The following is a 57,671-nucleotide window of genomic DNA, read 5'->3' on the forward strand; positions in this document are numbered from 1 at the left end:
TGCTTGTGGCCGCCACCGATGAAGCGCGAGGTAATGCGCCCATGGTTGTTACGTCCGCCGGACTTGTTCTTGCCTTCGGTCAGCGCCTTGACAGGCTTGCCCTTCCACAGCTCCTTGCGGTCGATCAGGACCGTGTTGCGCAGGCTGGGGGTGACCGGATTAAAGTGCTTCAGTGCCATGTCTTGCTACCCCGCGTCAGACCAGCTTCGCGGTCAGGTCGATGGACTGACCCTCGGCAAGCTGCACAAACGCCTTCTTCACATCGGAACGCTGGCCCGGGCGACCCTTGAAGCGCTTCGTCTTGCCCTTCTGGACAAGCGTGTTCACGCCCAGGACTTTCACGCCGAACAGCCCCTCGACCGCGACCTTGATCTCCGGCTTCGTGGCGTCGATCGCGACCTTGAAGACCACCTGGTTCTTCTCGGACAACGCGGTCGCCTTCTCGGTGATCAGCGGCGCACGGACGATGTCATACATCGTCTCACGCGACATGCGCTCCGCCTTCTTGCGGATTGCGAGCACGTTGGTCATGCCAGGCGCTCCTTCAGGCCTTCGACGCCGGCGCGAGTGATCGCGAGCACGTCGTGGTTGAGGATGTCGTAGACGTTCGCGCCAACCGTGGGCAGCACGTCGATCTTCGGCAGGTTGCGGGTGGCGCGACCGAAATTCTCCTCGACCGTCGCATCGACGATCAGGGCGGACTTCCAGCCCAGCGCCTGGACCTTGGCGGCCAGTTCAGCCGTGCGGCCCGACGACGTGGCGGCATCCAGCACCACCAGCTTGCCTTCGGCGGCCTTCTGCGACAGCGCGGAGATCAGGCCGAGACGACGCACCTTCTTCGGCAGGTCGTAGCCATGATCGCGCACGACCGGACCATGCACGGCACCACCGGTGCGGTACTGCGGCGCACGCAGCGAGCCCTGACGGGCGCTACCCGTGCCCTTCTGGCGGTACGGCTTCTTGGTCGTGCCGGAGACTTCGCCCATCCCCTTTACCTTGTGCGTGCCGGCGCGGCGCTTGGCCAGCTGCCAGTGCACCACACGCGCCATGATATCCGCCCGCGGCGTCACCCCGAAAATCTCGTCCGGAAGCACGGCGGTGCCGGCGCTCCCGTTGTCGAGGGTTTTGATTTCGTAATCCATTGCCCTCTATCCTCAGCCCGCAGCCTCAACCAGGGCCGCCGGATACGGCGCCTCGGCATGACGGGCTTTCTTGATCGCATCACGAACCAGCACCAGCTCGTTCTTGGCGCCCGGCACGGAGCCGCGGACCAGGAGCAGGTTCTTCTCGGCATCCACCGCCGCCACCTCAAGATTGAGGGTGGTCACGCGCTCGGAGCCCAGATGCCCGGCCATCTTCTTGTTCTTGAAGGTCTTGCCCGGATCCTGGCGGTTACCCGTCGAACCATGCGAACGATGGCTGATGGACACGCCGTGCGAAGCTTCGAGACCCGCGAAATTCCAGCGCTTCATGGCGCCGGCAAAGCCCTTGCCCTTGCTGGTGGCCGTCACGTCGATCTTCTGCCCCACCACGAAATGGGCGGCAGAGAGAGTGGCGCCTGCTTCCAGCACGGCATCTTCCGCAACGCGGAATTCAACGAGCTTCTTCTTGGGCTCGACCTTCACGCGGGCAAAATGGCCGCGGTTCGGCTTGGAGACATTCTTCACCTTGGCGTTGCCGAGCCCGAGCTGCACGGCAGTATAGCCGTCGCGTTCCTGGGTACGGACATCCACCACCTGCACGTTGTCGATATGCAGGACGGTGACAGGCACATGCGTGCCGTCTTCCTTAAACAGCCGGGTCATGCCCAGCTTCTTTGCGATCAATCCGGTGCGCATCGTCTGGACCTTAAAGTTTAATCTCGACGTCCACGCCAGCGGCGAGGTCGAGCTTCATGAGTGCGTCCACGGTCTGCGGGGTCGGCTCGACAATGTCGAGCAGCCGGCGATGAGTCCGAATTTCGAACTGTTCGCGGCTTTTCTTGTCCACATGGGGAGAGCGGTTAACGGTGAATTTTTCGATATGCGTCGGCAGCGGGATAGGACCCCGAACCCGCGCACCCGTACGCTTCGCCGTATTGACGATCTCTTTGGTGCTGTTGTCGAGCACCCGATGATCGTACGCCTTCAGGCGAATGCGGATGTTCTGGTTGTCCATCGTCTATTCAGTCCAACTTCAATGGTTCGGGGGAACCCGAGCCGCCAAAGGAGACCCCGGCCGGATTGCTCCGGCCGGGGCGCCTCCAGTTCTGGTTGAGATCCCCGATCAGGCCGTGATCGAGGCCACCACGCCGGCGCCGACGGTGCGGCCGCCTTCACGGATGGCGAAACGCAGACCTTCGTCCATCGCGATCGGGGCGATCAGCTCGACATCCATCGCGACGTTGTCGCCCGGCATGACCATTTCCGTACCCTCGGGCAGGTGAACGACACCCGTCACGTCGGTGGTGCGGAAATAGAACTGCGGACGATAGTTGGTGAAGAACGGCGTGTGACGGCCACCCTCTTCCTTCGTGAGGATGTACGCCTCGGCCTTGAACTTCGTGTGCGGGGTGATCGAACCCGGCTTGGCCAGGACCTGGCCACGCTCGACGTCTTCACGCTTCGTGCCACGGACCAGCGCACCGATGTTGTCACCGGCCTCGCCGCGATCCAGCAGCTTGCGGAACATTTCGACGCCCGTCACCGTCGTCTTCTGCGTCGCACGCAGACCGACGATTTCGATTTCGTCACCGACGTTCACGACGCCACGCTCGACACGGCCGGTCACCACGGTGCCGCGGCCCGAAATCGAGAACACGTCTTCGATCGGCATCAGGAACGGACGGTCAACCGGACGCTCCGGCTGCGGGATGTAGGCGTCGACGGCGTCCATCAGGTCGCGCACGCGGTTCTCACCGACTTCCGGATCGCCATCTTCCAGGGTGACCAGAGCCGAACCCTTGACGATGGGGATATCGTCGCCCGGGAACTGGTAGGCCGACAGAAGCTCGCGCACTTCCATCTCGACCAGCTCCAGCAGCTCCGGATCGTCGACCTGGTCAACCTTGTTCAGGAACACGACCAGCGCCGGAACGCCGACCTGACGCGCCAGCAGGATGTGCTCGCGGGTCTGCGGCATCGGGCCGTCGGCGGCCGAAACCACCAGGATGGCGCCGTCCATCTGCGCCGCACCGGTGATCATGTTCTTCACATAGTCGGCGTGGCCGGGGCAGTCGACGTGCGCATAGTGGCGCGCTGCGGTCTCGTACTCGACGTGGGCGGTCGAGATCGTGATGCCACGGGCGCGCTCTTCCGGCGCCGCGTCGATCTGGTCATACGCCTTGAAGGTCGCGCCGCCGGTCTTCGCCAGCGTCTTGGTGATCGCGGCGGTCAGCGACGTCTTGCCATGGTCGACGTGACCGATCGTGCCGATATTGCAGTGCGGCTTCGTCCGCTCGAATTTAGCCTTTGCCATCGTCTATCTCCGTTACCTCGGCCCTCAGGCCGGGAGTCGGGTTGAAATGTTCCTAACCGGAAGCGTGCCGGTCTTTAGACCGGAGCAGCGCCTCTTACCAGCGGTAATGACTGAACGCCTTGTTGGCCTCGGCCATGCGATGCGTGTCTTCACGCTTCTTCACGGCGGACCCACGATTGTTGACCGCGTCCAGAAGCTCGTTGGACAGACGCTCCTGCATGGTGTTCTCGCCACGCTTGCGCGAGGCATCGATCAGCCAGCGGATCGCAAGCGCCTGACGACGCTCCGTGCGCACTTCGACGGGCACCTGATAGGTAGCACCACCGACGCGACGCGAACGGACCTCGACGGCCGGCTTCACGTTGTCCAGCGCGCTGTGGAACATCACAACCGGATCGGCAGCTGCACCACCACGGCGACGCAGCACCTCAAGCGCACCATAGACGATGCCTTCGGCGGTGGACTTCTTGCCGTCGTACATGAGCGCATTCATGAAGCGCGTGATGACGACATCACCAAATTTCGGATCGGGAAGAATCTCGCGCTTCACGGCGCGATGACGGCGACTCATGCCTGGTTATTCCTTTTACTTCGGACGCTTCGCGCCATAGAGCGAGCGACGCTGACGACGCTTGGCGATACCCTGGGTATCCAGAACGCCACGCAGGATGTGGTAACGCACGCCCGGAAGATCCTTGACGCGGCCACCGCGGATCAGGACCACACTATGCTCCTGCAGGTTGTGGCCTTCACCGGGGATGTAGCTGACGACCTCATAGCCGTTCGTCAGACGCACCTTCGCAACCTTACGCAGAGCCGAGTTCGGCTTCTTCGGTGTGGTTGTGTAGACGCGGGTGCAGACACCGCGCTTCTGCGGGCAACCCTGCAGAGCAGGCACCTTATTGCGCTTGGCTGCGGGCTCGCGGCCTTTGGCGATCAGCTGGTTGATGGTCGGCATACGCCTTTCCCGATCCTTACAAATTTCGGCCGGCCAACCGCGTCTTAGGTTGCCGACTGTCGTTCACAACAAAATCCCACCGAATGAGGATCATTCGCCTGGGCATCATATTTACATCCGGCCTTGGCGACCCTCTCGGATCACGGCGCCGCATGCCTGCATGCTGCATTCGACGGCCAACGACGTCATACGAGACGGGGCTAGCCGAGGGCGCGGAACCTACGAAGCCCCTGCCCTTGAGTCAAGTGTTACCTCGGGATTCGCGGCCGATTCCCGCCGAATTATCTCGTCGGGCCGGCGATGGCGGGCATGCAGTTACGGCAGGCCCGCCATCGCGCCATCATCGCGCATCCCGATCGTGCCAATCATCCGATTCGGCACGATCCGGTCGGCCATCAGATACAGGAGCACGCTCCCATATGAAAGGGGCCGGGTGTTGCCACCCGGCCCCTTCATCATTGCGCCTCTTCACAGCTGCGCCAGACGCCCCCTGAGAGGCGCCCAGCCAGAGGGCCGCTCAGCTGGCCTTGGTGACCACCGGACGGCCCTGCGCGAGACGCTGGCGGTCCTGCCCCGCCGCGATCGCCCGCAGCTTGTTCATCACGCTGCCCGTGCCCGCCGGGATCAGGCGCCCGACGATCACGTTCTCCTTCAGGCCATTCAGCGTGTCGCGCTTGCCGGCCGTCGCGGCCTCGGTCAGGACACGAGTCGTCTCCTGGAACGAAGCTGCCGAGATGAAGGACTGGGTCTGCAGCGAGGCCTTGGTGATGCCCTGGAGCACAGGCATGGCCGCGGCCGGGCGCTCGCCCATGTTCAGGCGCTTCGTGTTCTCAGTCTCGAACTCGATCCGGTCCACCGTCTCGCCGACCAGATAGGTCGTGTCGCCGGGCTCGAGGATCTCGACCTTCTGCAGCATCTGGCGAACGATCACCTCGATGTGCTTGTCGTTGATCTTCACGCCCTGCAGTCGATAGACGTCCTGGATCTCGTTCACCAGATAGTCCGACAGCGCCTCGACACCCAGAACCTTCAGGATGTCATGCGGCACGCGCGGACCGTCGACCAGCGGATCGCCCACGCGGACGAAATCGCCTTCCTGGACCGAGACATGCTTGCCCTTCGGGATCAGGTAGTCCGTCTCTTCGCCCGTCTCGTCGTTCTTCACGATGATCCGGCGCTTGGCCTTGTAATCCTTGCCGAACTCGACGCGACCGTCGGTCTCGGAAATGATCGCATGGTCCTTCGGACGCCGTGCCTCGAACAGTTCGGCGACGCGGGGCAGACCACCCGTGATGTCACGGGTCTTCGAGCCTTCGCGCGGGATACGGGCCAGCACGTCACCGGCGCTGACCTGCGCGCCGTTCTCGACCGACAGCAGCGAATCGGGCGAGAGGAAGTAGCGGGCGTCGTTGCCATTGGACAGCTTGATGACGTGGCCGTTCGCATCCTTCAGCTGCAGGCGCGGACGCAGGTCCACACCCTTGGCCGCCTGCTTGTAGTCGACGACCACCTTCGAGGTCAGGCCCGTCACCTCGTCCATCCGCTCGACGAGCGTGATGGAGTCGATCAGGTCCAGATACTCGACCGTTCCCGACTGCTCGGTGATGATCGGCAGGGTGTACGGGTCCCATTCGGCCAGCTTCTGGGCGCGCGTGACCGCCGCGCCCTCGTCCACCAGCAGGCGCGCGCCGTAAGGCACGCGGAAGCGGGCACGCTCGACCCCCTTCTCGTCCGTCAGCACGATCTCGCAGTTACGCGACATCACGATCGGCACGTTCTGGCTATTATGGACGACGTTGCGGTTGTTGATCGTCACATGCCCGTCACGCGACGCCTCGACCATCGACTGCTCGGCGCCACGCTGCGCCGCACCGCCGATATGGAAGGTACGCATGGTCAGCTGGGTGCCCGGCTCGCCGATCGACTGGGCGGCGATCACGCCGACCGCCTCGCCGATATTGACCGGCGTGCCGCGCGCCAGGTCGCGACCGTAGCACAGGCCGCAGACGCCGACCCGGCTCTCGCAGGTCAGGACCGAGCGGATGAGCATGCTTTCCACGCCCGCCTTCTCGATCTTCTCGGCCAGGGCCTCGTCGATCAGCAGGTCGCGCTTGACCAGCACCTCGCCCGTGGCCGGGTCCAGCACGTCCGCCGCGACCGTGCGGCCCAGAATCCGCTCGGACAGGGACGAGACGACCTCGCCGCCATCCATCACGGCGCGCACCGTCAGGCCGCGCTCGGAGGCGCAATCTTCCTCGACGATGATGCAATCCTGCGCCACGTCGACCAGACGACGCGTCAGGTAGCCCGAGTTCGCGGTCTTCAGCGCGGTGTCCGCCAGGCCCTTGCGGGCGCCGTGGGTCGAGGTGAAGTAATCGAGAACCGACAGGCCTTCCTTGAAGTTGGCGATGATCGGCTGCTCGATGATCTCGCCCGACGGCTTGGCCATCAGGCCGCGCATGCCGGCCAGCTGCTTCATCTGCGCCGGCGACCCACGGGCACCGGAGTGGCTCATCATCCACACCGAGTTCGTGACCTTGCCGACCTCCTGGCGCGAAATCTCCTTCATCATCGCGGCCTGCACCTCGTCGGTGCAGCGCGACCAGGCGTCGACCACCTTGTTGTAGCGCTCGCCAGCAGTGATCAGACCGTCCTGATACTGCTGCTCGAACTCCTTCACCTCGGTGGCGGTCCGCTCGACCAGGCCCTTCTTCTCGTTCGGGATGATCATGTCATCCTTGCCGAACGAGATGCCGGCCTTCGCCGCGTGGCGGAAGCCCAGCCCCATCATCCGGTCGCAGAAGATCACTGCTTCCTTCTGGCCGCAGTGGCGATAGACCGCGTCGATCACGTCCGACACGTTCTTCTTCGTCAGCTGCTTGTTGATCAGCGAGAAGGGAATCGCGGCATGGCGCGGCAGGATCTGCGCGATCAGCATGCGGCCCGGCGTGGTGATGACGGTCTGGCGCACCGGCTTGCCGTCGGCATCGACCGTCTCGAAACGCGCCACGATCTTGTCATGCAGCTTGATGGCGCCGGCCGACAGGGCGTACTCGACCTCGCCGACCGTGGCGAAGGACGACGCGCCCTGCACCGTGATCCGGCCTTCGGCATCGTATTCGTTGCGGTCGGGCGTGACGAGGAATTCGGGCGTCTCGAGGCTGAGATAGTACAGCCCCAGCACGATGTCCTGCGACGGCACGATGATCGGCTTGCCGTTGGCGGGACTGAGGATGTTGTTGGTCGACATCATCAGCACGCGCGCTTCCAGCTGCGCCTCAAGGCTCAGCGGGACGTGCACGGCCATCTGGTCACCGTCGAAATCCGCGTTGAAGGCGGTGCAGACCAGCGGATGAAGCTGGATCGCCTTGCCTTCGATCAGCACCGGCTCGAACGCCTGGATGCCCAGACGATGCAGCGTCGGCGCGCGGTTCAGCATCACCGGATGTTCGCGGATCACCTCTTCGAGGATGTCCCACACCTCGGGACGCTCCTTCTCCACCATCCGCTTCGCGGCCTTGATGGTGGTAGCGTGACCGTATTTCTCGAGCTTCGAGTAGATGAACGGCTTGAACAGCTCCAGCGCCATCTTCTTGGGCAGGCCGCACTGATGCAGCTTCAGCTCCGGCCCGACCACGATCACCGAACGGCCGGAATAATCGACGCGCTTACCCAGCAGGTTCTGGCGGAAGCGGCCCTGCTTGCCCTTCAGCATGTCGGACAGCGACTTCAGCGGCCGCTTGTTGGCGCCCGTGATCGCACGTCCGCGACGGCCATTGTCGAACAGCGCATCGACCGATTCCTGCAGCATGCGCTTTTCGTTGCGGACGATGATATCCGGCGCGCGCAGCTCGATCAGCCGCTTCAGGCGGTTGTTACGGTTGATGACGCGGCGGTACAGGTCGTTCAGGTCGGACGTGGCGAAGCGGCCGCCATCCAGCGGAACCAGCGGACGCAGCTCCGGCGGGATGACCGGGATCAGGTCCATGATCATCCATTCGGGGCGCGAATCGCTGTCGGCGAACGCCTCGATCAGCTTCAGCCGCTTGACCAGCTTCTTGCGCTTGGCCTCGGACGTCGTGTCCTTCAGCTCCTGGCGCAGCCGGTCCTTGTCGGCGCGGCAGTCGATTCGCTCCAGGACCTTCTTGATGGCCTCGGCGCCGATTCCGACCTCGATTCCTTCCTCGCCATGCTCGTCCATGACGTCGAGATACTGGTCTTCGGTCAGCAGGCTGTACTGCTTCAGCGGCGAGGTGCCAGGCTCCAGCACCACGTAGCTTTCGAAATACAGGATCTTTTCCAGATCCTTCAGCGTCATGTCGACCATCAGGCCGATACGGCTGGGCAGCGACTTCAGGAACCAGATATGCGCGACCGGGCTGGCCAGCTCGATATGGCCCATCCGCTCGCGGCGGACCTTGGCCAGCGTGACCTCAACGCCGCACTTCTCGCAGATGATGCCGCGGAACTTCATGCGCTTGTACTTGCCGCACAGGCACTCGTAGTCCTTGATCGGCCCGAAGATGCGCGCGCAGAACAGGCCGTCGCGCTCGGGCTTGAAGGTCCGGTAGTTGATGGTCTCGGGCTTCTTGATCTCGCCGTACGACCAGGACCGGATCTGCTCGGACGAGGCGAGCTGGATCTTGATCTGGTCGAAGACCATGGTCTGGCCAGTCTGGCCCAGGATCTTCATGAGTTCGTTCATGCGCCGCAAACCCCCTGGGGGAAATGAATGGCTGCGACCCCCAGGGCCGCAACCATCCATGAAAAAAGAACAGACAGAGACGGAATGGTGTGACTGACGCCGGCGTCAGTCGCCACTCTGCTCCAGATCCACGTTCAGGCCGAGCGACTTCAGTTCCTTGATCAGAACGTTGAAGCTCTCGGGAATACCGGCCTCGAAATCGTCCTGCTCGCGCACGATCGCTTCGTAGACCTTGGTGCGGCCGGACACGTCGTCCGACTTCACCGTCAGCATTTCCTGCAGCGTGTAGGCCGCGCCGTAGGCTTCCAGCGCCCAGACCTCCATTTCGCCGAAGCGTTGGCCGCCGAACTGGGCCTTGCCGCCCAGAGGCTGCTGCGTGACCAGCGAGTACGGACCGATCGAGCGGGCGTGGATCTTGTCGTCGACCAGATGATGCAGCTTCAGCATGTAGATGTAGCCCACCGTGGTCAGACGCTCGAACTTCTCGCCCGTGCGCCCGTCGATCAGCTGCGACTGGCCCGACTTGTTGACCCCCGCATAGGTCAGCATCGCCTCGATATCGGGGATCGACGCGCCGTCGAACACCGGCGTCGCGATCGGCACGCCCTTGCGCAGGTTGTTGGCCAGCTCGACCAGCTGCTCGTTGGGCAGGGTGACGATGGAATCGTCATACACCTTGTCGCCATAGACGGTCTTCAGGCGGTCCAGCAGCTCCTGCTTCTTCTCGCCGGTGCGTTGATACTCGTCCACCAGTCCGCCGATGCCGCGGCCGATATTGGCGCAGGCCCAGCCCAGATGGGTCTCCAGGATCTGCCCGACATTCATGCGCGAGGGCACGCCCAGCGGGTTCAGCACCAGATCGACCGGCGTGCCGTCCTCGAGGAACGGCATGTCTTCCACCGGCACGACGCGCGAGACGACACCCTTGTTGCCGTGACGGCCGGCCATCTTGTCGCCCGGCTGCAGCTTGCGCTTCACCGCGACGAACACCTTGACCATCTTCATCACGCCGGGCGGCAGCTCGTCACCGCGCTGCAGCTTCTCGACCTTGCTTTCGAAGCGCGCCTGGATGCGGGCCACGGCGGCATCGAACTCGCGCCGCAGCACTTCCAGCTCGACCATCACCGCGTCGGCGGCAACGGTGATGTTCCGCCATGCGCCGCGCGGATGCTCGGCCAGCACTTCTTCTGTGATTTCGGTGCCCGAACGCAGCCCCTTGAAGCCGGTGCCGGAGACCTGACCCACCAGGCGCTCACGCAGCCGGTTGTAGAACGACCGCTCCTGAATCGCACGCTCATCGTCGCGGTCCTTGGCCAGACGCTCGATCTCGGCGCGTTCGATCGCCATCGCGCGCTCGTCCTTGTCGACGCCGCGACGGGAGAAGACACGCACATCGACGATCGTGCCGGTGGTGCCGGGCGGCAGCTTCAGCGAGGTATCGCGGACATCCGACGCCTTTTCGCCGAAGATGGCGCGCAGCAGCTTCTCTTCCGGCGTCATCGGGCTTTCGCCCTTCGGCGTCACCTTGCCGACGAGGATGTCGCCCGGATTCACCTCGGCGCCGACATAGACGATGCCCGCCTCGTCGAGGTTGCGCAGGGCCTCCTCGCCGACATTGGGAATGTCGCGGGTGATTTCCTCCTGACCCAGCTTGGTGTCACGGGCCATGACCTCGAATTCCTCGATATGGATCGAGGTGAAGACGTCATCGCGCGCGATCCGCTCGGAAATCAGGATCGAATCTTCAAAATTGTACCCGTTCCACGGCATGAACGCGACCAGCACGTTCCGGCCCAGCGCCAGCTCGCCCAGTTCGGTCGAAGGACCGTCGGCGATGATGTCGCCGGCCAGCACCTGGTCGCCCACGCGCACCAGCGGACGCTGGTTGATGCAGGTCGACTGGTTCGAGCGCATATATTTGCGCAGGCGATAGATATCGACGCCCTGCGTCGCCCCGGCCACATCGGTGGCGCGGACCACGATACGCGCGCCGTCGATCTGGTCGATCACGCCGCTGCGCTTGGCCACAATCGTCGCGCCCGAATCGTGCGCCACGGCCGCTTCCATGCCCGTGCCGACCAGCGGCGCGTCGGAGCGGACCAGCGGCACCGCCTGACGCTGCATGTTCGAGCCCATCAGCGCGCGGTTGGCGTCATCGTTCTCAAGGAACGGAATCAGCGCCGCCGCAACCGAGACCAGCTGCTTGGGGGACACGTCGCAGGCCGTGACCTCTTCGGGCTTCACCAGGCGGAAATCGCCGCCACGGCGCACCGAGACCAGCTCGTCTGTCAGGCGGCCATCGAGATCCTGCTTGGCGTCGGCCTGAGCAACGATCAGCTTTTCCTCTTCCATGGCGGAGAGGTATTTCCAGCCATCCTGCAGCACGCCGTCACGCACCAAACGGTACGGGGTCTCGATGAAGCCGTACTTGTTCACCTTGGCATAGGTGGCCAGCGAGTTGATCAGGCCGATGTTCGGCCCTTCCGGCGTCTCGATCGGGCAGATGCGGCCGTAATGGGTCGGATGAACGTCACGCACCTCGAAGCCCGCGCGCTCACGCGTCAGACCGCCCGGGCCAAGCGCCGAGAGGCGACGCTTGTGCGTCACTTCGGAGAGCGGGTTGGTCTGGTCCATGAACTGGCTGAGCTGCGACGAGCCGAAGAACTCGCGCACCGCCGCCGCCGCCGGCTTGGCGTTGATCAGGTCGTGCGGCATCACGGTGTCGATATCGACCGAGCCCATGCGCTCGCGGATCGCGCGCTCCATGCGCAGCAGGCCGACGCGATACTGGTTTTCCATCAGCTCGCCGACCGAGCGAACGCGACGGTTGCCCAGATTGTCGATATCGTCGATCGCGCCGCGGCCGTCCTTCAGCTCGCACATGATCTTGACGGTGCGCAGGATGTCTTCCTTGCGCAGCACGCGCATCGTGTCCGGCGCGTCCAGGCCCAGGCGCATGTTCATCTTCACGCGGCCGACCGCCGACAGGTCGTAGCGGTCCGCGTCGAAGAACAGGCCCGAGAACATGGCCTCGGCGGTTTCCGGTGTCGGAGGCTCGCCCGGGCGCATCACGCGATAGATGTCGGTCAGCGCGTCATCGCGTGAGCCGTTCTTGTCCACCGCCAGCGTGTTGCGGATCCACGGGCCGTTCGCGGCATCGACCGCCAGCGTCGGCAGGCAATCGACACCCGCCTCTTCCAGCGCCTCCAGCCGCGCCTCGCTCAGTTCTTCGCCCGCCTCGGCATAGATCTCGCCCGTCTCGGGGTTGACCAGGTCATGCGCCACGTAGCGGCCGACCAGACCGGCCGCGCCGACCAGCACTTCCTTGGTCGTCTCGGCGATCTTGCGCACCATGCGGGCGGTCAGCTTGGCGTCGGCCTCGGCCACCACCTCGCCGCTCTGCGCGTCCACCAGCGGCTCCAGCAGCTTCATGCCGCGGAACGACTCGGCGTCGAACGGACGGGCCCAGCCCTTGGGGGTCTTGGTGAAGACAACCTGATTGTAGAAATAGCCCAGGATCTCGTCGGCATCCATGCCGCGGATCTCCAGCGCGTCGACGTCGCCGCCCTCGGCGATCTTCGCGGCGCGGGCCGCCGCCGAAGCCTCGCCCTCGAGGGCGTACAGCAGCGTCGTCACCGGCAGCTTCCGCTTGCGGTCGATGCGGACGTAGATCAGGTCCTTGCTGTCGAATTCGAAATCGAGCCACGAGCCGCGATAGGGGATGACGCGGGCGGCGAACAGGAACTTGCCCGACGAATGGGTCTTGCCCTTGTCGTGGTCGAAGAACACGCCGGGGCTGCGGTGCATCTGGCTGACGATGACGCGCTCGGTCCCGTTGATGATGAAGGTGCCGTTATCCGTCATCAGCGGCATGTCGCCCATATAGACGGGCTGTTCCTTGATATCGCGGATCGAGCGCGAACCCGTATCCTCGTCGACATCCCACACGATCAGACGGAGCACCACCTTCAGCGGGGCCGCGAAGGTCAGGCCGCGCTGGATGCATTCCTCAACGTCGTATTTCGGCTCTTCGAGCTCGTAATGCACGAACTCCAGGCGGCCGCGCCCGGCGAAATCATTGATCGGGAAGACCGAACGGAACACTTCCTGCAGGCCGGTCTGCGTCCGGCTGTCGGGCGACACGTTCATCTGCAGGAACGCCTCGTAACTGGCGCGCTGCACGTCGATCAGATTGGGCATCGGAGCGATTTCGGGTATCCGCCCGAAGCTCTTGCGGATGCGCTTGCGTCCCGTGAACGATTTCGTAATCGCGTTCATCGTCTATCCTGCCCCCATCCCCGACGACCCGGACCTTTCCGCGCCCGGAACCCGGAGCCACGGCGACCGAAAGCGGATCATCACAAACCGTCTATGCCTGGGCGCCGCAACCGGCGCCCCCGCCCACCCCGAAGGATGGGCCTTCTACCGCCGAAGGCGCCCGAGACCTTGCGGTCAGGGCGCCAGAACGGCCAAGGGGGCGGGACCCTTTCGGGTTCCCGCCCTCACCTGGCATCAAGCAGGAGAGGCAGCCCGGAGGCCGCCAACACCCGGCAGATTACTTCACTTCGACGGTCGCGCCGTTCTCTTCAAGAACCTTCTTGATCTTCTCGGCTTCGTCCTTGTTCACGCCTTCCTTCACGGTCTTCGGCGCACCCTCGACCAGGTCCTTGGCTTCCTTCAGGCCCAGGCCGGTGATGCCACGGATTTCCTTGATGACGTTGATCTTCTTGTCGCCGGCCTTGGCCAGGACAACAGTGAACTCGGTCTGCTCTTCAGCCGGGGCAGCGGCGGCAGCGGCCGGCGCGGCGGCAACGGCAACCGGAGCGGCGGCGGAAACGCCCCACTTCTCTTCCAGCAGCTTCGAGAGCTCGGCGGCCTCGAGAACCGTGAGGGCGGACAGCTCGTCAACGAGTTTGGTCAGATCGGCCATGATTTGGTCTTCCTAATGTATACACTGATTGGCGCAACACAATCCCGATTTCACGAGACTGTGCAAATTTCATCACCCCGCGCATGCGGGGCGCAGATGGCTCAGGCAGCCTCGTCCTTCTTGGCGTAGGCCCCGAAAACCCGCGCAAGCTGTCCGGCCGGCGCCTGGAGAACACCCGCGATGCGCGTGGCCGGCGTGGAGATCATCCCCACCAGCTGCGCCCGGAGCGTATCCAGGGACGGCAGCTCGGCCAGCGCCTTGACCCCATCGACATTCAGCGTCTGGGTGCCGAGCGCTCCACCGAGCAGAACGAGCTTTTCGTTGGTCTTGGCGAACTCGACAAGCACCTTGGCCACGGCCACAGGATCGGCAGACCACGAAATCGCGGTCGGCCCCTTCAGCAGCGGCGAAATGCCCTCGAATCGGGTCCCTGCCAGGGCGAGGTTGGCCAGCCGGTTCTTCGCGACCTTGTAAGTCGCTCCAGCCGCGCGCACGCGCTGCCGAAGGATCGTCGCATCAGCCACCGTCAGCCCGTCATTGCGGGTTACGACAACCATGGACGTCTCGGCGAACACGGCTGCGAGGGAGGCAACAAACTCCCGCTTCTCCGTACGGTCCAATTCCCGTCTCCGTCGTGACCTGCCGGGGATGCCCCAACAGGCCGGGTTTACCCTAGGAGGATGAGACCTTGCGGCCCACCCTCCGGTTCGCCTGTCCTGTGAACAACGGAACAACCAGTGTAGGCGGCGTAGCCACCCCTATCCGGCAATCCCCGTCTTCCGGTTGCGGACCCAAAGGTCCATCAAGGCATCAGCCACATCCGGTCATGGACAGGTTCGGAAGAACGAGGCACCGCAGGCACCCCGCCTCCTGTCCGCGATACCCTTGCGGGCATCACGTCATCTCTTGCGTGTCAGCCCGCCGAGAACGAGGACACGTCGACGCGCACGCCGGGGCCCATCGTGGACGACAGAGCGGCCTTGCGCAGATAGGTGCCCTTGGCGCCCGTCGGCTTGGCCTTCTGCACCGCATCGACGAAGGCGCGGATGTTTTCGATCAGCTTCTCGCTGTCGAAAGACGCCTTGCCGATACCGGCATGGATGATACCGGCCTTCTCGGCGCGATACTCGACCTGGCCGGACTTGGCCGCCGTCACGGCGCCCTTCACGTCCATGGTCACGGTGCCCAGCTTGGGGTTCGGCATCAGACCGCGCGGGCCCAGGATCTTACCCAGGCGACCGACCAGAGCCATCATGTCCGGCGTCGCGATGCAGCGGTCGAACGCGATTTCGCCAGCCTGCACCTTCTCGGCCAGGTCCTCGGCACCCACCACGTCGGCACCGGCGGCCAGGGCTTCTTCGGCCTTCGCGCCACGGGCGAACACGCCCACGCGCAGGGTCTTGCCGGTGCCGTTCGGCAGCGACAGCAGGCCGCGGACCATCTGGTCGGCGTGACGCGGGTCGATGCCCAGGTTCAGCGAGATCTCGATCGTCTCGTCGAACTTGGCGGTCGCCGTCTGCTTCACCAGACCGATCGCCTCGTCGAGGCCATAGGATTTGTTACGGTCGACAGAGGCCTGGCCGGCCGTCAGACGCTTGTTCTTGGCCATTGGATCAGCCCTCCACCACCGTAAGGCCCATCGAACGGGCGGAGCCGATCAGCATCCGCACAGCCCCGTCGATGTCGTTGGCATTCATGTCCTGCTTCTTCTGCTCGGCGATCTCGCGCAGCTGCGCCATCGTGACGCTGCCGACCGCGGCCGACTTGCCCACCGTCGAGCTGCCCTTCTTGATGTTGGCAGCCTTCATCAGGAAATAGGTGTTCGGCGGGGTCTTGGTGATGAAGGTGAACGTGCGGTCGGCATAGGCGGTGATGACGACCGGGATCGGCATACCGGGCTCGAGGCCCTGCGTCTTGGCGTTGAACTCCTTGCAGAACTGCATGATGTTCAGGCCGCGCTGACCCAGCGCCGGGCCGACCGGCGGGGACGGATTCGCCTTGCCGGCGGGAATTTGTAGCTTGATGTAGCCAACGATCTTTTTGGCCATATCCGGGGCTCCTGACTGTTTCACCCGGACCGCGGTTCCTGCGGCCGGCCCGCCGTGCAAGACGGCGGACGCGGCCTCCCGCGTTCCGTAAGAGGCGGGTCCCTAACCCTATTGGGCCGGGGTTGTCAACCCCGGCCCGGCCAGCCCGGTCCCGGTCAGGTTCAGTTGGTCCGGCCCGCTGCCGGTCGCGATGCCCCCGGCCTCCTTGGGCACGCGCAGCCCCTCGTACTGCAGGGGCGCGAAGGGCATGACCGACTTGTCGGACGGCAGCTGGGCCCGCGACCACCCGCCCCCCAGCGCGCGGATCAGCGCCACCGTCGCCTGATGGCGCCGGGTCTCGACCTGGACCTCGGCGATACGCGCGGTCAGGGCGGCGATCTGGGCCACCACCACGTCCAGATAGTTGGTCAGCCCGCCCGTATAGAGCGCCATGGTCATGCCCTGGGTTCGGACGGCGGCCTGCACCGAACGGTGCTGCTGCGCCAGTTCGGTACGCAGCTGCCCGGTCATGGTCAGCCCGTCCTCGACATCCTGGAAGGCCTGCAGCACCACGCCGCGATAATTATCCTCTGCCTGGCGATATTGCGACCAGGTGCGCTGCAGCTCCGCCCGGCGAAGACCGCCCTGGAACAGCGGCATCGCCGCCTGCACGGCATAGGAATACATGCTGTTCGACAGGTCGGCGAGCGTGAAGCCGTTATCCATGAACCCGGTCATCGCGTTCACCGACACGTTCGGATAGAACGCGGCGCGCGATACGCCGATGGCGCGGTTGGCCTGCGCCATCTCGCGCTCGGCGGCCGCCACGTCCGGCCGGCGCTCCAGCAGCGCCGAGGGCAGCAGCATCGGCACCCCGACATCGGGGAAATGCATCTGGCTTTCCGGCTCCAGATGAAAGGATGCCGGCGCTACGCCCACCAGCGCCGCGATCGCATGTTCCAGCACCGCCCGGCGCGCCAGCAGGTCGGTCTCCTGCGCCTGGGTGGCATAGAGCTGGTTTTCGGCGCGCGAGACGTCCAGCCCGGCAGCAATCGCCCCGGCCTGGCGCATATGCGTGATCTGCACCGCCAGCTTGTAGGTATTGATCGAGTCGCGATAGACCGTGTCCTGCACGTCCAGCCCGCGCAGGGCGATGTAATCGGACGCCAGTTCGGCGTCGGTGCTCAGCCGCGTCAGCGCGTAATCGGCGGCGCGTTCCTGCGCCGCCTGTACGCGCATCCGCTTGCGATTGCGGATCGCCGACCAGAAATCGGGCTCCCACGTCGCGGTGCCGCTATATTGCTCCGACGACATATAGGTCGGGCCGGTCGATCCCGCCCCGCGCCACAGCCGATGCGCCGAGCCCTTGTATTTGGCCATGCCCGCACCCGCTGTCACCTGCGGATACAGGCCAGCCTGGGCTTCGGCCGCCATGTCGCGCGCCTGGGTGAAGGTCTCGGCCGCGACCTGAAGGTCCGGATTGGCGCGATTGGCCTGCTCTTCCAGCCGGTTCAGCGCCGGGTCGCCGAGCAGGGTCCACCAATCCCCCCGCAACGCGGCCTCGTCGGGCGCGGCGTAGCGCACCGTACCCTCGCCCTTCCAATTGTCGGGAAAGACGAAATGGTCGGGGTGATAGGCGGGCGCCATGTCGCACCCGGCCAGGCCGGTCAGCAGCGCCAGGCCGCCGGCCCAGCGGGCCGCGTGCTGCAGCCGGCCGGCGGAACGGCGCCGCAATCGCCGTGCGGGAGAGGAAAGGGTCATTGACGGGCTCCCGCCTCCTCCGCACCCGACCGATCGTTCGGCATGGCACGGACATCGTCGGTACGGGCCGAATCGTTCGCCACGGCCGGCTGCGCGTTATAGCCCGGCGTCGCATCCACCACCCGGACCTCCTGCCCGTCCAGCAGGCCTGCCGAGGGGTTGTTGACCAGCCGGTCCGTCGCCTTCAGCCCGCCCCGGATCTGCACCGTGGTGCCCAGATTGGTCCCGACCGTCACATTATGCAGCCGGATACGGTTATGCTCGTCGACCAGCGCCACCTGCATGCCCTCAGCCCGGAAGATCAGCGCGCCCTCCGGAATCACCAGAATGTCCGGGTCGCCCGGCGCGCGGAAATGAACGGTGGCATAGGAATCCGGCCACAGCGTGCGGTCGCTGTTATCCAGCGTCAGCTCTGTGGTCACCGTGCGGGTCGTCGCGTTGAACGCGCCGGCGGTGGCCAGGAACGTGGCCTTGTACACCCGGCCCGGATGCTGCGGCACGGTCACTTCGGCCGTCAGCTTGGGGCTGATAATGTCGGCATAATCCTGCGGCACCGACACGAACACGCGCATGCGATGCACGTCGGCCACGCTGAACAGCTCGGTCGCGGTCCCGCGCGCGCTGACATCGCCGCCGCCGGCATTCACATAATCGCCGACATCGGCCAGGCGCGACGTCACCACCCCGTCGAAGGGGGCAACGATCTGCTTGAAGCCGATCAGCGCCGCATAGCGCGACACGTCGTGCCGGGCGGCCTCGACCTGGGCCTGCTCGGCCTCGGCGTTCGCCGCCTGCACGTCGACTTCCTGCTGCGACACGGCCTGCGTGCCCTGCAGCGCCTTCCAGCGCTTCGCCGTGATCTGCGCCAGCTTGTAGCGCGCCATCGCCACGTCGAAATTCGCCTTCGACGCGGCGTACTGCGCGTCCAGCCCCGGTGTGTCGATGGTGGCCAGCACGTCGCCCGCCTTCACCTCGGCGCCGAAATCCTTGTACCACATGCGCACATAGCCCGAGACCTGGGCATAAATCGGCGCCAGGTACCAGGCCGAGATATTGCCCGGCAGGTCCAGCGTGCGGATGCTCGGCCCCTTGCCGGGCGAGATCAGCTGCACCCGCGGGATCGCGGCATCTTCCGTCTGGTGACGCAGCGCGCCCAGATGCGCCTGCCGCTGGATAATCCCGCCGCCGACCACCACCACCGCCAGGATGACGCCGACGCCGGCCAGCAGCTTCCCGCGCCCCGACGGTTTTGGTCCGCGGGTCTGTTCCACGGCGCTCATGCGCGTTCTCCTTCGGCGCTACGGTGTCTCTCGGACCGCCTGCCATGCAGCAGGGCGAAGACGGAGGGCACGAACAGCAGCGTCGCCACTGTCGCCACCATCAGCCCGCCCATCACCGCCCGGCCGAGCGGCGCGTTCTGCGAATTGCTCAGGGACATCGGCAGCATGCCGATGATCATGGCCGATGCCGTCATCAGCACCGGCCGGATACGTTCGAACCCGGCCTCGATGGCGGCCTTCACGGCATCGCCATGCACCTCCAGCCGCTCACGGGCGAAGGACACGACCAGGATCGAGTTGGCGGTGGCGGTGCCCATGCACATGATCGCCCCCGTCAGTGCCGGCACCGACAGCGCGGTATGCGTCAGGAACAGGCTCCACGCGATGCCCGCCAGCGCGCCGGGCAGCGCGGTGATGATGATGAACGGGTCCAGCCACGACTGGAAGTTGACGACGATGATCAGGTACACCAGCAGGATCGACATCGCCAATCCGATGCCGAGCTGGCGATAGGCGCTGTTCATCGTCACCGCCTGGCCGCGCACCGTCAGGCTGGATCCGCGCGGCAGGTCATGGCGCGACGCCTCCACCACCCGGTTCACCGAGCGCGAGACCGCACCCAGGTCCAGGCCGTTATTGGTGGCGTAGATATTGAACACCGGCAGGATGTTGTAGTGCGAGACCTCGCCGGGCGTGCCGGTCTGGACGATCTGGCTCAGCCCGCCCAGGATCTGCGGCGCCTTGCTCATCGGGTTACCGTCGCCCCGGTCGACCGGAATCGTCTCCAGATCGTTCAGCCTCTGCAGGAACTGCAGCGGCGTCTGGATATCCACCAGATGCGACACGCCGGTCTTCGGGTCCAGCCAGTAGGTCGGCGAGACCTGGCCGCTGCCCGACAGGGTCGCCAGCGCGTTGTTGGCGATGTCGGCTTCCGTCAGACCGGTCCCCAGCGCGTAGGAGCGCCGGGCGTTCACCCGCAGGGTGGGCGTCGTCATCGGCTCCTGCACCGACACGTCGGTCACGCCCGTCACATGCCGCAACCGCTCGGCCAGATGCTGGGCGAAGGTGAAATTCTCCGCCAGGTTGCGGCCGCTGATCTGCACATCGAGCGGCGCCGGCAGGCCGAAATTGAGGATCTTCGCCGTCAGGTCGGCCGGCATGAAGGTCAGTTCGGTGCCCGGAAACCGTTCGGCCAGCCCCTTGCGCAGGATATCGCGATAGGCCGCGACCGGCGCCTCCTCGTCGCGCAGGGTGATGGTCAGGTCGCAATCCTGCGCGCCGACGGTGGGAGTCGGGATGAAGGCCTGGTTCAGGCCACTGAACGGCAGGCCGCAATTGGCCACGATGTCATCGACCTCGCCGGGCAGCAGGCGATGGATCTCGCCACTGATCAGCATCGAGATCTTGCCCGCCTCGTTGATCTTGCTGCCCAGCGGGGCGCGCATATGCATCGCCAGCGCGTTCGAATTGATCTCGGGGAAGAAATCCTGCCCCACGAACACCAGCAGCCCCACCGAGCCCACGGCCAGCCCCAGGAAGGTGCCGATAAAGCGCATGCGCGCGGCCACCAGCGCCGTGAGCAGGTCGCGATAGGCATGGCGGAAGGCCGTGAACCGGGCCTCGAACCCCTGCTGGAAGCGGCCGAAGAAGCCCTTCGGCGCCGCATGGCCCTGCTTGGCCGCATGATGGGCTTCGACCTGGGCCGCCAGCAGGTATTTCGCCATGGTCGGCACCAGGGTGCGCGACAGGATGAAGGAGGCGATCATCGCGAAGATGATGGCCTCGGCCATCGGCATGAACAGCCAGCCCGCAACGCCGGTCAGCTGGAACAGCGGCATCCAGACGATGCAGATGCACATGGTGGAGACGAAGGTCGGGATCACGATCTGGTTGGCCGCATCGATGATCGCGGTTTCCAGGTCCTTGTCCATCTCCAGATGGGCATCGATATTCTCGATCATGACGGTGGCGTCATCGACCAGGATACCGACCGCCAGCGCCAGGCCGCCCAGCGTCATGACATTGATCGTCTGCCCCGCCCAGCCCAGCCCGATGATGGCACACAGCATGGCCAGCGGGATCGAGGTGGCGATGATGACCGTGGAACGCCAGGAGCCCAGGAACAGCAGCACCACCAGGCTGGTCAGCAGCGCCGCAGTGCCCATTTCCTGCACCACGTCGCGCACCGCTTCCTTCACGAAGGTCGAGGCGTCGTTCAGCACCTTGATCTGCACGCCGGGCGGCAGCGTCGCGGTCACGCCGGGCAGCAGCGCCTTCACCCCGCTGACCACGTCCAGCGTCGAGGCGTCGCCGCTCTTCATGATCACGATCAGGACCGCCTGATGCCCCTTGACCAGCACCATATTGGTCTGCGGCGGCCCGCCCTGATGCACCCACGCCACGTCACGCAGGAAGACGACGGAATTGCCCACCTGCTTGACCGGAATCCCGTTGAATTCGTCGATCGCGCGGGGGGTGGCATTGGTCTGCACCATGAAGTCGAAGGCGCCGATCTGCTGATCACCCGCCGGCAGCACGATATTCTGCCGGCCCAGCGCATTGCCCACATCGGTGGCCGAGAGCCCGTGCGCCAGCAGCTTCGCCTGGTCCAGATCGACCATGACATTGCCCGGCTGGCCGCCATACGGGTTCGGGATCGCCGCCCCCGCCACCGACACCAGCGCCGGCCGGATCAGGTTGGACGACATGTCGTAGATCTGCGACGCGGTCATGGTGTCCGACGACACCTGGAGCGTCAGCACCGGCACCGAGGACGCATTGTAGGTCAGCACAAGGGGCGGCGTCATGCCCGCCGGCATCTGCTTGATCACGGTCTGCGAGACCGAGGTGATCTGCGTCTGCGCCACCGCGGTATCGGTGCCGGGCTGGAAGAACACCTTGACGATGCCGCGCCCGTAATAGGACTGACTCTCGATATGCTCGATATTGTTGACGGTCGCAGTCAGCGCGCGTTCGTAATAATAGACGACGCGCCCGGACATGTCCTCCGGCATCAGGCCGGTATAGGTCCAGACGATGGCGACGACGGGGATCTTGATGCTGGGGAAGACGTCGGTCGGGGTCTGAACCATCGACCGGACACCAAAGACGACAATAAGAATCGACAGGACGACGAACGTATAGGGCCGCTTGAGCGCGGTGACGACAATGGCGTTCATGCGCGGCGCGAACCCCCTGCGCGCGGGTCCGCGCACCGTCCGTCCTGCCTGTCCGCCACGCCCCTGCGATCTGGCCCGCAAGCGTGCATCGTCGTCACTCCCGATCGTTCGGGGGCCTCGTTAGCACGCCGTGCGAACGCGCCAATGAAATTCCCATTTAAAAACCGGCCTAGGCCGGCGGGGCCGCGACCGGTGCGGAAGGAGGGAATGCCACACCGAACAGCGCGCCGGGCCGGGCATCGTGCCGCCGGGCGTTCGCAATGGTCAGTTGCGCGTTGTGCAGGCGCAGGATGGCCGAAACCAGGCTGAGCCCCAGCCCGCTGCCCGGCACGTTGCGGCTCTTGTCCGAACGGTAGAACCGGTTCATCACCGCCTGCCGCTCCTCGGGCATGATGCCGATGCCGGTATCGGCGACCTCCAGCCGCGCCCCGCCCTGGCCGTCGGGATAGGTCGCCAGCGTGACGTCGCCGCCGGGATCGGTGAATTTCAGCGCATTGTCGATCAGGTTCGCCAGCACCTCGATCAGCAGGTCCCGGTCGCCATGCACAGGCACGGGCCCCGATGCCGCATGGAATGCCAGCCTGATCTGCCGCGTTTCGGCGATCGGCTCGTACAGATCGACGATATCGGTCGCGATCTCGTTCAGGTCCACGACCGAAAATCCGACCCGCCGGCGGGCATTCTCGATCTCGCCGATCCGCAGCAGGGCGGTGATGATGGAAAAACACTGGTCCAGATCGTCGATCGAGCGCGCGATGACGGTGCGCAGGTCATCGGCCGACAACGTGCCTGCCTGCGCGCGGTCCAGGCGGGCGCGTACGCGGGCCAGGGGCGTGCGCAGGTCATGGGCGATGTCGTTGCCGACATCGCGGATCTCGCCCATCAGATGCTCCAGCCGGTCCAGCATGCGGTTCACGCTGCCGGCCAGGCGCTGCATCTCGTCCCGCTGGCGCCCGGCGGGCAGGCGCTCATGCAGGTCGCCATCCATGATCCGGTCGATCGCCTCATGCATCCGGCCCACGCGCCCCAGCGCGCGATGGCTCAGCACGATGCCGCACAGCAGCGCGAACAGCACCGTGGGCACGATCGAGACCAGCAGCGAATGGCGCATCATCAGCCGCCATTCCGCAATCATGTGCAGGCCGCGCCCCAGGACCAGCACCCGGTCGCCGGCAACCGGCACGGCCAGGATGCGCAGGATATAGGGCGCATCCTCGTTCGGCAGCACGGTCACTTCATGGACATGGCCATCGACCACCAGCCCTTCGGGCCAGGTATGCAGGTCGCCCGCGATATGGCGATGGGCGGTATCGAACAGCGCGGCCTGGTTGATCACCACGCGCAGATCGTCGGTCGCGCGCTCGCTGATCTTGTGTTCCAGATCCTGCTTCTGCTCGCGCGCCAGCAGGGCGGCCTCGCGATGCAGCAGTTCGTCCGTGCGCCGGAACTCGAACGCCTTGGTCTGGCTGTATCCGACCGCGAATTGCAGCGCCGCCGTGCCGATCATCGCCACGACCACCGCCAGCGTCAGCCGGAACGTCGCGGTGCGCAGCACCTCGCCCAGTTGCATGGCCTATTCGGGCACGCGCAGCATGAATCCGGTGCCCCTGATGCTCTGGATCAGCGGCACCCCGGCCGGGTCGTCGATCTTGCGCCGCAGCTTGCCGATATGGACATCCACCAGGTTGGTCTGCGGAATGAAGCGGTAATTCCACACATCTTCCAGCAGCATGGTGCGGGTCAGCACCTGGTTCGGCCGGCGCATCAGATATTCCAGCAGCCGGAATTCGCGCGGCAGCAGCTCGATCGGCTGCCCGTCCCGCGTCACCGTCCGCTCGATCAGGTCCATGCTCAGCGGCCCGACATGCAGCATGGTTTCGCGCGTATTGTTGGGGCGGCGCATCAGCGCCTCCAGCCGGGCGGCCAGTTCCTCCATCGCGAAGGGCTTGGTCAGGTAATCGTCGCCGCCGGCCTTCAGGCCGCTCACGCGGTCGTCGACAGCCGACAGCGCCGACAGCACCAGCACCGGGCTGGGCACCTGACGCCCGCGCAGGGTCTCGATCAGCGTCAGCCCGTCCATCTGCGGCAGCATCCGGTCCACGATCATCACATCGAACGTCTCGGCCATGGCTGCCGCCAGACCGTCGCGCCCCGTCTGGGCATGACGCACGGCAAAGCCCCGGCTTTCCAGCTCCTCGGCGACTTCCTGGGCGATCTTGCCGTCATCCTCCACCAGCAGCACCCGTGGCCTGGCCTCCCGGCCCGGTCCGGCCTCCCCCTGGGGAAACGGTTCTGAGGTCGATGTCGCATTCATGGTCCGGTCAGCCATGATCCCCCCCCGTCTCAAGCACCATTAAATTCGGTTTCACCACGCTCCGCAGCACCCTCGTCCATCGCCGGCGCGGCGTCCGGATCGATCCCGTCCAGCCCGCGCAACTGCTTCGCCACCACACGCGTCCGCCGCCGTGCCTCGTCGATCGACGACGACATGGCCGAGGCATTGCGCGCCAGCCGTTCCAGCACGCCATCCATCCGCAGCATTTCCTGCCGGGTGGCGCCCAGCAGGCGCGCGATGCCGTCCGTCCTCTCCTCCAGCGCCATAGTGACATATCCCAGATGGATGGTCCGCAGCATGGCCGGCAGCAGGCCGGGGCCCATGATCATCACCCGGCAGGTCCGCCCGATCTCGTCCACCAGCCCCGGAATCCGCGCGATCTCGGCATAGAGCCCGTCGGTCGGCAGATACAGAACGGCGAATTCCACCGTCACCGGCGGGACGATATATTTGGCGGCAATCTTGCGGGCTTCAATCTTCAGCGTCGTCTCCAGCGCGCGACGGGCGGCGCGCTCGGCCTCGGCATCCACCCGGTCCACGGCATCCAGCAGGCGCTCATACGCCTCGGTCGGGAATTTGGAATCGATCGCCAGCAATGGCGGCGTGGTGGCCCGCACCGGCATGCGCACGGCGAATTCCACCACCTCGGCACTGCCCTCGCGCAGGCGGCAATTGGCCTCGTAGGCGCCGGGCGGCAGCACATCGTCCAGAATCGCGCGCAACTGCGCCTCGCCCCAGCCGCCACGCGTCTTGACGTTGGAGAACAGGCGTTTGAGGTCACCGATCTGCGCCGTCATCGCCGAGACCTCGCCCATCGCCTTCTGCATGGCCGTAAACTGCTCCAGCACCCGCTGGAACGAGGTCTGCATCTGCCGCTCCACCGCCTCATGCAGGCGCTCGTCCACCGTGGCGCGAATGGCGTCGAGCTGCCGGGCCGAGGTCTCGGCCATCTCGCGCAGCGCCTCGCTCTGGCGCACCCGCGCTTCGGCCAGGTCCCGGGTCAGCGATTGCGCCATCGCCCCCAGCCGGTCCGCCGTCTCGGCACGGAACTGGTCCAGCCGGGTACGCTGGGCCTCGCCATCGGCCAGGCGCGCGGCGGAATCGCGTTCCATCATCACATAGACGCGCGCCAGCAGGTCGCCCCCATCCGCTCCACGTCCGCGCCGCGCCAGCAGCACCAGCGCGGCTACGATCGCGATCACCGCCAGGGCCACAAGCCCCCACACCCCGGCCCCCAGACCGTCCATCGCTTTTCCTTCCACGGACCGCCTACTCGACCAGCCGGCGCATCACGCCGGGCAGGAAGAGCGAGAACGGATTGACCCGCAGCGCCGGCGAATCCAGCGCCCCGCTGACCACGAAGGTGGCCGCCAGCAGGCCACCCCCCTTCTCCGGGCTCATCAGCCGCCCCACGCCCGGCACGTGGCCGGGGATGGTGTTCACGGCGAAGGCCGGAACGATGGTCCCTTTCAGGTCCAGTTTCCCCCGGTCCAGATCGACCGGCCCCTCGACCGTCACCCCCAGCGAGGCGTTGCTAGCCACCCCGTCATGGACCTCCAGCACCCCGTCGCGGAAGGTGAAGGGCAGTAAGACGCGCTGGATCGCGAACCCCGGCGCCGGCGCAGCCTGTACCCAGCCATACAGCGACGCATTATTGGCCAGGCGCACTGCCTGCGGCACCTCGCGCAACGTGAGGGGATCGACGGTCAGCACACCCGTGAAGGGCGCGCTGGGCTGGGCATCGTCGAACACGCCCTGCATCACGGTCCGCCCGCCCTCGAACTTGGTCGTCACGCCCAGCGTGCGCAGCATCAGGCCCAGATCCTGGACACTGGCCCACAGGTGCCGTCCGTCCCGCTCCGGCGTAAGGGTCGCACTGGCCGGCGACGGGCCGGCCATGGAAAACCGCATCCGCGTCAGGCGGACGCCATTATCCTCCAGATGCGCATGCACACCGGTCAGTGCCGCGGCGCGGGCATAGAACAGCGTACGGACATCGGCATCGATCAGCCAGCTCCGCCCAGGCGGCCCATGCACCCGGCCCGACGCGGCCTCGGGCATGTGATAGGCCCCTTTTTTGGCGGTCTTCGGGGACGCCGCCGCCTCCGGCGTGGGCGCCAGAAGCGGCGACAGGTCCAGCACCGAGGCATGGACCGCCACACGAAGCGGATCGGACGGTCGCGGCGAAACCCCCACCGTCGCATCCCCCCGCGACCGGCCGACGCGGAACCCGCGCATGATCAGGCTGCGCCCGCCATCCCGCCCCATGGTCGCGCGACCATCGATCAGCAAGTCGGGGCCGGTGGCATGAATGGCCTCGACCGAGACCAGACGCCCATCATCCAGCCCCAGCCGTGCCGAAGCCTCTGCCGCCTGCCCCCGCTGCTTGCTCCACACCGGAATGGTCAGCGCCGCATCCGCCAGGTCCAGCTTCAGATCCACCTGACCAGTACTGTCGGGGAAGCGATCGTAATCGACATCCAGGTCCGCGCTGCCATGGAAGCGCTGGCCGACATCGAAACCGGCACGCACCGCGCTCTCGGGCGTGACATGGATGCGCACATGCGCGCTCTCGGTGGTGCGGACCTCCGGCGTGCCACGAAAATCCATGGCATAGGTCAGGGCCGACTGCATGCCGCCCAGCAGCGCCGTGCCCCGCATGGTCAATCCTTGCGTCGTGGCATCCAGCGTCACCCGCCCGTCATCCAGGGCGCGCCCCTGCACCACGTCGCCCAGATGCAGATGATCCAGGTCGGCATGGCCATTCAGCTGGATCTGATCCACCGAGACCTTGTCGTCCAGCGGCAGGACCAGATGCAGGACGACCCGTGCATTGCCGCTGGGCTGGTCGAACGCGACCGGATGGCGCGACAGCAGATGCAGGCGGGGCTCGGCCAGCAGGGCCAGCACATCGCGCAGATTGCCGCGCAGGACCGTCGTGATGTCGCCGGTCTGGTCCTTCCCCTGCAGCCCGGTGATGCGCATGTGCCCGTCGCCGACCGCAAGCTGCCCGATGCCGGTGGCGCCGACATGGCGGCCGGCGCGCTCCATGGTCTGGACACCGTCGCTGAAGGCGATCGACAGCGCGTCCGGCCCCTCGAAGGTCAGGACGGCATTCACCCCCTGGATCGGCGGGATCGGACGCAGCCAGTGCAGGTCCAGGCCCGACCCGATGACGCCGCCCGCCATCGACCGCATGGCAAGCGCCTTCCACCCCGACGCACTGCCCAGCCCGATGGCGACATGCAGATCATGCGCGGTGCCGCGCGTGATGTTCCGCGTCACCCACCCCCGCGCGCCCTTCATCGCCCCGGCCGGCCAGTAGGAGGCCAGGGTCGCGAAATCGAGCGTGGGAATGGTCGCATCCACCGCGCCGTCGATCGGTCCGGGGCCATTCAGGTTGGCGATATCCAGCGCCGCATGCGCGGACAGCATGACCGTATCGCCGGGCACGCTCGCCGGGCGGTCGGAGGGCAATATGCTGGCCGCCAGCGTCTCCAGCCGGATCTTGGCCCCACCCGGAATCGCGCCACCGCCGGCATCGGGCGTGAAACGGGCCGTGAAATCCGCCTGCGCGCCGGCCACGCGAACCAGGCCGCGCGCGCCCGTCACGATCCGCCCGGCACCCGCCTGCACGCGCAGCGCCGCCGTGACCGGGCGGGCCATCAGCCCATCCCGATCGGCCGCCAGACGAATCGTTGCATCCAGCCCGACGGGCAGGTCGGCATGGGCCAGACCCGGCGCCAGCGGGGCCAGCGCGCTCGGCGTCACCGGCGTGGCGGCGAGATGCCAGACCAGCCCCGCCGCGCCATCGGCCTGGCCATCCGCGCGCAGCGTCGCGCGCAGCCCCGGCCCCACCAGCGTCACCCCGGCATGGCCGACCAAGCCGAACAGGGCGGCATGACGCACGGCACGCAACTCAGCATTCACCCCATCGGCATGCCAGGTCTGGCCGGTCGGCACGTCGCGCAGCGTGACCGCGACATCCTCCAGCGCCAGCTTTTCCATCATCCGGGGATCAAGCGGCAGACCAGCCGTGCCGCCTCCGTCCTGCGCCACCCCGGTATCGAGACCGATCGCTCCGTCTGCGTCCCGACGCAGCGTCACCCGTGCGCCCGACACCGCCAGCTCGGGCGCGACAAGCCGGCCATGCAACAGCGGCCCGCTGGCCAGCACCAGCCGCAGCGCGCCGACGCTCTCCGCCACGCTTCCATCGGGCCGGCGCAGGCGCAGATCGTCGGCCGCGACCTCCAGCGGCGCGGCCAGGCCGCGATGCAGCCAATCCCAGCCGATGCGCATCCGCCCCAGTTCCAGACGGATCGCCTTCTGTCCCCGCGCGCCGGGCGGCAGCACGCGCGCCAGCGCCAGCCGCGCCAGCGGCGTAACATCGACAGGCCGCCAGGAGAGCCACGCCGCCAGCCCCACAACCAGCAGCACCGGCACGGCCACGCAGGCCGCTGCCAGCACCCGGACGATGCGCCACCCCCTGCATGGCGCCGAAGATCGGGGGCCTTGACCGTGGGTCATCGCGCCGTCCACGGTGCGCCGCAGCTCCGGCGCGACATGGCGCGGGATATGGCCTCTTCCCTTTTCTGCCCCCCGGACCAGGACGCCCCATGCCCGGACATCGCACCGCCCGCACCACGCAGGCGCCGCCCGCCGGTGGCCCAACAGCCTGGACCGACCGCGCCTGGCCCGCCCCCGCCGATCCGCGCGGCGCCGCCCTGCTGCGCGAGGACCTGGACGAGCTGTGGCAGGACCACGCGCTGGACCCGGCATTGCTGGCAGCCGAGGGCGTGGCGGTCATGCTGGCGGCGATCGGCGGCAACAGCCCCTATCTGGCCAGCCTGGCCCGGCGCGATGTTCTCCCCTTCGCCCACCTGCTGGCCGAGGGGCCGGATGCGGGCATGGCCGCCGCCCTGGACAGCATGGCAGCGCTGACCCCGCGCGACGGCCGCGCCACGATCGCGGCAACTCTGCGCGCGGCCAAGCGGCAGGCCGCACTGGCCATCGCGCTGGCCGATATCGGCGGTCTGTGGACGCTGGAACAGGTCACCCTCGCGCTCAGCCGCCTGGCCGAGGGCGCGCTGGATGCCGCGGTCAGACATCTGCTGCGGACGGCACATGATACGGGGCAACTCGTTCTGCCAGACCCGGGCCACCCGACCCGGGGCAGCGGATTCGTCGTGCTGGCAATGGGGAAACTGGGTGCGCGGGAACTGAACTACTCCTCGGATATCGACCTGATCGTGCTGTACGATCCGGACTGTCATCCGGGCCACGAGGATTTGCGCCGGATCTTCATCCGCATGACTAGCGATCTTGTCAGCCTGATGGAAGCGCGCGATGCCGATGGCTACGTCTTCCGCACCGACCTGCGCCTGCGCCCCGACCCGTCGGCCACCCCGCCCGCCATCTCCTTTCCCACCGGCATCGCCTATTACGAAAGCATGGGCCAGACCTGGGAACGCGCGGCCATGACCAAGGCGCGCCCGGTGGCGGGCGACATCAGCGCCGGCCGCCGCTTCCTGCGCGCGATCCACCCGTTCGTCTGGCGCCGCCACCTCGATTTCGCGGTGATCGACGACCTGCACGACATGAAGGCGCGCATCGACCGCCACCGCAATGCCGGCCATACCGGCCTGTCGCGCCTGGGCGACCGCACGGTCCACGATCCGCGACTGGCCCGCGACTGGCTGCTGGGCCACGACCTGAAACTGGGCCAAGGCGGCATCCGCGAGGTCGAGTTCGTCGCCCAGGCGCTGCAACTGGTCTGGGGCGGGCGGCAGCCCGAACTGCGCGACCCCACCACGCTGGGCGCCCTGCGCCGGCTGGTGCGCGCCGGCATCCTGCCCCGCCCGCAGGGCGAAAGCCTGGCCCGCACCTATCGCATGCTGCGCCGCGCGGAACATCGGCTGCAGATGCAGGCCGACCACCAGACACACCGCCTGCCGACAACGCGCGAAGCCTTCAACATCTATGCGATCTTCATGCAGGAGGAAAACGGCCGCGCCCTGGCCGCCATGATGCTGCCGATCATGCAGGACTCCCGCCGGATCTTCGAGCGCCAGTTCGCCGAGCCCGAGGGTACCGACGCCTCGATCGACCCCGAGGCCGAGGACATGGAAGAGCATCTGCGCCTCGCCGGCTTCCCGCAGGCCGACATCCCCGACGCGCTGGCCCTGCTGGGCCGCTGGAGCGGCAACCGCCTGCGCGCCCTGCGCTCGGACCGCGCGCGCAGCCTGCTGCGCCGCCTGATGCCAGTCATCCTGTCCTGCTTCGGCCAGCGCCGCGAGCCGCTGACCTGCCTGCGCCGGTTCGACGCCATGCTCGCCCGCCAATGGGCCGGGGTACAGTTCCTGACACTGCTGGAGCGCAATCCGGCGCTGATCGGGCGCATCGCCACCATCCTCGACGGCTCGCCCTTCCTGGCCGACCACCTGGCCGAAACCCCGGCTGCGCTGGAAGGGCTGCTGGGCGGCATCGGCGACGACGAGGCCGACACCCGCACCGCCGACCTCACGCCCGCCCAGCTCGTGCGCCAGCATGTGGCGAGTGCCACCTCGACCGAGCAGCTCCTGCCCGTCCTGCGCACGCTGGTGCGCGGCGAGGAATTCCGCCTGTCCACCGCCCGGCTGGAACATCGGCTGGACGTGGACAGCGCCAGCCGCGCCCGCACCGACATGGCCGACGCGGTGATTCGCGGCCTGCTGCGGACCGTCACCACCGAACATCGCGGGCGCTACGGACGCATCCCCGGCGGTGCTATAGCGGTGGTGGCACTGGGCAAGGCCGGATCGCGCGAGATGATGCCGGGTTCGGACCTGGACCTGATGCTGATCTACGACCACCCGCCCGAAGTGACCGACAGCGTGGTCTCGCCGCGCGCCGCAGCCGAAGGGGGCGGGCTGCCGCCACGCCCGCTGCCGGTCGGGCAGTATTTCGTCCGGCTGGCCCATGCCTTCATCGCCGCCCTCACCGCGCCGGGCCCGGAAGGGCCGCTCTACGAGGTCGACATGCGCCTGCGCCCCTCCGGTTCCAAGGGCCCGGTCGCGCTGTCGCTGGACTCGTTCCGCCGCTATCACGCCGAAAGCGCCTGGACGTGGGAGCGCATGGCCCTGACCCGCGCACGGGTCGTCGCCGGCGCACCGCCGCTGGTCCGCGCCATGCGCGCGGCGATCGCCACCGCGCTGGATGGCAACCCCTCCCCCACCGCCCGCCAGACGATCCTGGACGATGCCCGCGCGATGCGCGCCCGCATCGCGCGCGACCTGCCGAACGAGGGCCCATGGGACATCAGGCGCCGTCCGGGCGGCCTGATGGATGTGGAATTCATCGCCCAGGCGCTGCAATTGGTCGCCGGCACCGCCGAGGCGCGCGCGCCCTCGACGCGCGAAGCCCTGCGCTTGCTGGCACGGCATGGCGAGCTGGACCCGGTGGCGGAGCGCGTGCTGCTGCGCGCGGACCGGACATGGCGGTCGGTGCAGAGTATGCTGCGCATCCTCTTCGGCGCCCGCCCGCCGACCGACCCCGCCACCATACCTGCCGCCACCAGCGACATCCTGCTGCGCGAGATCGGTGTTGGGTCGATGGACGAGGCCCTATCCCTGATGAACGACCTCGCGGATTCGGTGCGCGCCCTGTTCGTCCGCCTGATCGGCCCGGTCGAGGACACGGCGGAACGCTTGCGGGCACCGGCAAACCCATCGAAATAGAAAGCCCGCCCACCGCACCCCGCCCCGACCGGGGCCGAACGGAGACCCATCATGGCCGAAACCCCGATCTTTCCCGCCATCGGCGCCCCGGTGCCTGATTTCGACATGCCGGCCAGCAAGGGGCGACATGTCAGCCTGGCGGCGATGCGGGGCAAGCCGTTCATCCTGTATTTCTACCCCAAGGCCAGCACGCCGGGCTGCACCACCGAGGCCTGCGGTTTCCAGGAGGCCCTGGCCGCGCTGGGCGGCACGGGCATTCCCGTCATCGGCGTCTCACGCGATTCGATGAAGGCTATCGACAATTTCGCCACCAAGCAGAATCTCGATTTTCCGCTGGCTTCGGACGCCACCGGCGCGGTCACCGAAGCCTATGGCGTCTGGGTCGAGAAGACGCTGTACGGCCGCAAATATATGGGTATCGAACGCGCCACCTTCCTGATCGATGGCGCCGGCCGGGTTGCCCATGTCTGGCGCAACGTCAAGGTGCCCGGCCATGTCGCCGAGGTGATGCGGGCCGCCTCACAGATCTGACGGCCCGCGCCCCGCGCGATCAATAAGCCGGATAGGCATAGGCGTAAGGCTGCACATAGACCACCGGGGGCGGTGGCGGAGGGGGTGGCGGCGCATAGGCCTCGGCCGCGATCGCCGTTCCGGCCGCGCCGATCAGCGCCCCGCCGACCAGCCCACCGACAAAGGCACCGCCCACACCGGGGCCACGACCGTAATAGCCCCGTCCACCCCAACCCGGGCCACGCCAGCCGGGACCACGCCAGCCACCACCGTGCCAGCCGCCCCCATGCCAGCCCGGGCCGGGACCGCCCCACCCATGACCGTGCCATTGCGCATGGGCCGCCGGAGCAGCAGCAGCGAGACCCGCCGCCATCACCGGAACCACCAGCAGAAGTCGCGCCATTTTACGCATGGCCGTATCCTTTCTTTCCAGGCGGGAGCAAACCGCCCCGCGTAAAAAGAAACACACCACCCACTCATGGCGATTTACGGGCAGGTTTCGCCCCATTTCCGTCACGAACCAGCCCGCCGCAGATAGACTCCCAAACTGTGTCTGAAAATGTGGGCTGGTGAGCGAGAGTGCCGCAGGGCGGCACGTCCGGCGTGTGTTTTCGAGCACTGGAGCGGAGCGGTTTATAGGCCGTGAGCACCAGAGCACAGAAAACGCGCGTCGGATCGCCACCGGCGCACATTTACAGGCACAGTTTCAGGGATGGGCAGCCTGGACACTCTTCAATCCGGCCGGCACGACGAACACCGAATCCGGCTGGGTGGCGCGGGTCACCTGCTCCGCACGCACCACGATCCGGTCGTCCTGCATGACCTGGAGCATGACGCCATCGTCGCTGTAGCAGACATCGCTCACCCGGCCATCTGTGTCACGGGTGTGCCAGACGGTGCAGCTCTCGCCGGCCACCAGCATCGTCTCGCCGCGCGCCCAGTCCCCCGATGCCCGCTGCCCCGGCTCCGACAGCGCCGGGCCGGGGGCTGGAATGACCGTACGGGCGCTGTGGGCCTGGTCGATCACCGTCAGGCTTCCCGCCCGATAATCGGTGATCATGTAGGTGGCCGACCCGTCAGGGTCGACACGCTGGCGGCGCGTGCCGGCCGACCAGCGCATGCGCTGGTGCTGCACCGGAATCGACGGATCGGGCGATGCCAGCGCATAGAAGATGTCGACATCCTGCTGCGGCGTGACGAAGGGCGCATTCCCGGCCGCCCGCGCCGCCGGACCGACCGGCAGCACCAGGGCGAGGACCAGGCCCGCCAGCGCCAGGCGGCGCGATTCGCCGCTCATTGGCCGGACTGCGCCGCTCCACCGGTTACCGGCTGGCCGCCGCCCACCGCATGCGACGGGGCGACGCGATGGCGCGTGACCATCTGATAGCCCTCGGGCGGCTGGAACGTGCTGGTCGGAATGGGGCCATAGGTGACGCGCGTCGCCTCCAGCCGGCCCTTCATGCCGTCGCCATCCACCCCGTCCTCGCGCAGGATCACGCCGTCATCGGTCACGCAGGCGGTCGCCGTCCCGCGCCCCGACACCACGCCCCATTCGGTGCAGGACACGCCCGCGACCTGCGCCGTGCCCTTGCGGGTAAACTGCATCGACAGATCCAGCAGGAACGGGTTGCGAATCCCGTTATGCGCCTCGAACTGCGTGTAGACCTTCTGCTTGTTCAGCACGATCGTCACCTGCCGCGTGGTGCGGTTCAGGATGGTCGAGCCCATGGCCTCGGGGCTGTCGATGCGCATCATCCCGCCATTCGCGGTGAACCAGGCCTCGATCGTCTTGGGGGCCGGGGCGCCATCGGGCTGCACGGCATACTGCACCTGCACGTCGCGCGCGGGTGCCAGCGGCGGATGGTCGGCATCGGCCTGCGCCCGCGCCGGCTGAATCGCGATGGCCGTCATCAGGCTCACCGCCAGCGCGCCAGCCACGCCAGCGCGCGCCCCTGTCGGATGGATCATGATCCCGAATTCCTCTTCCCGCTTCTTCCAATAATGCCCGACGACCCTAACCACTTCCGTCGCCAGACGAAATTGCGCCCGCGTCGCTTCCGCCCCGCATGGCGATAATTTCATGACGGATCGCCTCGCGCTCCACGGGCGAGGACTCGTCCGGCCAGCGGGCCGGCAGTCGCAACGCGGCCGCCAGCTGTTTCTTGTAGCGCCAGGAGGGAATTTCGACCCCGCCGAACCGCGCCAGATGCTCGGTGCCGAACTGCGTATCGAGCAGCGTGAAGCCACCACGCCGCAGCCGCGCGACCAGCGAGACCAGCGCCGCCTTCGACGAATCGCGGGCGCGGCTGAACATGCTCTCGCCAAAGAACGCCCCGCCGATCGCCACCCCGTAGAGCCCGCCCACCAGTTCCCCGTCGCACCAGCTTTCCACGCTGTGGGCATGGCCCAGCGCATGCAGGTCGCAGAACAGGCGGACGATCCGTTCGTTGATCCATGTCTCTTCCCGCCCCGGCGCGGGGGCGGCACAGGCGCGGATCGTCGCCTCGAAATCACGGTCCGACACGATCTCGAACCGGTCGGACAGCACGGTGCGCAGCAGGCGGCGGGGGGCGTGAAACCCGTCCAGCGGCAGGATTCCCCGCAATTCCGGATCGTACCATTCCAGGTGCTGCGACCGTGCATCGGGCGCCATGGGAAACAGGCCGATCGAATAGGCCTGGATCATGATCTCGGGGGTGATGTCCATCCCGTTGCCCATCGCGCTCTCTTTCTCTTCATGCCGGGCGTCTGGACACAAACCGGCAATAGGTCGAACCTGTTACGGAAGCCGGATGCGCGGCATCCATGGAAAAGAGGTCGATCCCATGTCCCGGACACGCCCCCGCCTGATCGTTTCCCAGCGCCTGCTGGCCGCCGCCAACGTCCGCATCGCCCGGGATTATGACACGCTGCCGGCCCCGGACCACAAGCTGACGGAAGACGAACTGGTTGCCCAGGCCCGGGAATTTCGCCCCGATGCCGTGGTGGTGACCAGCAGCACACCGGTCTCCGCCGTCACCGTCGCCGCCCTGCCCGACAGCGTGCGCGTCATCGCCACCATCAGCGTCGGCACCGATCATCTGGATATTCCGGCGATCCTCGGGCGTGGCATCGCCCTAACCAACACCCCCGACGTACTGACCGACTGCAACGCCGACCTGGCGATGATGCTGATCCTGGCGGCATCGCGCCGGGCGAAGGAATATCTCTCACTGGTCGATTCGGGCTGGGGCCGGACGCTGGGCCTGGACGAAATGCTGGGCACGCGCGTCACCGGCAAGACGCTGGGCATCATCGGCATGGGGCGCATCGGCCGCGCCGTGGCCCGGCGGGCGCGCGGATTCGAGATGAAAATCCTCTATTCCAACCGCAGCCGCCTGGCGCCGGAACTGGAAGAAGGCGCCACCTATTTCGCCGACCCGCGCGACATGCTGCCCCAATGCGACGTGCTGAGCCTGCACATGCCGGGCAGCAAGGAGGGCAAGCCGGTCATGACCGCCGAATTGTTCGGCCTGCTGCCGCGCGGCGCTATCTTCGTCAACGCCGCACGCGGCAGCCTGGTGGATGAGGGCGCGCTGATCGCAGCCCTGAAGGACGGGCAGCTCGCGGGCGCGGGGCTGGATGTCTGCCGCAACGAGCCGAACCCCGACCCGCGCCTGCTTTCCCTGCCGAACCTGTTCCTGACGCCGCATGTGGGCAGCGCCACGGTGGAAACCCGCACCGACATGTGCATGCTGGCGCTGGACAATGTCGATGCCGTCCTGGCCGGCCGCCCGGCCCTGACGCCGGTGACGGGATAACGTTCATGCAGGCCGGCCAGACCTTCTTCCTCTGCTGCCTGGCAGGCTGTGCCATGGCAGTCGCCCTGCTGCTGCTGATGCCGCATTACGCCGGCATGGCCCGCACCCTGATCGGCTTTTACCTTCTCGCCGCGATGGCAGCAGCAACCCGGATGGCTATCAAAGCCTGACCGTAAATGCGCGCCGGCGGCGGTGACCGGCGCCACACGGATAATCATCGGTCCCAGGAAGCCTGGCCGGAAACGCACGTCGGATCACCGCCAGCGCGCATTTCCGGCCAGGCTGGCCGTCAGGCGGCCGGCAGGGCCAGGGCTTCGGCCGTGGCCGGACCATGGGCGAACAGCACCGCCTCGCGCACCTGGGCCGGGGATGGCCGAATGCCGGTATAGAGCACGAACTGCTCGATAGCCTGCAACACGATCACCTCGGCACCGGAAATGACGGTCTTTCCGCGCGCGCGCGCCGCGCGCAGAAAGACCGTCTCCGGCGGCAGGGCCACCACGTCGAAGGCGATGGTGCAGGTATCGATCAGCGATTCGGGAAAGGCCAACGCCGCGCTGTCCGGCCCTTCCATGCCCAACGGCGTCACATTGATCAGCAGCGGCGCCCCCTGCTCCGGCAGGTCGGGGCGCCACTGATAGCCATATTCCTCGGCCAGGCGCCGGCCCGCCTCTTCATTGCGGGCCACGATCGTCCCGTCCTCGAAGCCGCTGTCGCGCAGGGCCGCCACCACCGCGCGGGCCATACCCCCGCTGCCGCGCAGCAGGAAGGGCGTCGCCGGGTCGATCCCCCGCTGGGCCAGCAAGGTCTGCGCCGCGATGTAATCGGTATTGTGTCCGACCAGCACGCCATCGTCATTGACGATGGTATTGACGCTCTCGATCGCCTGGGCCGACGGTTCCAGGCGGTCGATCAGCGGAATGACGGCTTCCTTGAACGGCATGGAAATCGCGCAGCCCCGAATGCCGAGCGCGCGCACCCCGCCGATCGCCGCCGGCAGGTCGGTGGTGCTGAAGGATTTGTAGATATAATCGAGCTCCAGCAGCTCATAGAGGCGGTTATGCAGCCGCGAGCCGGCATTGCCGGGCCTGCCGGACAGCGACATGCACAATTTCGTGTCACGACCAATCGGCGGTTTCATGTCCGTATTCTCCTTTCGTTTTTCTTCGTTTTTCCGGGCGGCGATCAGGCCTCGGCGCCCCGTCCCCCCGATCCCCGGGCGATGAAACGCCCCGCCAGCACGACGCGGCGCGTGACGCAATCGGCGTGATCCAGCCGATCCATCAGCATCGTCACGGCCGTGCGCCCGATTTCCTCCACCGGCTGCTCGATCACGCTCAGCCCGCCGCCGACGAATTCCATCCAGGGTTCGTTGTCGAAACTCGTCAGGGCCAGGTCCCGGGGGATCTCCAGCCCCAGCGCGTCGGCGACCCGCAACACGCTTTGCAGCATGACGCTGTTGCTGACGACCAGCGCACTCGGCCGCCGCGACGCATCCTCCAGCAATGCCGTGATCGCCCGCTGGGCCTGTTCGCGTTCATGCGCCACCGGGACGACCTGCCCGGGGATGCCGCATTCCTCCATGGCACGCCCATATCCATCGCAGCGTTCGCGCCCGGTCACGGTATCGGTGCCGAACAGGCCGGCAATGCGACGATGCCCCAGCCGGTGCAGATGCGCGACCAGCTTCGCCGCCATGGCCGCATTGTCGATGACGACGCTGTCGCACGAGGCGTTCGGCGCCGCACGGTCGATCAGGACAATCGGAAAATCGCTCTCCACATGCGCGATCCTGTCCGCCCCCTCGCGCGTCGGCGCCAGGATGACGCCGGTGACCCGCTCCTCCTGCATCAATTGCAGATACATCGCCTCTTTTGCCGCATCCTCGTCGGTATTGCAGAAGATGACGCGCAGCCCCCGGTCATAGGCGATGGCCTCGACCGTGCGGGACACGGCGGTAAAGAACGGGTTACGAATATCGGCGACGATCAGGCCGATGGTATTGGTGTGCCGCGAGCGCAGGCGCCGGGCCGCCAGATTGGGGCGGTACCCCGTCTCATGCACCGCCGCCATCACCCGATCGCGCATGTCGGGATCGACGGGACGTCCCGCCAGAACACGCGATACCGTGGCGGGCGAGACCGCCGCCACCCGCGCGACATCCTTGATTCCGACATTCATCGGGAAAACGTTCTCCCTCCACGCGCAGCAGGAAACGGTATCCACGGGAAGTGATTATGCCATGGCACCGTTCGAATATCCTGTCTATTGACAAAAACCACAGAGAACGTTTTCCCTACTAGGAAAATAAAAACGGAGAGGCTTGTCGAATGCCCCCCACCACCGTTATCGGCCCGGCGGTCGAAACCCTGATCCGGATTGATGCCCGCGCGGCGAACAAGGACGATGCCATTCGCCAGGCGGGGCAATTGCTGGTCGCGGCCGGCTGCGTGATCCCCGGCTACGAAGAAAGCATGATCCGGCGCGAGCAGGTGGCCAACACCTATCTCGGCTCCGGCGTCGCCATTCCGCACGGCACCGGCGAGGACAAGGGACTCGTGCGCCAGGACGGCATCGTGGTCCTGCAATTCATCGATGGAATCGAATGGAATCCCGGTCAGGTCGCCCATCTGGTCGTTGGAATCGCCGCCGGATCGGACAGCCATATCGCGATCCTGCGGCGCCTGACACGCCTGATCCAGAACGAGGCCCGCCTGCAGGAACTGGTTGCCACGCGCGACCCGGATGTCATTTCCGCCGCCCTGCGGGACGAGGCCCCGGCCCCCGCTTCCTCCGGCGCCGCCGAGGATTATCCCGAGCGGATCGAATGGATTGTCGATTACCCGACGGGCCTTCACGCGCGCCCCGCTTCCACATGGTCCGAAACCGCGAAGAGCGCCGGCACCCCGCTGCGCGTGCGGCATGGCGCGGAAGCCGCCGATCCGCGCAGCCTGGTCGCCCTGCTGCAACTGGGCCTGAAAGCCGGTGACACGATTGTGATCTCGGCCGGCGGCGCCAATGCCCGTGCGGCACTGGAACGGTTTCACAATGTCGTCACCCGCCTGACGCCGCAGGAAAAGGCCGACGCCGCCCGCGCTGCCGAGAAAGCCGCCGCGGCGGCAAAAGCCGGCCCGCTGAAGGGCTGGACGCCGGTCAGCACGCCGCGCCTCATGCCCGGTGTCGCCGCCAGTCCCGGCCTGGCCATCGGCAAGATCCATATCCTCGCCGCTGCCGAAACCGAAGTCCCGGACGAACCGGTGGATCTGGTGACCGGCGGCGCACTGCTCAATGGCGCCCTAGTGCGCACGCGCGCGCAGATGGAAGGACTGATCGACGATACGACCCGCCGTCTGGGTGCGGGGGATGCGGCAATCTTCATCGCGCAGGCCGGCCTGCTGGACGACACCGACCTGATCACGCTGACCTGCCAGATCATGGTCGAAGGCCATGGCGTCGCCTGGTCGTGGCACGAGGCCGTCGAGCAGATGGCGGCCAGGCTCTCGTCGCTCGGCAACCCGGTCCTGGCCGCGCGCGCGGCGGACCTGCGCGATATCGGGCGCCGCGTCCTGGCCCAGATCGACCCCGATCTGGGCACCGGCACGCTGGACGACCTGCCGGAAGAACCGTGCATCCTGGTCGCCTCGGACCTGTCGCCCTCCGATACCGCGACCCTGGACATCAGCCGCGTCGCCGGCATCGCGACCGCGCTGGGCGGCCCGACATCGCACAGCGCGATCCTGGCGCGCACGCTGGGCCTGCCTTCGGTCGTCGCGGGCGGCCCCGGGCTGCTGGCCCTGGCACCCGGCAGCATGGCGATCGTCGATGGCGATACGGGGCGCATCTGGCTGGACCCGACGGAGGCCGACCTGGAATCGGCCCGGGCCTGGCTCGCCGACCGCGCACGCCTGCGCGCGGCGGAAGAAGAAAAGCGCGCCAACCCCGCCGAGACGACGGACGGTCATCGCGTCGCCATCGGCGCCAACGTCAACCGCCCCGACCAAGTGGCGTTCTGCCTGTCGCAGGGGGCCGAGGGCGTCGGCCTGATGCGGACCGAGTTCCTGTTCCTCGAACGCGGCGAAACCCCCAGCGAGGACGAGCAATACGCGGTCTATCGCGACATGATCGAGGCCCTGGGCGACCGCCCGCTGATCGTGCGCACGCTCGATATCGGCGGCGACAAGCAGGTCCCGCACCTGGACCTGCCCCATGAGGAAAACCCGTTCCTGGGCGTGCGCGGCGCGCGGCTGCTGCTGCGCCGGCCCGACCTGCTCGACCCGCAGCTGCGCGCGCTCTATCGGGCGGCGAAGGCGGGCGGGGAACTGCTGATCATGTTCCCCATGATCACCTCGGTCCCCGAACTGGTGACGCTGCGGCAGCGGTGCGAGGCCATCCGTGCCGAGCTGGACGCGCCGACGGTCCCGATCGGCATCATGATCGAGGTCCCGGCGGCGGCGGTCCAGGCCCATATCCTGGCGGAACATGCCGATTTCTTCTCGGTCGGTACCAACGACCTCACGCAATATACGCTGGCCATCGACCGGCAGAATCCGGAACTGGCCAGCGAGGCCGACAGCCTGCACCCCGCCGTGCTGCGCCTGATCGCGCAGACGGTGGAGGGCGCGCGGCGCCATGGGCGCTGGGTCGGCGTCTGCGGCGGGCTGGCGGGCGATCCGTTCGGGGCCGCCCTGCTCACCGGGCTCGGTGTCGATGAACTGTCGATGACCCCGCGCGACATTCCCGCCGTCAAGGCGCGGATTCGCAATACCAGCCTGGCGGATCTGCGCGCCCTTGCCGCCCGCGCGCTCGAGGTCGGCACACCGGATGCGGTCCGCGCGCTGGACCGCGCGCCCGATGGAAAGGACGCGTGATGCGTATTGCAACCGTCACCTTCAACCCCGCGATCGACCAGACCATCACGGTCGATCACCTGGTGCCCGGCGAAGTCCATCGCGCCCGCGCCGTGCGGCAGAATGCAGGCGGCAAGGGCGTGAACGTCGCCAGTTGCCTGGCCGACTGGGGCATCGACGTCACCGCGTTCGGGCTGCTGGGCCGCGAGAATGCCGCGCTGTTCGAGGCCCTGTGCGCGCAGAAGAAGATCGCGGACCGCTTCCTGCGCATCCCGGGCGCCACCCGCGTCAACATGAAGATCGTCGATGATCGCAACACCACCGACATCAACATGGACGGCGCCCCCGTCGATGCGGCCACCGCCGAACGGCAGGTCGGGATAGTCGAGGCATTTGCCGGCGACGACAGCCTGATCGTACTGTCCGGCAGCCTGCCGCCGGGATGCCCGCCCGACCTCTATGCCGGCCTGGTCGCCCGGCTGCGCGGCAAGGGCGCGCGCGTGCTGCTGGACACCAGCGGCACGCCGCTGACGCTGGCGCTCCAGGGCGACACGCTCCCCAACATCATCAAGCCGAACCTGCGGGAACTCGCGGACTGGGCGGGCGAACCCGTCGAGACGACGGATGATGCCCTGCGCATCGGGGCGCGGCTGATCGCTCGGGGCGTCGAACTGGTCGTGGTGTCGATGGGCGCGGACGGCGCGCTGTTCCTCCAGGATACGGGGGCGATCACCGCGCGGCTGCGGGCCCGGACAGTCACCAGCACGGTCGGCGCGGGCGATGCCATGGTCGCGGGCCTAGTCGCCGCCCTGTCGGAAGAAGCGGCGCTGGAAGATATCGCGTGCCTGTCCACCGCCTTCGCGGTCGGCAAGCTCGGCCTGGCCGGACCGAATCTTCCGGGCCGCGACGCGATCCTGGCCCTGATGAAGAACGTGACGATCGCGCCAGCCGGACATATCGAAGCCGGCAGCGCGGGAGAAACAGCATGAAGCGCATACTGGCCGTCATCCAGGCTGGCGAGGAGAGCGTCACGGGCGTTCTCGCCGGCGAGGCACTGCGCCGCGCGGCGCGCGAAACGGGCCGCCCGCTGGACGTCGAAATCCGCACCGCGCAGGGGACCCTCAACCCCCTGCCCGCCGACGCCCCGGGCGAGGACGAAGTGCTGCTGCTGGTCGGCACCGGCGGACAGCCCGACGAGGCCCTGGCCGCACGGGCCAGCCGCCATCTGACGCTCGAATCCGTCCTGGCCGATCCGGGCCGCGCAATCACGGATCTGGACCGCCCGACCGACGCCGTGCGCCCGGGTGCCGCGCCGCAGGCCGCACGCCCGCCGCGCATCGTCGCCGTCACGTCCTGCCCGACCGGCATCGCCCATACCTTCATGGCGGCCGAGGGCCTGCAGGAGGCCGCGCGTCAGCTCGGCTATCCCTTCCGTGTCGAAACGCAAGGCTCGGTCGGCGCCGGCAATCCGCTGACCGAGCAGGAAATCGCCGACGCCGACGTGGTGGTGATCGCGGCCGACCGGGAGGTCGATCGCGGCCGCTTCGGCGGCAAGCGCGTCTATGCCACCGGCGCCAAGCCGGCCATTACCGGCGGCGCCGCCGTGATCGCGAAGGCCCTGGCCGAGGCGACCGTGCAGCCCGCGGCCGGCTCGGCCTCCGCTGGCGCGTCCCAATCGTCCGGCAAGGGCGAACGCGCCGGCCCCTACAAGCATCTGATGACGGGCGTGTCCTTCATGCTGCCCTTCGTCGTGTCCGGCGGCCTGCTGATCGCGCTCGCCTTCGCGCTGGGCGGCATCCATGCCAACGATGCCTCGTCGGACGGAACCCTGGCCCACACCCTGTTCACCATCGGGGCCAAGGCCGGCTTCGCGCTGATGGTCCCGGCACTGGCGGGCTATATCGCCTTCTCGGTGGCCGATCGTCCGGGCCTGGCGCCGGGCATGATCGGCGGCATCCTGGCCGCGAACCTCAATGCCGGCTTTCTCGGCGGCATCGCGGCGGGCTTCGTCGCAGGCTATGCGGTGGACGGGCTCAATCGCCTGATCCAGCTGCCCAAGACCCTGCAAGGGCTGAAGCCGATCCTGATCCTGCCGTTGCTGGGCACGCTGATCACCGGCCTGCTGACGGTCTACGCCATCGGCCAGCCCGTCGCCGCCCTGATGGCCTTCCTCACGGACTGGCTGCGCGACATGCAGGGGTCCAGCGCGATACTGCTGGGGCTGATCCTGGGGGCGATGTCCGCCTTCGACATGGGCGGCCCGGTGAACAAGGCGGGCTATGCCTTCTCGGTCGGGCTGATCGCCAGCGCGGTCTATACGCCGATGGCCGCCACGATGGTCGCCGGCATGGTGCCGCCTCTGGCGGCGGCGCTGGCGACACGCCTGTTCCATGCGCGCTTCACGGCCGAGGAGCGCGAGGCTGGCGCGACGGCGGCGGTGCTGGGGTTGGCCTTCATCACCGAGGGCGCCATTCCCTTCGCCGCCCGCGATCCCCTGCGGGTCATCCCCGCCATGATGGCGGGTTCGGCAACGGCGGGCGCGATCTCCATGGTGGCGGGCGTGGAGCTGAAAGTGCCGCATGGCGGCATCTTCGTCCTGCCCATTCCAGGCGCCGTCACCCATCTGGCCGCCTATGTGGTGGCACTGCTCGCGGGCACAGTCGTCAGCGCCGTATTGATCGGCCTGCTGATGCGCACGCCCGTACGAGCCGAAAAGATGGCCTGAAGGGCGCCGGACGCGCCCTTCGTCAGAAGGGCTGGCTGGCGCCGGTCATGCCGGCGCGCAGCGATTCAGCGGTGCGCCGCACCTCCGGCCCATGTTCGCGCTCCAGGCGTCGGATGGTGAAATGCGCCCGGGCCAGGGCGCGGTAATGCGCCAGGAAGGCCACGTTGAGCGAGGCTCCGCACAGCGCGCCGGCAACCGGCATCATCTGCACCGCCAGCTTGCGCGACAGGCCCAGCCCGTAATGCGACGCAACCTCGGATACCAGCATCACCACCGGCCGGCCGCGCAGCATCGCGCGGGCCGAGAAATAGCCCAGTTCGCTCTCGTCATCGGCGGCACCGACCGGAAAGGCCCGCAGCGCGAACACTTCGAGGCACGCGCGCCTGGCATCCTGGGTGGACAGATCCTCGCCTTCCTCGCGGGCAATGCGCGCGATCTCGCGCATGATAGCCAGGGTGGTGAAGGTGACATCGGGCAGCAGACCGGCAAGCCCGGCAAACCCACCGACCGCACCCGACACCGTCACCGCCGCCTGCAGCGCCGGCCCCCGCCATGCCGGGGTGGAAATCGGGGCAGGAACAACGGCGGAAACAGAGGGGCCGGTCGCCACCGCAGCCGAGTCGAGTACTACCTGCTCGCCCTTGAGCGGGGTCATGCCAACGATCGCGATATCAAAAGCGCGTGAAATCGCGCTCTCGGCGATTCCCTTCAGCTTGGCCTGCATGGTGGGCGCCATGCCCAGGCCCCGCATGCCCAGTTGTGCCGCCTGGCCGACCGCACCGCCCATCAGGTCCGCCAGCCGCACCAGCACGCCGCGACCCGATTCGACCTTTTCCAGCGCGCGCTGCAGTTCGGCGATCGCCGGGGCGTCCAGCACCAGTGGAGCGACCTCGCCCCCGGTTTGAATGGTCATTCCCCAACCCTCCTGCCGGTCATGCGCCCCCGCCCGCCCGCATGGACGAGGCGACGGCCAGTAGATGAAGCCCCACCGGTAACGGCGGGCATCGCTTTATCAAGCATATTACCCCTCTCGCAAATCCACCGTCACGCCGTATATGGTTCGTGATGCAGGGCCGCCATGTCCATGCCGGGAGAGGACGAACCGGTCACAGCCCAGGTACAGTCCGAACGCAAGGAGAACCCTTATGGATGCGATGAAGGCCCCCCGGCCCACCATGCGGACGACGCGCCCCACCCTGCTCTGCTGCGCCGGCGCGGCCCTTGTGGCCGGCTGGAGCATGGCGGCGATACACGCCGCCCAGGCCGCCCCGCGCCACACAACCCGCGCGCCGGCGCCCGCGACCGGCACCCTGAATGCGCCCGTTTCGTCGTCGCTCGAGCCGGCCGACGCCCGCCGCGACCCGACCGCCGACCCCGACAATCCCCCGGCCCCGCCGCCGCCCGACGGCTATCAGGTGGTGCAGGACGAGGATGTCACGGCCCAGACCTTCAGCCCGGAGATCGCCGCCCTCCACGGCCCCGGCCTGCCGTCGATCGAGGCCCGCCAGACCCCGCGCGATTCCCGCGACGTGCCATCGCATTTCAGCGTCTTCGACGTGCCCGTGAAGTTCAACGCCCCGGTGCAGCCGGCCTATAACGCGGCCTTCACCTATTCGACCTATGGCGGCCAACCCGGACGCGGCATCCAGGCCATCGGCGCCGAAGGCGCCGCCGGAGAGCCGTAGAGGCCCCGCTGCCGGCAATCCGACGCGCGTTTTCTGCGCTTCACTGCTCACGGCCAAAAAGGCCGCTCCGCTGCGATGCTCAAAAACACACGCCGGACGCGGCCCGTGCCGGGCCGCTCTTGCTCGGCAGCGGAGCCTCTACGGCTCTCCGGCCCCCTTAATTCACTTAAATCCGCCCATGCGGCACAGATGCGCCCAGTGCGCATCCGACACTGGCACGACCGAGAGGCGCGACTGGCGCACCAGGGCCAGGTCGGCCAGGTCCGGGTCGGCCTTGATCGCCGCCAGCGTCACCGGATGGGGCATCGGCCCCACGGCGCGGACATCGACACAGACCCAGCCGCCATCGGCGGCGGTCGGGTCGGGATAGGCTTCCCGCACGATCTCGACCACGCCCACGATCTCGCGGCCGATATTGGAATGATAGAAGAAGGCACGGTCACCCCGCGCCATCGCCATCAGGTTGCGCTTCGCCTGGTGGTTGCGCACGCCGGTCCAGGGCTCGACGCCATGGGCGACCTGCTGGTCCCACGAAAAGGCGTCGGGTTCGGATTTCACAAGCCAGTACGCCATCCGCTATTCCACCAGCTGTCCGTCACGGAAGACCGGGCGGAAGGGGCGGATCACCACGCTTTCGAACACGTCGGCCTTTGCATACGGGTCGCTGGCGGCAAAACCCTCGGCGGTTGCGCGGTCTTCCACGTCGATCAGCAGCATGCTGCCGCAGGGCCGCCCGTCCGCGCCCATCAGCGGGCCACCCTGGATGATCCGGTCCTGATAGGCCTGCAGATAGGCCAGATGCTGCGGCCGCGTGGCGATGCGCGTTTCCAGCGCCCCCGGCTTGTCGGTGCAGATGATGGCGAAGAGCATGGGAAGTCTCCTTCCGGAAAAGGCGGGCCGGCCCGCCACGTGAACAACGCGCCATGTATCCGGCGCGGGCCGTGCCTTTCTTCGCATGTTCGTGTAGGAACGGAAAGCGAAACGCCCCCACCGTCCCCGACGGACGCATAAAGCAGGAGTCCCCCGCGTGTGGGGGAGAACGAGACCGTCTTGAACGCCACACCGAGCCTTGCCGCACGCACGGGCAATTTCTTCCACCGCTACGCCAATCCGGGGCGGTTTCTCCGGCTGGGCGCGCGCCTGCAACCCTGGCTGACCTGGCCCGCCATCCTGCTGTCGGTCGCCGGCATCGTCTGGGGCCTGTTCCTCTCGCCCGCCGACTGGCAGCAGGGGGACAGTGTGCGGATCATGTATGTCCATGTGCCTGCCGCATGGCTGGCATCGTCGGGCTATATGGGGCTGGCAATCTGCTCGCTGCTGTCGCTGGTCTGGCGCCATCCGCTGGCCGACCTGGCGGCGGTGGAAATCGGCCCGGTCGGCGCCTCGGTCACCGCCATCTGCCTGGCCACCGGTTCGCTGTGGGGCAAGCCGATGTGGGGCACCTGGTGGGTGTGGGACGCACGGCTGACCTCGGTGCTGGTGCTGTTCTTCCTCTATCTGGGCCATATCGCGCTGATCCGCGCCTTCGACGAGCCGCAGCGCGGCTATCGCGCCGCCGCGATCCTCGGCCTGGCCGGGGCGGTGGACCTGCCGATCATCAAGTTCAGCGTGCAATGGTGGAACACGCTGCACCAGCCCGACAGCATCACGCTGACGGCCGCCCCCACCATGTCGACCGCCATGCTGTGGCCGCTGCTGGTCTGCACCATCGGCTTCACGCTCGGCTTCGCCGCCATCCTGGTCGCGCGCCTGCGCGCCGCCGTGATGGAAAGCCGGGTCCGCACCGCACTGGCCATGCGCCGTGGCCGGACCGACAGCCATGACGCCCAGGATTCGGGCCAGGACCTGAGCGGAGCCGTCGCATGACCCACCTGCCCTACATCATCACCGCCTACGGGCTGACCATCGGGCTTGCCGTCATCCTGGGCGGCGGTGCCGCGCTGCGCCTGCGCCGGGCTCGCGCGCGCCTGGCCGCGCTGGAACGTCCTTCCCGCAGCGGTGGAGCCTCCGCGCCATGACCCGCAAGAGCCGTCGCCTGTGGCTGGTCGGCGGGTGCCTGATCGGGCTGGGCACCGCCACCGCGCTGACGCTGAGCGCGTTCTCCTCCAACATCGTCTTCTTCATGGCGCCGTCGCAGGTCCATGCCCACCCGCCGGCCGCCGACCGCACCATCCGGCTGGGCGGGATGGTGGTGGCCGGATCGGTGCGCCAGCAGAAGAACGGCGACACCCCCGTCAACCAGTTCAACGTCACGGATGGCCAGGACGCCGTCACGGTGCGTTACGAAGGCATCCTGCCCGACTTGTTCCGCGAGGGGCAGAGCGTGGTGGCCATCGGCACCGTGCTGGCCGACGGATCGTTCCGCGCCAGCGAAGTTCTGGCCAAGCATGACGAGACCTACATGCCCAAGGAAGTCGCCGAGGCCCTGCGCCGCAGCGGCAAATGGGACCCCCGCTACGGCAAGGCCCCCGATGCCGCGAGTTGGAATGCCATGACCACAAGCGCCACGGGCCAGGATAAAGCTGCCTCGCAGCATGGAAGCTGACTGAACATGACCCCGGAACTGGGAAATTTCGCCCTCGCGCTGGCCTGCTGCCTCGCCGCCGGGCAGGCGGTGCTGCCGATGGTCGGCGCGCGGCGCCGCGATCCGCGCCTGATGGCGCTGGCCCCTGCTTTGGCCATCGGGCAGCTTCTGGCGCTGCTCTATTCCTTTGCCTGCCTGATCCATTCCGCGATCCAGGACGATTTCTCGGTCCAGAACGTCGCGGCCAACAGCGCGGTGGCCAAGCCGCTCCTGTATAAAATCACCGGCGTATGGGGCAATCACGAGGGCTCGGTCCTGCTGTGGGCGCTGATCCTGGGCCTGTGCGGCGGCGCGGTGGCGCTGTTCGGCCGCGACCTGCCCTCCGCCCTGCGGGCACGGGTGATCGCGGTGCTGGGCGGGGTCTCGGCGGGCTTCCAGCTTTTCTGCCTGACCACATCGAACCCGTTCGACCGTGTCTGGCCGGCGCCGATGGACGGCCAGGGCATGAACCCGCTGTTGCAGGACCCCGGCCTGGCCTTCCATCCGCCCATTCTCTACACCGGCTATGTCGGCTTCGCGGTGCCGTTCGCCTTCGCCGTCGCGGCGCTGATCGAAGGCCGCGTCGATGCCGCCTGGGGCCGCTGGGTCCGCCCATGGGCGGTCGCGGCCTGGTGCTTCCTCACCTGCGGCATCGCGCTCGGCTCGTGGTGGTCCTATTACGTGCTCGGCTGGGGCGGCTACTGGTTCTGGGACCCGGTGGAAAACGCGTCGCTGATCCCGTGGCTGACCGGCACCGCATTGGTCCATTCCGCCATCGTCGTGGAAAAGCGCGAGGCGCTGAAGATCTGGACCGTGCTGCTGGCCATCGGCACCTTCTCCTTCTCGCTCTCCGGCACCTTCCTGGTGCGCTCGGGCATCCTCAATTCCGTCCACGCCTTCGCCAATGACCCCGCACGCGGCATCTTCATCCTGGGCCTGCTGGGGCTGGTGATCGGCGGGTCGCTGCTGCTGTTCGCCATCCGCGCGCCGCAGCTCGCGGCCGGCGGCGTGTTCGCCCCGGTATCGCGCGAGGGGCTGCTGGTACTCAACAACATCCTGCTCTGCTCGATCTGCGCGGTGGTGCTGACGGGCACGATGTACCCGCCCTTCATGTCGCTGCTGTTCGGCAAGACGATCTCGGTCGGCAAGCCGTTCTTCGACGCCACGGCGGCGCCGATGGCGATCCCGCTGATGGCCTTCATGGGGCTGGGCCCGATGATGCCGTGGAAGCGCGCGCAGCTCTGGCCGGTGCTGCGCCGGCTGTGGTGGGCCGGGGCCGTGACCGTGCTGGCCTTCGCCTTCGCAGCCTGGCGGGTCCGCGACCTGCTGCCGCTGCTGGCCGCCACCGGCGCCGTCTGGGTCATCGCCAGCAGCATCGCCGACATTGCCGAGCGCATCCGCCTGTTCCGCATCCCCGTGGGCGCAAGCTGGCAGCGCGCCCGCATGCTGCCGCGCGCGGCCCTCGGCGCGGCGCTGGCCCATGCCGGCGTCGGCGTCAGCGTGCTGGGGCTGGCCGCGATGTCGCAGGCCCAGCACCGGATCGTCGAGGTCCATATCGGCCAGACCGAAATGCTGGCCGGCGATTCCTGGACGCTGACCGAGGTGCGCGCCGCACCGGGCCCGAACTACACGGCGCTGATCGCGACCATCGAAGTGCGACATGACGGACACCTGGTCACGGTGCTGCACCCCGCCAAACGCACATTCGCCAGCCAGAACCAGACGACGACGGAGGTGGCCATTCATACCAACCTGATGTCCGACCTGTACGGCGTGCTGGGCGACCGGCACGATAACGGCGCGGAGACGACCTACGTGCTGCGCCTGCATTACAACCCGCTGGCGCCATGGATGTGGCTGGGCGGGCTGATCATGGCCCTGGGCGGGGTGCTGTCCCTGTCCGACCGGCGGATGCGCGTGGGCGCCCCCCGCCGCGCCGCGGCCGCCGGCCTGGTGGCCACGTCATGAGCGACAACGCACCCCGGCCGGACCTGCCGCGCCGGCGCCTGCTGATGGCGGCCCCGCTGGTGGTGGCGGGCGGCGCGGGCGTCGCGTTCTGGCGCATGCTGTCGGGCATGCAGCAGGGCTCGTTCGACCCGCACGACATCCAGGCCCCGGCGCTGAACCGTCCGGTGCCGGATTTCACCCTGCCCGACCAGTTGCCGGGCCAGGGCTTCGGCGCCGCCGACCTCCGGGCCTTGAAGGTGCCGGTACTGGTCAATTTCTTCGCCTCCTGGTGCATCCCCTGCGTCGCCGAAATGCCGCAGCTCAACGCCCTGAAGGCCCGGTTGCCCATCTGGGGCATCGCCTACAAGGACAAGCCGGCCGATGCGCTGGGCTTCGTCCGCCGCGCGGGCAATCCCTATGCCCGCATCGCCAGCGATCTGTCGGGCATGACCGCGATCGACTGGGGCGTGTCCGGCGTGCCGGAATCGTTCCTGATCGGACCGGGCGGCGTCATCCGCTGGCATTCCGCCGCCGCGCTGGACGAGGCCACCGCCCACCAGACCCTGCTGCCCCTGGCCGCGAGCCTGCGGATATGAGTGCCGCGATGCGCCGCCTGGCCGCCATGCTGGCCACCGTACTGGCCCTGACGATCGGCCTGTCCCCGCTGGCCGCCGTGGCCGTGGACGACCCGTCGGAAATGCTGCCCGACCCCCATCAGGAAGCCCGCGCCCAGGCCATCGGGTCGCAATTGCGCTGCCTAGTCTGCCAGAACGAATCGATCGAGGACAGCAGCGCCGGCCTGGCCCGCGACCTGCGCCACGTGGTGCGCGAGCATGTCGCCAAGGGGGAATCCGATCGCCAGATCATGGACTGGATGGTCGGCCGCTACGGCAATTTCATCCGCCTGAGCCCACCGCTGACTACCGGCACCGTCCTGCTGTGGCTGATGCCGGTCCTCGCCCTGCTGGTCGGCGGTCTCGTCGCCTTCCTGTCCTTCCGCCGCGCCCGCGGCACCGGCCCCGCACCGCTGAGCGACGACGAGCGCACGCGCCTGACCGACCTGACCTGACCGCGCTGAGATAATGATGATCTGGATTGGCATTTTCCTGCTCAGCGCCGTGGTGCTGCTGCCTTCTCTCCTGGCCTTCCGCCGCACGACCCGCCTGCGGGACGAACGGGAATCGGCCCTGGTCCTGCTGCGCGCGCAGCTTGCCGAACTGGATCGCGACCGGGAGTGCGGTCTGATCGCCGCCGGCGAGCATGAGGGCGCGCGGCTGGAAATCCAGCGCCGGCTACTGGCGTCGGACGCAGCGCCCGCACGTGGCATCGGCCGCTCCATCACCACCCCGGTGGTGCTGGTCTGCCTGCTGCTGCTGCCGCTGACCGCGACGGGGCTGTATCTGCTGTGCGGCCACCCGTCCCTCCCCGCGCAGCCCCTGGCCCCGCGCCTGCTGGCGCAGAAGGCGCAGGACAAGCGTGATGACGGGCTGCTGGCGGAACTGCGTGCCGGACTGGGCCGGATGTCGCCGGACGACCCGAACCGCTTCCGGGGTTTCCTGCTGCTGGGCCAGGCCGAAGCCGCGCGCGACCATTACGCCGCGGCGGCCGAGGCATGGCGCCAGGCCACGACGATCCAGTTCGTCCCCGAAGTCGCCGCCCGCGCCGCCGAAGCCCAGACCCTGGCCGATGGCCGCGTGAGCCCCGAAAGCGCCGCCCTGTTCCGCCGCGCACTCGATGCCGCTCCGGCCGACGCGCCGTGGCGCATGGCAGCCCAGCAGCGAATCGCCCAGTCAGAACATCAGTAGAATAGCGGCGACATCCAGGGGACCATCATGATCGAACCCATCGCCGGCACCGTCGAGCAATGCCCGTTCTGCCACCGCACGATCCGCGGCACGGCCGAAATCTGCCCCCATTGCGGCGCGGAACGGCGCTTCGGCCCGACCTTGCGCGAAAGCCTGCTGACCTTCGCCGTCGGGGTGACGGCCGGCCCGGTCTTCATGCTGCTGATCGGCGCGGGCACGCAACTGGCGGTCCTGGCGGCGGCGATCGGCGGCCTCATCGGCTTTTTCATCGCCCATTCCCGCCATGCCGGCGATCGCTGGATGAAGCCACCCGACAAACCCTGATGATCACACGCCCGTTTCTTGCCCGTGGCCGAAAGTCGGGCCAAGCTGGCGCCATGACCAGCACCGATACCAACACCGAAGCACCCTCGCCCGCCACGCCGGCCACCGACGCGCCCGAAACCGCGACCACAGCCGACGCCAAGGAATATGGCGGCCCCAAGGAAAAGCAGCCCACGCGCTATGGCGACTGGACCGTCAAAGGGCGCTGCATCGATTTCTGAAAATCGCGGAGGGCGCTTGCAATAGCGCCCGTTTCTATAGCCCGCCCTGCTCCTGCATGCGCCCGAAGCGCGCACGAGCGGTCTGACGATGGCCGGGTGGGCGCACTTCGCACGAGATCAGATAGATCCCGGCGACGAAGATGATATTGGCCAGCGAATTGAACCACAGCGCGATCTCGAAATGCGGGGGCGCCGTCGCACCCTGATAGAGCGCATAGATCGCAAACGGGATCGAGAGCGGCCGCATGCCCGACAGCATCACGCGCAGCGGGTTCATGTGCCCGGGCCGGACCAGCGGCCGCACCCGGTTGATGCCGACATAGAATGCCAGGCCGAGGCACCAGACCAGTACATTGAACATCGCGTCGCTGATCGACATGTGCCCGATGACGATCATGGCGACGATCGACGCCGCCGACAGCATGATGGCACCGAACTGGAAATTCATGCCCAGGGCCAGCGCCGGCAAGCGCTCGGGCAGACGGTCGGCAAAAGGCTGGAACACCCGGTCCAGCAGCCAGACATCGAACTGATTGATGCGATCACCAAAAGACATGCGGACCTTGTATCAAGCCCGCCAACCCGCCGCATCCCCTTTTCGGGGGGGCCTGCGGGGAAATGCGCGCTGGCGGCGATCCGACGCGCGCTTCCTGTGCTCCGATGCTCACTTCCATCAAGGCCGCTCCGCTTCGGTGCTCGAAAACACACGCCGGGCGCGGCCCTTCGGGCCGCTCTCGCTCACCAGCCCACATTTCCCCGCAGGCCCACATGGGTCATGCTGCCACGCACATTCCCAGCGAAGCCGGCAACGGGCTCAGACGGCGGGCAACGCCTCCGACGGCGCCATTTCGGCCCGTGCCTGAAGCGCGCGGCGCAGAAGGCACAGCACGCCCGGCACGCAATTGCCGCACTGCGCCCGGCACCCGCGTGCCGCATAGATCTCCCGCGGGCGGGTCGCTCCCCCGTCAACCGCGCGCTCCACATCCTGGTCGGTCAGCATATTGCAAGAACACACAAACATCAGGCGTCTCATCTCCGTGCCCCTCCCTTCAAGCACGAATGATAATGGTTCGCAATAGCATTCTCATCTGCTTTTCACATAGGAGGCCAACGCCCCTCGCGGATGTCGCCTCCCGCCCGCGCTATCGGGCGCCGTACACCGCATCCCGCACCGCGTCGGGATAGGACCCGGCCATGCCCGCCAGGGCGGTGTTGCTGATCATCACGATCGACACGCCCCGCACCGGATCGGCGATCCACTGATGGCCATAGACCCCACCCCAGGTGAAACCACCCCGCGAAACCGGGGTCCGCGCCCGCGCCGGGTCTTCAACCACCGCCGCCCCGATCGCGAAGCCCATCCCGGCATTCATCGGCCCCATCGACAGGTCGCCAATCGCATTCCGCCCGAACAGTGCAGCACTTTCCGGCGACAGGATCGGCCCGCCCCCGCTGCACAGCGCCTGGACAAACAGCAGGAATTCCTCGGCGGTGCCGACCATCCCGGCCCCACCCGACGGATAGGATCGCGGGTCCAGCACCCGATCGGGGGCAAACAGGATCTCGCTGACCTTCCCGCCGCCCAACTGGCGCGGCATCGCATAATGCGCGCCCATCGCCACCGGAACGGGCCGCCCATCGGCATACGGCGGGCAGAGCGCGTCCGGATCGGGCACGGCAAACCCGCTGCGGGTCCAACCCAGCTTCGCACCCACATGGCGCTGCACCAGCTCCGGCAGCGTCGCACCGCCCGCACGTTCCAGCACTCCGCCCATCACATCCAGCGCCAGCGAGTACGCCCAGCCTTCGCCGGGCGCGAACAGCAGTGGGACGCTCGCCAGACGGGCCAGATTCTCCTCCAGCGCCACGCCCGGCTCGGCAATCCCGTCCGAAATCCCGGCTCTTGCATAAGGATTGTCGTCACGCGGAAAGGCAAACCCGTAGGACAGGCCCGAAGTATGCGTCAGCAGATGCCGCAACGTGATCGTCGGCACCGACCCGTCGGCGCAGGCGGGGCGGAAATCGGGCAGAAAACGCGTCACCGGATCTTCCAGCGACAGCACGCCCTGCTCCGCCAGGGCCAGTGCCACCGCCGTCACCACCGGCTTGGTCAGCGATGCCAGACGGACCAGCGTGTCCGGCCCCATCGGCTCCCCCGCTTCGCGATTCGCCAGCCCGGCGGCACGGCGCACCAGCGTCTTTCCATCCACCGAAACCAGCACCGTGGCGCCCACCAGCCGTCCGCGCGCGATCGCGGCATTCATCACCTGGCCGACACGTTCGTCCATTCCCGCAACCGGCATGGCCTCGCTCATCGCGTCCTCCCTTTTCCGTCGCCTTTCCCTGCCTGGCCGCCTCCCGGTTTTCACCGGGACGCCCCGCGTCTACGCTGTCCGGGTCAGCAGGAGTACCCGTGAATCATGACAGCGCGCCTGGCCACCACCGCATTAAGCCTTTCCCTGGCCCTTCTGGCCATGCCCATGCCACAGGCGGCCCGGGCCGACGTGCCGCCTCCCCGGCCACTGGCGGCCATCGCCGACAATGCGGTCCGTGCTACCCTGCCCAACGGGCTGCGCGTGGTGGTCATCCGCGACCGGCTGGCCCCGGTGGTGACGACCGAGGTGAATTACCTGGTCGGCTCCAGCGAGGCACCGAAAGGCTTTCCCGGCACCGCCCACGCGCTGGAACATATGATGTTCCGCGGCAGCGACGGGCTGGACAAGGACCAGCTCGCCGCCATCGGCGCGCGGCTGGGCGGCAGCTACAATGCCGACACGACCGAGAACGTCACCCAGTATTTCTACACCGCCCCGGCCGAGGATCTCGACGTCATGCTGCGCATCGAGGCGCTGCGCATGCGCGGACTGGCCCTGGCGGCCCCCGACTGGGAAAAGGAACGCGGCGCGATCGAACAGGAAGTGGCGCGCGACCTGTCCAGCCCCAGCTACCAGTATCTGACCCGCCTGCAATCGATCCTGTTCGCCGGCACGCCCTACGAGCATGACGCGCTGGGCACCCGCCCCTCCTTCGACAAGACCGATGCCACCCTGCTGCGCCGCTTCTACGATGCGTGGTACGCCCCCAACAACGCCATCCTGGTCATTGCCGGCAATGTGGACCCGGACCACGCCATCGAACGGGTACGAGCCATCTTCGGCGACATTCCCCGCCGCACGCTGCCCGAACGCACGCCCGTCCAGCCCGGCCCGGTCACGGGCCAGACACTGCATTTCCCCACCGATTACCCGGTCGGGCTGGCAACGGTCGCCTGGCGCATGCCCGGCCTGCGGTCGAAGGATTACGCAACCGCGCAGATCCTGGCCGACGTGCTGACCAGCCAGCGCGGCGCGCTCTACGACCTCGTGCCGTCGGGCAAGGCGCTGTTCGCCGGCTTCGAATTCGCGCCCAAGGCCGATGCCGGCATCGGCATCGCGGTGGCGGCCTATCCCCGCAACCAGGACCCCGCCCCCCTGCTGGCCGAGATCAACGGCATCATCGCCGCCATCCGCGACAAGGGCGTGCCGCCCGATCTGGTCGAGGCCACACGGCGCAAGGAACTGGCCCAGCTCGGCTTCTCGGCCAACAGCATCAGCGGCCTGGCGGAAACCTGGTCGCAGGCGCTGGCGGTGATGGACGTGGACTCGCCCGACGCGCTGGGTACCGCCCTCAAGGCGGTCACGGTGGAAGACGTCAACCGCCTCGCCCGACAGATCCTCGACCCGCACCAAGCGGTCACCGCCCTGCTGACGCCGGAGGATTCCGGCCACCCCGTCGCCGGCAAGGGCTTCGGCGGCTCCGAATCCTTCGCCACCCCACCCGACCACCCGGTGGCCCTGCCCGACTGGGCGCACGAGGCCCTGTCGACCGTCACCCTGCCGCCGCCGGTCGGCCTGCCCAGCGTCTTCACCTATCCCAACGGGCTGCGGCTGATCGTCCACCCGGCGCATGTCAGCCACACCGTGTCGGTCTACGGCCAGATCCGCCAGAACGCCAACATGCAAGAGCCGAAAGGCCAGGACGGCATCGCCGCGATCACCGAGGATCTGTTCAGCTACGGCACCCGGTCGCTCGACCGGCTCGCCTTCCAGAAGGCACTGGACGACATCGCCGCCACCGAGAGCGCCGGCCCCGGCTTCAGCGTGTCGGTGCTGACGCCCGATTTCGAAAAAGCCACGCGCCTGCTGGCCGATAACGAAATGCACCCGGCCCTGCCCGACCGTGCGTTCCAGGTGGTCCGCATGCAGACGGCCCAATCCTATGCCGGGCTGCTGACCTCGCCGAACTACCTGTTCGGCCGCGCGGTCAAGGCCGCGGTCTCGCCGGCCGGCGACCCCACGCTGCGCCAGCCCGATCCGCAACGGATCATGATGCTGAAACAGACCGACGTGCAGGCCTTCTACACCAGCGCCTACCGCCCCGACCTGACCACCATCGTCGTGGTCGGCGACGTCACACCCGAACAGGCGCATGACGTGATCGGCCGCACCTTCGGCGCGTGGGCCCGGCCCGCCGGCCCGACGCCCACGGTCGACCTGCCGCCCCGCCCCGACAGCCGGGCTTCGCGCACCCAGGTGCCCGACCGCACCAGCGTGCAGGATTCGGCCATCCTGGCCGAAAGCCTGGGCCTGACCGCAGCCCACCCGGACCATTTCGCGCTGACGGTCGGCAACGAGATCCTGGGCGACGGCTTCTCGTCGCGCCTCTATCGCGACCTGCGGGTGCGCACGGGCTATGTCTATTCCGTCAGCAGCAGTTTCTCCTGGTCGCGCCATCGCGGCGGCTACAGCATCAGCTTCGGCGCCGACCCCGACAAGGTCGGCCGCGCCCGCGACGCCGCCCTGCACGACGTCCAGACCCTGCAGGACCAGCCGGTGACCGACGCCGAACTGACCCTGGCC

Annotated in this window: 51 protein-coding genes (2 of these 51 running past the window's edge); 18 read left to right on the forward strand and 33 right to left on the reverse strand. The window is 67.5% G+C overall.

Annotated features, from left to right (window positions below; all coding sequences use genetic code 11):
* The 21 genes from rplB to HLH35_RS01160 form a co-directional block, all read right to left on the reverse strand.
* Positions 1-179 carry the beginning of a 50S ribosomal protein L2 gene (rplB, locus tag HLH35_RS01060; protein ID WP_182966055.1) on the reverse strand. 652 nt of this gene lie to the left of the window's left edge, so 179 of the gene's 831 nt are visible here — the first part of the coding sequence; its start codon is at positions 177-179; its stop codon lies beyond the left edge, outside the window.
* Between the two features lie 16 nt (positions 180-195).
* Positions 196-492, reverse strand: coding sequence for a 50S ribosomal protein L23 (locus HLH35_RS01065; protein ID WP_174787951.1), 297 nt, complete (start codon positions 490-492; stop codon positions 196-198).
* Positions 493-527: 35 nt separating this feature from the next.
* Positions 528-1,142 (reverse strand): 50S ribosomal protein L4, encoded by a 615-nt coding sequence (gene rplD, locus HLH35_RS01070; protein WP_182966053.1) that lies wholly within the window; start codon positions 1,140-1,142, stop codon positions 528-530.
* A gap of 12 nt (positions 1,143-1,154) precedes the next feature.
* Positions 1,155-1,838 carry a 50S ribosomal protein L3 gene (rplC, locus tag HLH35_RS01075; RefSeq protein WP_114727489.1) on the reverse strand — a complete coding sequence of 228 codons (684 nt, stop codon included), beginning with the start codon at positions 1,836-1,838 and terminating at the stop codon, positions 1,155-1,157.
* 10 nt (positions 1,839-1,848) lie between these two features.
* A complete protein-coding gene (gene rpsJ / locus HLH35_RS01080; protein ID WP_012227960.1) occupies positions 1,849-2,157 on the reverse strand; it encodes a 30S ribosomal protein S10 in 309 nt (102 codons plus the stop codon).
* A 108-nt stretch (positions 2,158-2,265) separates the two neighbouring features.
* Positions 2,266-3,456, reverse strand: coding sequence for an elongation factor Tu (gene tuf / locus HLH35_RS01085; RefSeq protein WP_182977375.1), 1,191 nt, complete (start codon positions 3,454-3,456; stop codon positions 2,266-2,268).
* Between the two features lie 94 nt (positions 3,457-3,550).
* Positions 3,551-4,027, reverse strand: a complete 477-nt coding sequence (gene rpsG, locus HLH35_RS01090) for a 30S ribosomal protein S7 (protein WP_182949575.1) — start codon at positions 4,025-4,027, stop codon at positions 3,551-3,553.
* 15 nt (positions 4,028-4,042) lie between these two features.
* Positions 4,043-4,414, reverse strand: coding sequence for a 30S ribosomal protein S12 (gene rpsL / locus HLH35_RS01095; RefSeq protein ID WP_003621118.1), 372 nt, complete (start codon positions 4,412-4,414; stop codon positions 4,043-4,045).
* Positions 4,415-4,931: 517 nt separating this feature from the next.
* Complete coding sequence (rpoC, locus tag HLH35_RS01100) at positions 4,932-9,119, reverse strand: DNA-directed RNA polymerase subunit beta' (protein WP_182977376.1); 4,188 nt, start codon at positions 9,117-9,119, stop codon at positions 4,932-4,934.
* 105 nt (positions 9,120-9,224) lie between these two features.
* Positions 9,225-13,397, reverse strand: coding sequence for a DNA-directed RNA polymerase subunit beta (rpoB, locus tag HLH35_RS01105; RefSeq protein WP_182977377.1), 4,173 nt, complete (start codon positions 13,395-13,397; stop codon positions 9,225-9,227).
* Between the two features lie 277 nt (positions 13,398-13,674).
* Positions 13,675-14,049: a 50S ribosomal protein L7/L12 gene (rplL, locus tag HLH35_RS01110; protein ID WP_114727484.1), complete on the reverse strand. Its 375-nt coding sequence runs from the start codon at positions 14,047-14,049 to the stop codon at positions 13,675-13,677.
* Between the two features lie 101 nt (positions 14,050-14,150).
* Positions 14,151-14,669 carry a 50S ribosomal protein L10 gene (rplJ, locus tag HLH35_RS01115; protein WP_182949581.1) on the reverse strand — a complete coding sequence of 173 codons (519 nt, stop codon included), beginning with the start codon at positions 14,667-14,669 and terminating at the stop codon, positions 14,151-14,153.
* 293 nt (positions 14,670-14,962) lie between these two features.
* The gene (gene rplA, locus HLH35_RS01120; RefSeq protein ID WP_182966043.1) at positions 14,963-15,658 is read right to left on the reverse strand and encodes a 50S ribosomal protein L1; all 696 of its coding nucleotides are present in this window, start codon (positions 15,656-15,658) and stop codon (positions 14,963-14,965) included.
* A gap of 4 nt (positions 15,659-15,662) precedes the next feature.
* Complete coding sequence (gene rplK, locus HLH35_RS01125) at positions 15,663-16,097, reverse strand: 50S ribosomal protein L11 (RefSeq protein WP_182977378.1); 435 nt, start codon at positions 16,095-16,097, stop codon at positions 15,663-15,665.
* Between the two features lie 108 nt (positions 16,098-16,205).
* Positions 16,206-17,837 (reverse strand): efflux transporter outer membrane subunit, encoded by a 1,632-nt coding sequence (locus HLH35_RS01130; protein ID WP_182977379.1) that lies wholly within the window; start codon positions 17,835-17,837, stop codon positions 16,206-16,208.
* Positions 17,834-19,117: an efflux RND transporter periplasmic adaptor subunit gene (locus HLH35_RS01135; RefSeq protein ID WP_182977380.1), complete on the reverse strand. Its 1,284-nt coding sequence runs from the start codon at positions 19,115-19,117 to the stop codon at positions 17,834-17,836. Before HLH35_RS01135 ends, HLH35_RS01130 begins: the two co-directional genes overlap by 4 nt.
* Positions 19,114-22,296, reverse strand: coding sequence for an efflux RND transporter permease subunit (locus HLH35_RS01140; RefSeq protein ID WP_182977595.1), 3,183 nt, complete (start codon positions 22,294-22,296; stop codon positions 19,114-19,116). The genes HLH35_RS01135 and HLH35_RS01140 overlap by 4 nt, the downstream gene beginning before the upstream one ends.
* Before the next feature lie 169 nt (positions 22,297-22,465).
* Positions 22,466-23,866, reverse strand: coding sequence for a sensor histidine kinase (locus tag HLH35_RS01145; RefSeq protein WP_182977381.1), 1,401 nt, complete (start codon positions 23,864-23,866; stop codon positions 22,466-22,468).
* Between the two features lie 3 nt (positions 23,867-23,869).
* On the reverse strand, positions 23,870-24,625 hold the full coding sequence (locus HLH35_RS01150; protein WP_408870075.1) for a response regulator transcription factor: 756 nt from the start codon (positions 24,623-24,625) through the stop codon (positions 23,870-23,872).
* Positions 24,626-24,639: 14 nt separating this feature from the next.
* Positions 24,640-25,878 (reverse strand): DNA recombination protein RmuC, encoded by a 1,239-nt coding sequence (locus HLH35_RS01155; protein ID WP_182977382.1) that lies wholly within the window; start codon positions 25,876-25,878, stop codon positions 24,640-24,642.
* Positions 25,879-25,900: 22 nt separating this feature from the next.
* Complete coding sequence (locus HLH35_RS01160) at positions 25,901-29,158, reverse strand: AsmA-like C-terminal region-containing protein (protein ID WP_182977383.1); 3,258 nt, start codon at positions 29,156-29,158, stop codon at positions 25,901-25,903.
* A gap of 89 nt (positions 29,159-29,247) precedes the next feature.
* Between HLH35_RS01160 and HLH35_RS01165 the strand changes: the two genes are divergently transcribed.
* The gene (locus HLH35_RS01165; protein WP_182977384.1) at positions 29,248-32,346 is read left to right on the forward strand and encodes a bifunctional [glutamine synthetase] adenylyltransferase/[glutamine synthetase]-adenylyl-L-tyrosine phosphorylase; all 3,099 of its coding nucleotides are present in this window, start codon (positions 29,248-29,250) and stop codon (positions 32,344-32,346) included.
* A 51-nt stretch (positions 32,347-32,397) separates the two neighbouring features.
* Positions 32,398-32,877 (forward strand): thioredoxin-dependent thiol peroxidase, encoded by a 480-nt coding sequence (gene bcp, locus HLH35_RS01170; RefSeq protein ID WP_182977385.1) that lies wholly within the window; start codon positions 32,398-32,400, stop codon positions 32,875-32,877.
* A gap of 19 nt (positions 32,878-32,896) precedes the next feature.
* Here bcp and HLH35_RS01175 read toward each other — a convergent pair whose 3' ends face one another.
* From HLH35_RS01175 to aat, 4 genes are all read right to left on the reverse strand, one after another.
* Positions 32,897-33,268, reverse strand: a complete 372-nt coding sequence (locus HLH35_RS01175) for a hypothetical protein (protein WP_182977386.1) — start codon at positions 33,266-33,268, stop codon at positions 32,897-32,899.
* Between the two features lie 294 nt (positions 33,269-33,562).
* Entirely contained in the window at positions 33,563-34,153 is a 591-nt protein-coding gene (locus HLH35_RS01180; RefSeq protein WP_182977387.1) for a hypothetical protein, read from the reverse strand.
* Positions 34,150-34,824 (reverse strand): DUF4412 domain-containing protein, encoded by a 675-nt coding sequence (locus HLH35_RS01185; RefSeq protein WP_182977388.1) that lies wholly within the window; start codon positions 34,822-34,824, stop codon positions 34,150-34,152. The genes HLH35_RS01180 and HLH35_RS01185 overlap by 4 nt, the downstream gene beginning before the upstream one ends.
* Positions 34,825-34,870: 46 nt before the next feature.
* Positions 34,871-35,575: a leucyl/phenylalanyl-tRNA--protein transferase gene (aat, locus tag HLH35_RS01190; RefSeq protein ID WP_182977389.1), complete on the reverse strand. Its 705-nt coding sequence runs from the start codon at positions 35,573-35,575 to the stop codon at positions 34,871-34,873.
* A gap of 106 nt (positions 35,576-35,681) precedes the next feature.
* On the opposite strand from aat, the gene HLH35_RS01195 reads away from it, so the two are divergent.
* Both HLH35_RS01195 and HLH35_RS01200 read left to right on the forward strand, forming a co-directional pair.
* Positions 35,682-36,656 carry a 2-hydroxyacid dehydrogenase gene (locus HLH35_RS01195; RefSeq protein WP_182977390.1) on the forward strand — a complete coding sequence of 325 codons (975 nt, stop codon included), beginning with the start codon at positions 35,682-35,684 and terminating at the stop codon, positions 36,654-36,656.
* 5 nt (positions 36,657-36,661) lie between these two features.
* Positions 36,662-36,826 (forward strand): hypothetical protein, encoded by a 165-nt coding sequence (locus tag HLH35_RS01200; protein WP_182977391.1) that lies wholly within the window; start codon positions 36,662-36,664, stop codon positions 36,824-36,826.
* 119 nt (positions 36,827-36,945) lie between these two features.
* Here the strand turns inward: HLH35_RS01200 and HLH35_RS01205 are convergent, their stop codons facing one another.
* Both HLH35_RS01205 and HLH35_RS01210 read right to left on the reverse strand, forming a co-directional pair.
* Positions 36,946-37,797 carry a shikimate 5-dehydrogenase gene (locus tag HLH35_RS01205; protein WP_182977392.1) on the reverse strand — a complete coding sequence of 284 codons (852 nt, stop codon included), beginning with the start codon at positions 37,795-37,797 and terminating at the stop codon, positions 36,946-36,948.
* A 44-nt stretch (positions 37,798-37,841) separates the two neighbouring features.
* A complete protein-coding gene (locus tag HLH35_RS01210; RefSeq protein WP_182977393.1) occupies positions 37,842-38,837 on the reverse strand; it encodes a LacI family DNA-binding transcriptional regulator in 996 nt (331 codons plus the stop codon).
* Between the two features lie 149 nt (positions 38,838-38,986).
* Between HLH35_RS01210 and ptsP the strand changes: the two genes are divergently transcribed.
* The 3 genes from ptsP to HLH35_RS01225 are packed head-to-tail and all read left to right on the forward strand — an operon-like array spanning position 38,987 to position 44,228.
* Positions 38,987-41,524: a phosphoenolpyruvate--protein phosphotransferase gene (ptsP, locus tag HLH35_RS01215; protein WP_182977394.1), complete on the forward strand. Its 2,538-nt coding sequence runs from the start codon at positions 38,987-38,989 to the stop codon at positions 41,522-41,524.
* A complete protein-coding gene (gene pfkB / locus HLH35_RS01220; protein WP_182977597.1) occupies positions 41,524-42,492 on the forward strand; it encodes a 1-phosphofructokinase in 969 nt (322 codons plus the stop codon). Before ptsP ends, pfkB begins: the two co-directional genes overlap by 1 nt.
* Positions 42,489-44,228: a PTS fructose transporter subunit IIC gene (locus HLH35_RS01225; protein ID WP_182977395.1), complete on the forward strand. Its 1,740-nt coding sequence runs from the start codon at positions 42,489-42,491 to the stop codon at positions 44,226-44,228. Before pfkB ends, HLH35_RS01225 begins: the two co-directional genes overlap by 4 nt.
* A 22-nt stretch (positions 44,229-44,250) precedes the next feature.
* Here the strand turns inward: HLH35_RS01225 and HLH35_RS01230 are convergent, their stop codons facing one another.
* A complete protein-coding gene (locus HLH35_RS01230) occupies positions 44,251-45,141 on the reverse strand; it encodes an EcsC family protein (protein WP_182977396.1) in 891 nt (296 codons plus the stop codon).
* A gap of 232 nt (positions 45,142-45,373) precedes the next feature.
* On the opposite strand from HLH35_RS01230, the gene HLH35_RS01235 reads away from it, so the two are divergent.
* Positions 45,374-45,913 (forward strand): hypothetical protein, encoded by a 540-nt coding sequence (locus tag HLH35_RS01235; RefSeq protein ID WP_182977397.1) that lies wholly within the window; start codon positions 45,374-45,376, stop codon positions 45,911-45,913.
* 162 nt (positions 45,914-46,075) lie between these two features.
* Here the strand turns inward: HLH35_RS01235 and HLH35_RS01240 are convergent, their stop codons facing one another.
* Both HLH35_RS01240 and HLH35_RS01245 read right to left on the reverse strand, forming a co-directional pair.
* Positions 46,076-46,486 (reverse strand): EVE domain-containing protein, encoded by a 411-nt coding sequence (locus tag HLH35_RS01240; RefSeq protein WP_182966001.1) that lies wholly within the window; start codon positions 46,484-46,486, stop codon positions 46,076-46,078.
* A gap of 3 nt (positions 46,487-46,489) precedes the next feature.
* Positions 46,490-46,783: a YciI family protein gene (locus HLH35_RS01245; protein WP_182965999.1), complete on the reverse strand. Its 294-nt coding sequence runs from the start codon at positions 46,781-46,783 to the stop codon at positions 46,490-46,492.
* Positions 46,784-46,963: 180 nt separating this feature from the next.
* On the opposite strand from HLH35_RS01245, the gene HLH35_RS01250 reads away from it, so the two are divergent.
* Genes HLH35_RS01250 through HLH35_RS01290 form a run of 9 tightly spaced genes read left to right on the forward strand, consistent with a single transcriptional unit; the run spans position 46,964 to position 52,773 of the window.
* Complete coding sequence (locus HLH35_RS01250; RefSeq protein ID WP_182977398.1) at positions 46,964-47,779, forward strand: heme ABC transporter permease; 816 nt, start codon at positions 46,964-46,966, stop codon at positions 47,777-47,779.
* Positions 47,776-47,931 carry a heme exporter protein CcmD gene (gene ccmD, locus HLH35_RS01255; protein WP_182977399.1) on the forward strand — a complete coding sequence of 52 codons (156 nt, stop codon included), beginning with the start codon at positions 47,776-47,778 and terminating at the stop codon, positions 47,929-47,931. The genes HLH35_RS01250 and ccmD overlap by 4 nt, the downstream gene beginning before the upstream one ends.
* Entirely contained in the window at positions 47,928-48,458 is a 531-nt protein-coding gene (ccmE, locus tag HLH35_RS01260) for a cytochrome c maturation protein CcmE (RefSeq protein WP_182965993.1), read from the forward strand. The genes ccmD and ccmE overlap by 4 nt, the downstream gene beginning before the upstream one ends.
* Before the next feature lie 6 nt (positions 48,459-48,464).
* Positions 48,465-50,444 carry a heme lyase CcmF/NrfE family subunit gene (locus HLH35_RS01265; protein ID WP_182977400.1) on the forward strand — a complete coding sequence of 660 codons (1,980 nt, stop codon included), beginning with the start codon at positions 48,465-48,467 and terminating at the stop codon, positions 50,442-50,444.
* A complete protein-coding gene (locus HLH35_RS01270) occupies positions 50,441-51,019 on the forward strand; it encodes a DsbE family thiol:disulfide interchange protein (RefSeq protein WP_182977401.1) in 579 nt (192 codons plus the stop codon). Before HLH35_RS01265 ends, HLH35_RS01270 begins: the two co-directional genes overlap by 4 nt.
* A complete protein-coding gene (locus HLH35_RS01275; RefSeq protein ID WP_408870076.1) occupies positions 51,016-51,492 on the forward strand; it encodes a cytochrome c-type biogenesis protein in 477 nt (158 codons plus the stop codon). Before HLH35_RS01270 ends, HLH35_RS01275 begins: the two co-directional genes overlap by 4 nt.
* A 16-nt stretch (positions 51,493-51,508) precedes the next feature.
* A complete protein-coding gene (gene ccmI, locus HLH35_RS01280; RefSeq protein ID WP_182977599.1) occupies positions 51,509-52,228 on the forward strand; it encodes a c-type cytochrome biogenesis protein CcmI in 720 nt (239 codons plus the stop codon).
* Positions 52,229-52,255: 27 nt separating this feature from the next.
* On the forward strand, positions 52,256-52,552 hold the full coding sequence (locus HLH35_RS01285; protein WP_182977402.1) for a hypothetical protein: 297 nt from the start codon (positions 52,256-52,258) through the stop codon (positions 52,550-52,552).
* Entirely contained in the window at positions 52,552-52,773 is a 222-nt protein-coding gene (locus tag HLH35_RS01290; protein ID WP_246384750.1) for a DUF1674 domain-containing protein, read from the forward strand. Before HLH35_RS01285 ends, HLH35_RS01290 begins: the two co-directional genes overlap by 1 nt.
* 34 nt (positions 52,774-52,807) lie before the next feature.
* On the opposite strand, the gene HLH35_RS01295 is transcribed toward HLH35_RS01290, so the two are convergent.
* The 3 genes from HLH35_RS01295 to HLH35_RS01305 form a co-directional block, all read right to left on the reverse strand.
* Positions 52,808-53,329: a hypothetical protein gene (locus HLH35_RS01295; protein ID WP_182965983.1), complete on the reverse strand. Its 522-nt coding sequence runs from the start codon at positions 53,327-53,329 to the stop codon at positions 52,808-52,810.
* A 258-nt stretch (positions 53,330-53,587) separates the two neighbouring features.
* Positions 53,588-53,794 carry a (2Fe-2S)-binding protein gene (locus tag HLH35_RS01300; protein ID WP_182977403.1) on the reverse strand — a complete coding sequence of 69 codons (207 nt, stop codon included), beginning with the start codon at positions 53,792-53,794 and terminating at the stop codon, positions 53,588-53,590.
* 121 nt (positions 53,795-53,915) lie between these two features.
* Positions 53,916-55,088, reverse strand: coding sequence for a serine hydrolase domain-containing protein (locus HLH35_RS01305; RefSeq protein ID WP_182977404.1), 1,173 nt, complete (start codon positions 55,086-55,088; stop codon positions 53,916-53,918).
* Between the two features lie 105 nt (positions 55,089-55,193).
* Here HLH35_RS01305 and HLH35_RS01310 point away from each other — a divergent pair, with 105 nt between their 5' ends.
* A protein-coding gene (locus HLH35_RS01310; RefSeq protein WP_182977405.1) for a M16 family metallopeptidase crosses the window boundary here: on the forward strand, positions 55,194-57,671 show its 5' portion. Its footprint extends 225 nt past the window's final position; only the first 2,478 of its 2,703 coding nucleotides appear in the window; it begins with the start codon at positions 55,194-55,196; its stop codon lies beyond the right edge, outside the window.

Source organism: Gluconacetobacter asukensis, from assembly GCF_014174375.1.
Classification (GTDB): domain Bacteria; phylum Pseudomonadota; class Alphaproteobacteria; order Acetobacterales; family Acetobacteraceae; genus Gluconacetobacter; species Gluconacetobacter asukensis.

Coding starts and splice junctions, on each gene's coding strand:
- HLH35_RS01065 (WP_174787951.1), bottom strand. CDS start 492: ATGTCGCGTGAGACGATGTATGACATCGTCCGTGCGCCGCTGATCACC.
- rplD (WP_182966053.1), bottom strand. CDS start 1,142: ATGGATTACGAAATCAAAACCCTCGACAACGGGAGCGCCGGCACCGCC.
- rplC (WP_114727489.1), bottom strand. CDS start 1,838: ATGCGCACCGGATTGATCGCAAAGAAGCTGGGCATGACCCGGCTGTTT.
- rpsJ (WP_012227960.1), bottom strand. CDS start 2,157: ATGGACAACCAGAACATCCGCATTCGCCTGAAGGCGTACGATCATCGG.
- tuf (WP_182977375.1), bottom strand. CDS start 3,456: ATGGCAAAGGCTAAATTCGAGCGGACGAAGCCGCACTGCAATATCGGC.
- rpsG (WP_182949575.1), bottom strand. CDS start 4,027: ATGAGTCGCCGTCATCGCGCCGTGAAGCGCGAGATTCTTCCCGATCCG.
- rpsL (WP_003621118.1), bottom strand. CDS start 4,414: ATGCCGACCATCAACCAGCTGATCGCCAAAGGCCGCGAGCCCGCAGCC.
- rpoC (WP_182977376.1), bottom strand. CDS start 9,119: ATGAACGAACTCATGAAGATCCTGGGCCAGACTGGCCAGACCATGGTC.
- rpoB (WP_182977377.1), bottom strand. CDS start 13,397: ATGAACGCGATTACGAAATCGTTCACGGGACGCAAGCGCATCCGCAAG.
- rplL (WP_114727484.1), bottom strand. CDS start 14,049: ATGGCCGATCTGACCAAACTCGTTGACGAGCTGTCCGCCCTCACGGTT.
- rplA (WP_182966043.1), bottom strand. CDS start 15,658: ATGGCCAAGAACAAGCGTCTGACGGCCGGCCAGGCCTCTGTCGACCGT.
- rplK (WP_182977378.1), bottom strand. CDS start 16,097: ATGGCCAAAAAGATCGTTGGCTACATCAAGCTACAAATTCCCGCCGGC.
- HLH35_RS01130 (WP_182977379.1), bottom strand. CDS start 17,837: ATGACCCTTTCCTCTCCCGCACGGCGATTGCGGCGCCGTTCCGCCGGC.
- HLH35_RS01135 (WP_182977380.1), bottom strand. CDS start 19,117: ATGAGCGCCGTGGAACAGACCCGCGGACCAAAACCGTCGGGGCGCGGG.
- HLH35_RS01140 (WP_182977595.1), bottom strand. CDS start 22,296: ATGAACGCCATTGTCGTCACCGCGCTCAAGCGGCCCTATACGTTCGTC.
- HLH35_RS01145 (WP_182977381.1), bottom strand. CDS start 23,866: ATGCAACTGGGCGAGGTGCTGCGCACCGCGACGTTCCGGCTGACGCTG.
- HLH35_RS01150 (WP_408870075.1), bottom strand. CDS start 24,625: ATGGCTGACCGGACCATGAATGCGACATCGACCTCAGAACCGTTTCCC.
- HLH35_RS01155 (WP_182977382.1), bottom strand. CDS start 25,878: ATGGACGGTCTGGGGGCCGGGGTGTGGGGGCTTGTGGCCCTGGCGGTG.
- HLH35_RS01160 (WP_182977383.1), bottom strand. CDS start 29,158: ATGACCCACGGTCAAGGCCCCCGATCTTCGGCGCCATGCAGGGGGTGG.
- HLH35_RS01165 (WP_182977384.1), top strand. CDS start 29,248: ATGCCCGGACATCGCACCGCCCGCACCACGCAGGCGCCGCCCGCCGGT.
- bcp (WP_182977385.1), top strand. CDS start 32,398: ATGGCCGAAACCCCGATCTTTCCCGCCATCGGCGCCCCGGTGCCTGAT.
- HLH35_RS01175 (WP_182977386.1), bottom strand. CDS start 33,268: ATGCGTAAAATGGCGCGACTTCTGCTGGTGGTTCCGGTGATGGCGGCG.
- HLH35_RS01180 (WP_182977387.1), bottom strand. CDS start 34,153: ATGAGCGGCGAATCGCGCCGCCTGGCGCTGGCGGGCCTGGTCCTCGCC.
- HLH35_RS01185 (WP_182977388.1), bottom strand. CDS start 34,824: ATGATCCATCCGACAGGGGCGCGCGCTGGCGTGGCTGGCGCGCTGGCG.
- aat (WP_182977389.1), bottom strand. CDS start 35,575: ATGGGCAACGGGATGGACATCACCCCCGAGATCATGATCCAGGCCTAT.
- HLH35_RS01195 (WP_182977390.1), top strand. CDS start 35,682: ATGTCCCGGACACGCCCCCGCCTGATCGTTTCCCAGCGCCTGCTGGCC.
- HLH35_RS01200 (WP_182977391.1), top strand. CDS start 36,662: ATGCAGGCCGGCCAGACCTTCTTCCTCTGCTGCCTGGCAGGCTGTGCC.
- HLH35_RS01205 (WP_182977392.1), bottom strand. CDS start 37,797: ATGAAACCGCCGATTGGTCGTGACACGAAATTGTGCATGTCGCTGTCC.
- HLH35_RS01210 (WP_182977393.1), bottom strand. CDS start 38,837: ATGAATGTCGGAATCAAGGATGTCGCGCGGGTGGCGGCGGTCTCGCCC.
- ptsP (WP_182977394.1), top strand. CDS start 38,987: ATGCCCCCCACCACCGTTATCGGCCCGGCGGTCGAAACCCTGATCCGG.
- pfkB (WP_182977597.1), top strand. CDS start 41,524: ATGCGTATTGCAACCGTCACCTTCAACCCCGCGATCGACCAGACCATC.
- HLH35_RS01225 (WP_182977395.1), top strand. CDS start 42,489: ATGAAGCGCATACTGGCCGTCATCCAGGCTGGCGAGGAGAGCGTCACG.
- HLH35_RS01230 (WP_182977396.1), bottom strand. CDS start 45,141: ATGACCATTCAAACCGGGGGCGAGGTCGCTCCACTGGTGCTGGACGCC.
- HLH35_RS01235 (WP_182977397.1), top strand. CDS start 45,374: ATGGATGCGATGAAGGCCCCCCGGCCCACCATGCGGACGACGCGCCCC.
- HLH35_RS01240 (WP_182966001.1), bottom strand. CDS start 46,486: ATGGCGTACTGGCTTGTGAAATCCGAACCCGACGCCTTTTCGTGGGAC.
- HLH35_RS01245 (WP_182965999.1), bottom strand. CDS start 46,783: ATGCTCTTCGCCATCATCTGCACCGACAAGCCGGGGGCGCTGGAAACG.
- ccmD (WP_182977399.1), top strand. CDS start 47,776: ATGACCCACCTGCCCTACATCATCACCGCCTACGGGCTGACCATCGGG.
- ccmE (WP_182965993.1), top strand. CDS start 47,928: ATGACCCGCAAGAGCCGTCGCCTGTGGCTGGTCGGCGGGTGCCTGATC.
- HLH35_RS01265 (WP_182977400.1), top strand. CDS start 48,465: ATGACCCCGGAACTGGGAAATTTCGCCCTCGCGCTGGCCTGCTGCCTC.
- HLH35_RS01270 (WP_182977401.1), top strand. CDS start 50,441: ATGAGCGACAACGCACCCCGGCCGGACCTGCCGCGCCGGCGCCTGCTG.
- HLH35_RS01275 (WP_408870076.1), top strand. CDS start 51,016: ATGAGTGCCGCGATGCGCCGCCTGGCCGCCATGCTGGCCACCGTACTG.
- ccmI (WP_182977599.1), top strand. CDS start 51,509: ATGATCTGGATTGGCATTTTCCTGCTCAGCGCCGTGGTGCTGCTGCCT.
- HLH35_RS01285 (WP_182977402.1), top strand. CDS start 52,256: ATGATCGAACCCATCGCCGGCACCGTCGAGCAATGCCCGTTCTGCCAC.
- HLH35_RS01290 (WP_246384750.1), top strand. CDS start 52,552: ATGATCACACGCCCGTTTCTTGCCCGTGGCCGAAAGTCGGGCCAAGCT.
- HLH35_RS01295 (WP_182965983.1), bottom strand. CDS start 53,329: ATGTCTTTTGGTGATCGCATCAATCAGTTCGATGTCTGGCTGCTGGAC.
- HLH35_RS01300 (WP_182977403.1), bottom strand. CDS start 53,794: ATGTTTGTGTGTTCTTGCAATATGCTGACCGACCAGGATGTGGAGCGC.
- HLH35_RS01305 (WP_182977404.1), bottom strand. CDS start 55,088: ATGAGCGAGGCCATGCCGGTTGCGGGAATGGACGAACGTGTCGGCCAG.